Genomic DNA, 56532 nt, shown 5'->3' with positions numbered 1-56532 from the left:
CCCCTGGAAGAGGTCTCGGTGAAGGCCCGGAGCGGCCCTCCCGTCGAAGACCCCGAAGACGAAGACCTGCTGTACCGGAATGGCGTTGCCGAGGTGACCACGGTGGTGAGCGGCCGGCTCTGAGAGCGCCGGGCCCCGCGGGTCGCAGTTCAGGGCCCCAGGCTCCACAGGTGCACGGTGCCGTCCAGGGAGCCGGTTATCGCGATCGTATGGTCCTCGATCTCCGCGGTGCCGACGGCCGAGGCGGACACCTCGGCCCACCCGGCGTCGGATACCTGGCGCTCTCCGGTCTGGAAATTTCGCACGTCAACGCCCTTTTCGCCACGCGCGATGAGCACAGCGGGCCAGCCGCCGACTTCGATGACCTGAAGGTGGAGACGGTAGTCCTCGTCCGGCAGGGGAATCGTTCCCGCCTCTGGCTGCTCACGGCGCTCCAGGTTCCACCGATGCAGCTCTGCCCCGTCATACAGCAGGCCGTACGGGACGCCGTCGTGGTAGACGAGCTCGAGTCCTTCGACGACGGCGCCGTCCGTCCAAGTGGTTCCGTAGGCTCCTGGGTCTTCGGGGCCGAAGGCGTTCCCGAGGCGATCGCCGGTCTCGGGGTCGTAGCGGTGCAGCGTGCCGTCCGGGTCGGCGGCCACGACGACCGACGCACCCTCCGATTGGAGCACCTGGGCATGATCGAAGCTCAGTTCCGGGTCGCCGTCGTAGTTGACCAGGCTCACGGGGGCCCGCTCGTCGAGATCGTAGAGGGCCATGCCGGTGCGACTGGCCGCCGCGAGCACGGGAACCCCGTCGTGTTCGAGCAGACCGAGGCTCAGCATGGACTCGTCGATGCCCGCACCCTCGTTGACGACTTCGGGTTCGAAATCATCCGGCAGCCACACGTGCACGCCTCCGGCCGCATCGACGGCGGCGATGCGGGTCCGGCCGTCGGAGAATCGGAGCGGCTCCATCAACATGATCGGTTCGTCGAAGTCGGCTTCTCCGAGCAGCTCACCGGCGGTGATGTCCCACTGCTTGACCGTGCCGTCCTCATAGCCCGAGGTGAACAGGACGACCGAGTCGTCCGTTTCGATGCTCGTGATCGCGGCGACGGGTCCGTCATGCGCCTGGAGGGCTTCACCCAGCTCGTCTCCTGCTGAGGACGCCGTGATCGCCGCCGCCACTTCGCTGCCGTTCTCGGCATCGGTGCCGGTGCGGGTGCCGATCTCGCCTTGGGCTCCGGGATCGTCCGGCCGGAAGACGACGAACAGCGCGGCGGCGGCCAAGACGCCGACGACGAGCCCCGCGATGGCGATCTTCCTGGTGTTCCTCCTCTGTTCTCGGGTCGGCGGATCGGGAAGGGTCGGCTCGCTGTCGCCGGATCGCCCCGGCAGTGGTGTTCGCTCGGGAGGCGGCAAGCGATCGGCCCGCGGCGTCGCGGCCGGCTGGACCGGCTCGGCGTGCAACACGCTGCCCTCGGCGACGACGACTTCAGGCTGTTCCAGCACCGTCGGTGCGATCCCCAAGGCGCGATGGAGCATGGTGGCCACCAGCGGCATCCGGCTCGCGCCGCCGACGAGGAAGACGCCGGCGCTCTGCGCGATGTCGATTCCCGCGGCACGGATGACCGCGCGCGTCACGCGGATCGTCTGCTCCAGGAGCGGGGCCGCGACGCTCTCCAGCTCGGCCCTGGTCAAGTGCGCGTCAACGTCCAGCAGGGGAATCGTGAAGTCCGCCTGCTGGTGGCGAGAAAGCCGCTCCTTGGCACCGCGGACCTCCTCCAGGAACTCGCGGAAACCTCGTCGTTCCTGCACTGTGGCGGGATTGGTCAGACGGCGCCACTGCGAATGCGGTCCGTAGGTCTCGGCGAGGTGGTCGATGAGAGCGGCGTCGATGTCCAATCCGCCGAGGTCGGCCCGGCCGTCCAATGCCACGGTCTCGAAACCGTTGGAGGTGCGGCGTACGACGCTGGCATCGAAGGTGCCCGCGCCCAGGTCGTAGACGACGAGGGACGATCCCATCGCGATGTGGTGCTCGAGCGCGTCGGCGAAGTACGTCGCGGCGGCCACTGGTTCGGGCACCAGGCGGATCCGGTCGAGTCCGCCCGTTGCCGCGGCGTCCTCGATGACCTGGCGCCTGCTCGGTCCCCATTCGGCCGGGACGGTGATGGTCACCTGCCGGGGCTCGCCGACGACCCGTCGGCATTCGGCGGTCACGGCGCCCAAGACCGCCCCGATCACTTCGACCATCCCCAGCTCCCGATCGCCCAGGAGGATCGAGGGGCGGTCGATGTGCCGCTTCGGGTTCGGTTCGAATCGCTCGGGGAATCGGCGCCCACCGTGAACGGCGTCGCGGCCGACGAGGAGACCGCCCTCGGTGTCGGCGCACACGGCCGAGGGCATCAGCGGCGAGCCGTCGATCAGCAGCGGACGGACGCTCCCGTCCGGACGACTGACCACGGCCACGGTGTGGGAGGTCCCGAAGTCGATGCCGAGCGAAGTCCCTTGAGCGAGGGGGCGGGTCATTTTGCGATGGTAACGGATCAGTGTGAGGGTTCCGTCCGGCTGAGACTCAGAGGCGAGCCGAGGCGTATGGATCGCGATGCGACCGCCCGAGCAGCAAGGGGGTTCCTGTGGACTGCGCCTGAGGAGCTCGGAAATGGCTCGTCTTCGGTCGGCGAGAACCAGGTGGGCTGATGGTCGCTCTGCGCCAAGGGCGGCAGCGATCACGAGGGAGGGGCTGGCGCGGGGTGTGCCTTCGTGGTCGGGTCCGTTCGGGTGCGGGTTCAGGCGGTCAGCGACGAAGGGGTGGGTGCTGTGTGGAGGTCGGGTTCGCGGGCGCGGAGGTCCTCTTTGGGCGCAGTGACGGTCCGTTGAGTCTCTGGTTTGTCTTGCGGGGCAGGGCGGTTGGTGGCTCTGGGCGGGGAAACGTGAGTGTTTTCCCACCCTTATGGGTGATGACAAGTGGCTCTTGACCTGGGAGAATAGAGGTATAGCACGAACCGGCGGAAACAGCAAGTTCGTACGAGACCTCAAGGACCCAGGGAGGTGTCAGATGGCCAAGGCGACCAGGAAGCCCAGCAGGACCGAGCGGAGCGAGCGCGCGGCGGCCATCCACACCAACCTCGACAGTGCCGCCGCGCTGATCAATCAGGCCCACGCCAAGGTGCTCGCTGATGTCATCGAGGCGAAGGCGTGGAATATCCACCGCGACTGCGGCGGCTTCTCGGCCCTGCGCGAATGGCTGGTGTCGACCTTCGACTTCCACCTGCGCGTCGCGGCCGACCTCGCCGCGATCGCCCGCACCGCAGGGAAGTTCACCGTCCTCGCCGAGACCGCGACGTCGGCTGCCGCCCGGATCGACCGGGTCGCCGCAGCCGTACGCCGCCTCGACGCGACCAAGGCCTTCCGGGTCTATGCCCGGGCTCCTTACAAGGAGGCGGTGCCCTCCCCGTTCGAGGACGAGACGCTCTGCCCCACCCCCGAGCATCTGATCGCGCAGTACTGCATCCACGCGACCGTCAAGGACGTGCACGCCAAGCTCGATGAACTCCAAGCCGCCCTCGACTCCGGTGAAGCCCTGTTGGACGGGCTCGGGGAGCAGTCGTTGCAGCGGATCGACCTGGTCGAGACCGAGAACGGCATGTACGCCCTCACCGGACTCCTATCGTCCGACACCGGGAAACTCTTCGCCAAATACCTCACCACCGCCGTCCCCCCGCCCCGCCAAGACGACGTCGACGGCGACGGGTGCCTGCCCCCGGCCGCGAACCGCCACGCCGAAGCGTTCCACCAGATGGTCGCGGGCTATGGCGCCGACCCGAACGCGACCAAACGCCACGGCCACACCGCCACCCTGCACCTGTCGGTCGACATCGAGACCCTCGCCGGGGAAGACACCGGACGAGTCGCCACCTTGGAAGGCGACCCGATCTCGCTCGGGAAGGCCCGGCTGCTGGCGTGTGAGGGCCTGGTCATCCCCAACGTGTTCAACTACCGCACCGGCGAAGCGATCGAACTCGGCCGGGCACTCCGGCTCCCGAACTCGGCCCTGCGGCGGAAGTTGGAGTTGGAGCAGCCGAGCGGGTGCGCCTGGACCGGCTGCCGAGCCCCCGTCCAGTGGACCGAGGCCCACCACATCGTGCATTGGGCCAACGGCGGCCCGACAGTAGCGGAGAACCTGATCCTGTTGTGCCGCTTCCACCACGGCCGCCTCCACACCCCCGGCTGGTCGATCACCAAGAGCGGCCCCGGCACAGCACTGATCGTCCACCACGAAGGACACGAAGACACCGACCCCGACCTCAAGTGCGGGTGTGCCGACTGGCGGACCGACGCCGACCTGGACGCCGACTTCAGCCAGGACATCGCCAACGCCTTCCCCACCGGGCTCTACCCCGAGGAATGGTCCGAGACCCTGACGCCCGACCTCGAAGCCGCCGCTGAGCAGGCCGAGACCGAGCAGGCCCGGGCCGCCGCGAAGACCGCCCGCGCGAAAGCACGAGCACGCTTCACCACTCCCACACCCCGGCCTGAACCCGAGACCGGATCGGAACCCCGACCCGAACCGGCACCAGCGCCGGAACCCGAACCGGGGCGGGGATACGAGACTTCTACACCACTGACCGAGGCGAAGCGGACTCGCGACCTCGTCAGCGCCGCACCGGTATCCGACTACGGGCCACCGCCGTTCTTACCTCGCCCGTCACGGAATGCCGTGGCGGGGAAGGCACCGCATAGGCCGCCAGCTCGAAACCGGAGACCGGGTTCGAGCCCTTTCCCGTGCCTGGAGCCCGAACCGGACCACAGACCACTGAGCATCCGGCACCGAGCCGAAGCCCAGCGCCCCCGGCACGGCACCACCGACCACCTCCGCGCCGAACAGCTGCCACACCCCACCCGTCACCGCTTTCGTCGCCGCCTCAGCGCAGAACGACCATCACGCCCGCCCGTTCCCGCCGGCGCCCCCGCTTCCATTGCCGGTCTCACCACGCCACCCGGTTACGGCGCTGGCGGAGTACTACCAAAGCTCCGATTTCGTCGTCGTCGCGAAGAAGCGCGTGGTCGATCTGCGGCTGCTCGCCGACGACGGGCCGTTCTCCGCGGGAGATGGCCCGCTCGTGTCCGGCACTACGTTGGCGTTGACGAGGGCGATGACCGGCCGTGCGGCGTATTGCGACGAGCTCGAGGGCGACGGCGTCGCGATCCTCCGCGAACGGTGCGACACCATGTGACCGGGCTGGCCGCTGGCTTAGATCGGGCGGCGCGGCCGCTGGAAGACCGTCTTCCCCGTTCGGCGAGCCTCCATCGCCAGGCCGATGCGCGGCCGGTGCGCCTCGGCGAACCGCGGCTCGGCTTCTTGGATCGGGAGGAAACCGAACTCCTCGAGCTCGTCGGCCTGCAGATTGATCGAGTCCGGGTCATCGATGGTTCCGCTGTCGAAGACGTAGATCGTCATCGGCGCGGACACGAACTCGTGCTGGGGCACATAGTCGAGCACGAGCAGGTCCCCGACCGGCAGGTACAGCCCTATCTCTTCCTTGACCTCGCGAGCGCAGGCCTCATGAGGGGCTTCGCCCTTGTCGACCATGCCGCCCACGAACTGCCAGTCGTCGCGGTAGGTCGGTTTGACGACGAGCACTCTGCCGTCGGGATCGGTGACGAACGCGCACACGACGGCGAAGGAGACGGCGAATCCGCCGAGCACCGCCTGGGGCGGCGATCCGGGCTGAGTCATATGGCAGACCCTAACCGGCGGCCTCCGCAAGGGGTTCGAGAGCGGGTCCATCTGGGGCGCAATCGGACGAGGCATATGCGGCTCCCGCAACAAGCGCGCTTCCCGGTGCGGGGTTCAGTCCACTTCGATATCCCCGAGACCTCGGACCAGGTGCGCCAACACCTTCACGCAGGTTTCGATCTCCGGCTCGGTCAGGTCTTCGCCAAGGCGGCTCAGCGCCTCGCGTTCTCGGTCGTGGACCGTGCCGACGAGCGCCCGCCCCTCGTCGGTCAGTCGGATGAGGGAGGAGCGCTTGTGCGCGGGATTCGGGATGGCCTCCACCAGGTGCCGCCGGGCCGCCTCGTTGACCATGCGCTGCACGAACTGCCGACTCAGCGCCTGCGCGCGCCCCATCTGCGGCACGGTCATCGGCCCCCGCGCGTGGAGCATCACCAGCACGGCCCGCACGCCCACCGAGACGCCTTCGGGTTCCAAGTCGAGCTCCACCTTGCGGTAACTCAGCCTGTAGAGCGGTCCTACCAGGTCGCATACCTCGGCCAAGCGGTCGGCCACGGTTTCGGGATCGTTCATGGAGCATATTATGACACCTCAGTTGTCAATTTGAAACAGAGATGACATCCTAGTTGTCATGAGTGATCTATTCTGGCTCGACACCGGCACCGGCCGTCCGGTCGTCCTGCTGCACGGCGGCTTCCTCAGCCACGGCATGTGGGACGACCAGATACCCGTCCTCGCTGAGCACTGCCGGGTCATCGCGCCCGACGCGCGAGGGCACGGCCGCTCCCCGAATGCGACCGCGCCGTTCCGCCACACCGACGACCTCGCCGCGCTCCTGCGCCGTCTCGGCACCGGACCGGCGGTGCTCGTGGGCGTCTCGATGGGCGGCGCCACCGCGATCGACACGGCCCTCGAACACCGCGAGCTCGTGGAGGCCGTCGTCGTCAGCGGCGTCGGCACCAGCGAGCCCTACTTCACCGATCCCTGGACCACCGAGCTGTGGACCGAATGGAACGCCGCCGTGTCGGCGGGCGATCTCGAGGGCTCCATCGAGGCGTTCGCACGGTTCGCCGCCGGGCCGCGCCGGGGGCTCGACGAGGTCGATGCCGAGGTGGTGCGGCGTCTGCGCGAGATGGCGCGGGCGACCATGTCCAAGCACGCCCCGGACGAGCCGAACTGGATGCGACCGGTGGTCGACACGTGGTCCCGCGCCGCCTCGATCGAGGCGCCCGTGCTCGCCCTCAACGGGGCCGTCGACTCCCCCGACCACCTCGGCATGGCCGAGCGCCTGGTTCGGACGGTCGCCAACGGGCGCGCCGCCTCCATCGACGGCGCGGCGCACTATCCCAATATGGAACGTCCTGAGGAGTTCAATCGGCTCGTGCTGGACTTCCTGCGGTCGTTATCGGCTCGGGGCGGCTTGAGCCGTCTCGGTGCGGTCGAGGCTCCACACGGCGATCGAACCACCGCCGGCCACCGCCGCCACGAAGAGGACGAACGTCAGCGTGTACGGCCAGTCCGGCGCGGCGTCCTCGACGTTCTGGACCATCGCGCCCTCTTCGCCCGCGGCCCACCAGATCGCCTGGCGCATCAGCTGCAGGAAGTCCCGCTCACCCCAGGTGCCGTGCTCGCCTCCCGCGACGGAGTAGAAGACCCGCTGGTCCGGCCAGGTCCAGGCCACCGGGTCGCTGGAGTCCATGGTCGCGACCACCTCGTGGCCGGTCTCCGAAGACGGTTCGGGGTCGAAGTAGTACCAGCGCTCGGTCAGGTCCACGTCCTCGTCGAGCCCCGCGGTGACCGGCGAACCGGAGACGAAGCTGATCGCCTCTTTCGACGCCGGGGTGATGGCCTCGCCGGTCACGGTCGCGCCCAGCGCTTCGTGCCACCATGCCCACTCGGGTTCGGTGACGGCCGCGGAGTGGGTCGCCACGAGGCCGCCGCCGCCTTCGACGAACGACTGGAGCGCGGCCTCCTGCTCGGCGTCGAAGATGTCGCCTTCGGTGTTGAGGAGCATGACGGCGTCGATGCCGGACAGGTCCTCCACGTCGGCCGGTTCGCCTCGCTCCAGTTGGAAGTTCCAGCGCCGGGCCTCCATGCCGAGGCGCTCCAGAGCGAAGTCGACGGTCTCCTCGTCACCGTGTCCGGCGGTCAGCACCAGCACACGCGGCTCATCGGCGGCATGAGCGGTCGAGGCCGGAGCCAAGGCGGACGCGCCGACCAGCGTGACGACCGCGCACAGTCGCAGCAGGGTTCTCACGCGCCCACCTTATCGGCTCCGGTTCTCGTCAGCCGCAGTGCTCGAAGGGGCTCGTGTACGAGCTGGAGCCGACCGATCCGCCCCACTTCACGCAGGTGCCCGGCGCGTGTTTCTTCACGGGTCCGGCGTAGTACGAGAAGTTCCCCGAGTCGGTGGTCATGGAGCCGCCCTCGACTTGGAGGGCGGCCGAGACCGCGGTCGCCTTGCCGACATTGCTGGTCTTGATGGTGACGACGCAGTTGTAGCCGTTGGAGCTGTTGTACATCAGGTAGACCCTGCCGCCGGTCAGCCCCTCGGAGTCGATCTGGGAGTAGCCGCTGCCGCAGACCTCCCCGGGGGTGTACGGGTTGCCCGAGCCGCCGCAGGCGTTGGAGCTGGTGACGGCCTTCTTGGTGCCCAGCGGCACTCGGACGCCGTCGACCACCGGGGTGACCACCGAGCCGCTCGAGTTGCGCTGCTCGTAGTGCAGGTGCGGGGCCGAGGAGTTGCCCGTGGAGCCGACGGTGCCGATGATGGTGCCCTGGCTGACGCTCATCGAGGACCCGGGCGACCTGACCTGGGTCGCCAGGTGGGCGTACCGAGTGCGGGAGCCGTCGGAGTGGACGATCTGGACCCACCGGCCGTAGCTGGTGTTGCCCTCGTTGTAGAAGTACGCGGTGCCGCCCGCCGTGGCGCGGACGTTCTCGCCGTTGATGGCGTCGGAGCCGTAGTTCTGCCAGTCGATGGTGTTGCTCGGCCTGTGGTTCCCGGTCCAGTTGTTGGCGTAAAAGGTCTTGTTGCAGTTGAAGGGACTCTTGTGCGTGACCGCCTGTGCCGACACCTCTTCGGCGTTGGAGACGCCTGCGGGGACCGTCGCCCCCGCCAGCGCCATGATGGAGGCGACGATGAGGAGCGCGAATCTGCGCCCGCGTCGGGTGGTCGGGATGTGCGCTCGGCCCTCTCGGCTTCCTTCGGCTCGCATGAGGGACCTCCTTAAGGAAGGGATGATGGACGGCCCGCTACGGCGGTTCGCTGCGCGGTGACCGTCATGCGTAAAAAGGACGATATCGGAGAAAATCTTCGTTGTGAAGGTCACATTTGAAGAATTTTTTCTTACTTGCGGATGGGCTTGACGGTTTCCGCCACGCGGTCCTCGTCCTCGCTTCGCTTCTTCGCCAAGGGATGCGCCCGGTTTCCCAGGGGGCCTACTTGTACAGCGCCTTCGCCAAGCGTCGCTGCGCGATCCACGTTCCGGTCGCCGCCAGCGCGAGCAGATACAGCATGTTCACCAGCATCATCGGACCGAACTCGCCGAGGCTGAGGCCGCGCACCAGCTCGATCCCGTGATACAGCGGCATGACGTAGACGATCGGCTGCGCGAAGCCCGGATAGGCCTCCACCGGGGTGAAGGTGCCGCCGAACAGGAACATCGCGAACACGACCGCCATCATCCAGTCGAAGTCGGTCCACTCGCGGAAGAATGTGGCCAGGGTGAGGCCGATCCCGGCGAAGGCCAGGGCGATGAAGACGCAGGCCGGCACGGCGAGGATCGACCACCACGAATCGAGGAGCCCGAAGGCGCCCATGGCGATCACGAACATGGCGACGTAGATGCCGCCGCGGATGAGCGCCCACCACACCTCGCCGAGGGCCACGTCGCCGGGCCGCATCGGGGTGTTGAGGATGCCGTCGTAGATCTTCATCCACTTGAACTTCGCGAACACGTTGATGGAGGTCTCCATCAGCGTGCCCATCATGGCGGCGTTGGCGAGGATCGCCGGCGCGACGAAGGCGGTGTACGAGATGACGGTGCCGTCGGGCAGGGTGATGTCGCCGACCATGGAGCCGACGCCGAACCCGAAGGCGAACAGGAACAGCAGCGACTCCACGCCGCCGGAGACCACGAGGACCCAGGCGCGGCGCATGGCGATCCAGTTGCGGGCGAGCATGGAGCCGGAGGGCTTCACGTTCGCTCGGACGAGGCCGTAGGAGATGACGGACACTGATGCTCCTAGAAGGTCAGTCGTCGGATGATGACGCGCCTGGCCACGAGCCAGCCGACGACGGCCAGCACAAGGAAGTACGCGAGGTGGGCGACCGGCGGCAGGGCGGGGGCGACGCCCGCGGTGGCGGCGCGGGCGAGCTCGGTGCCGTGCCACAACGGAGAGATCCACACCAGTGGTTGGAGGAAGCCCGGCATCTGCTCGGCGGGGAAGAATACCCCGGAGAACAGCGTGATCGGCATGATCGCGAAGCGGAAGACCGCGTTGAGCATCGCGTCGTTCTTGAGGCTGGAGCACCAGGCGTGCAGCCACGGCGCGATCGAGGCCGAGACGAGCACCGAGACGACGACGGCCAGCGCGGCCCAGGCCGAGGTGTAGACGCCGAAGAAGGCGAGCACGACCGCGACGACCGTGCAGGCCGTCAGCGGCCGGAAGACGATCGCGTAGAGCAGGTGGCCGTTGAGGATGTCGACCGGACGGAGCGGGGTGGCCCGCTGGGCGAGGTAGGCGCCGTTCCACTCCTCGTACCCGCCGAAGACGGGGTAGACCATGTCGTTGCCGAGCATCATGACCGCGACCGAGCAGATCAGGCCGGGGGCGATGAACTCGGCATAGGTGATGCCGCCGGTGGCGCCGGAGTCGATGTAGGAGCCGACGCCGATCCCGATGCTGACCATGTACAGGATCGGCAGCAGCACCGAGGAGAACAACGTGCCGTGCCAGATGTGCTTGTACAGGCTGAGCTGGAGCGTGAAGGCGCGCCAGGCCGCGGTGGCGTGGCCGAGCCGCGCGTTCGACGCCGCGGTGGCGGTGGTCGCGGTGGCGGTCATGCGCCGTCCTCCACGAGGGCGCGGCCGGTGAGGCGCAGGAAGACGTCTTCGAGGGTGGCGCGGCGGCCGAGCACGGACGTGGGCCGGATGTCGCGGGCCTCGAGCACGGCGGTGGTGTCGTCGGCGTCGTCGGTGTAGACGAGGATGCGGTCGGGCAGCGGTTCGATCTGGGCGCCGACGCCGCCGAGGTCGAGGGCGATCTCGGCGAGGTCGGTGGTGTGCTGGCCGGCGAATCGCAGCTCGACGACCTCCTTGGTGACGTGCTTGTCGATGAGCTCGCGCGGCGAGCCGGCGGCGATGATCTTGCCCTCGTCCATGACGACGAGGCGGTCGCACAGCTGCTCGGCCTCGTCCATGTAGTGGGTGGTGAGCAGGATCGACACGCCTTCCTGCTTGAGCTGGAACAGCCGTTCCCAGACCAGGTGGCGGGCCTGCGGGTCGAGCCCGGTGGTGGGCTCGTCGAGGATGACCAGGTCGGGGGCGTTGATGAGGGATCGGGCGATCGCCAGACGGCGCTGCATGCCGCCGGAGAGGTCGTTGACCTTGTCGTCGGAGCGCGCGGAAAGCTGGACGAACTCGAGCAGCTCGGCCGCCTGGACCTTGGCCGCTTTGCGTTTGATGCCGAAGTATCCGGCGTAGACGGTGAGGTTCTCGAAGACCGTGAGCATGTTGTCGAGGGTGTTGTCCTGCGGCACGACACCGAGGCGGGCCCGGATGGCGGGTCCGTCGGTGTGGGGGTCGAGGCCAAAGACCTCGAGGTGGCCGCCGCTGGGTTCGGAGACGCAGCCGATCATCCGCATGGTGGTGGACTTGCCGGCGCCGTTGGCGCCGAGGAAGCCGAAGGCCTCGCCCCGCCGGATCTCGAAGTCGACGCCGCGAACCGCCTCGTTGGCCCCGTATCGCTTGCGAAGGTCGCGCGCACGCACCAAGATCTCGTTTTCTTCCGGCATGTGGCGAGCCTAGATCGATGCACCGACAAATTGCGAGCCGTTTCCCGGTCGGCAGGTCAGGAGGGTCCCGGGCCGATTTGCGGGCCGTTCGCCGGTCGACGGATCGGGAGGGGTCCCGGGCCTGTTCGCGGGCCGTCCGCCGGTCGACGGGCCAAGAGGGTTCGGCCGAGGCGACGCGCCCGATAGGGGGGTTACCACTACCCCGATTGACGGGTCAGCCGTAGCGACAGGACATCGAAAACGCGCGAGGATTGGAAGTGAGATCAGACACGACGAACACCACACGGCAGATCGCAGTGTGTCACCCGAAAACCATCGGGTAACCACCGCTGAACGTATAGGCGCGATCACCGATCAAGACCATGGGAGACCAATGCCTACCGCATTGACCGAACGGCCCACGAGGGCACGCAGCGACTTCGCCGAGCTGACCGAGCGCATCAACGAGGCGGGCCTCATGCGCCGCCGCCCTCGTTACTACGTCATCAGGTTCTCACTGATAGCCGCCTTGTTCGTCGGCACCTGGGTGAGCTTCGCCTTCATCGGCGACACCTGGCTCCAGATGTTCACCGCCGTCTTCATGGCCGTCGTCAGCGCCCAGGTGGCGCTCCTGGGCCATGACATCGCACACCGGCAGGTCTTCCGCACCCGCACCCCGTCCGAACGCGTCGGATTCTTCACCGGCAACCTGGCCAACGGCATGGGTTACGGCTGGTGGAACGACAAGCACACGCGCCACCACGCCAACCCGAACCATGAGGACCTCGACCCGGACGTGCAGCCGGGCGTCCTGGTGTGGTCGAAGCGCCAGGCCCGCGTGGCCGACAAGGCGCTGCGGTTCGTCAACAAGTACCAGGCGTACCTGTTCTTCCCGATGCTCACCCTCGAGGGCTTCAACCTCCACGTCTCGGGCGTCAAGTCCGTCCTCAAGCCGGGCCTCAAGCACCGCGCACTGGAGGCGAGCCTCCTCGCGATCCACTTCATCGCCTACACGGCGGCCGTGTTCATGGTGCTCTCACCGGGCAAGGCGATCGTGTTCATCATCGTGCACAAGGCCGTGTGGGGCCTGTACATGGGCTCGATCTTCGCCCCCAACCACAAGGGCATGCCGACCTTCGTCGGCGACCACGATCTCGACTTCCTGCGCAAGCAGGTCCTGACCTCACGCAACGTCAAGGGCGGTCTCATCACCGACGTCGCCCTCGGCGGCCTGAACTACCAGATCGAGCACCACCTGTTCCCGGGCATGCCGTCGGTGCACCTGGCGAAGGCGCAGCCGATCGTGGAGGAGTTCTGCGACGAGAAGGGCATTCCGTACCACGAGACCGGGCTGATCCAGTCCTGGCGCGAGGCGCTCACCGAGCTGCACCGCAACGGAGAGCCGCTGCGCAACCCCGAGCCGACCAAGGCCACGGCCTAAGACAGGCGCACAGCAACCCCCGAGCCGACCAAGGTCGACCGGGCATAAGACAGGCGCTTATGAGAGCCGTCCGCGTGCTGCGGGCGGCTTTCGCGTGTCACTCGACGGCGTTGGCGGCCTGGTCGCGGAGCGAGCGCACATGCTGCTCCAGGCCCATGAGCTTGCCGAACAGGCTCATGTACTCGTCCTTGTCGGTGCTGGGGTTGACGCGCTGGAGGCGGCGCTTGAGGTCGGCGACCTCGGACTCGACCACCGGGCGCTGGATGCGCGCCAGCAGGGTGCGCACGTACACGGCGTCCGGCTCGCCTTCCAAGAGCAGCTGCTCGACGGCCAGCTCGTTCACCAGGGCCTGTGCCGCGATCTCGGCGCAGGCGGCGGAGACGGCCGCGACCCAGTTCGCACCCGCCGCGGCGTTCGCCACTCCCCCGGCCGCGGCGATCGCCTCGCGCACCGTCCGGTAGTTCGGGTCGGTGTAGGGCGTGGCGTCGACCGCGTCGAAGTAGGGGCCGGCGACCTGCGGGTGCTGCAGCGCGAGCTTGAGCACTTCCCGCTGCGCCCGCAGTTGCGTCGAGTCGGCGTCGCGGCTGCGCCTCGGGGCCGGGACCCGGTCCGGCGCGGCCTGCCCGGAGGAGGCCCCGGCGACGGCTCGGCGCAGCTCGGCCTTCTCCTTGCCGAGGCGCCCGGCATAGTCGCCGATGTACTCGTCGACCAGGCCGCGGTCCTTGACGCGCGCCAGCAGCGGCGCGATGGCGCGGGTGGCGTGCAGGCGGCCCTCGGCGGTGTCGAGGTCGTGCTTGGCGATCTCGCGGTCGAGCGCGAACTGGACGAGCGGGGTGTGCCGCTCGATGAGCTCGCGCACCGCCGCGTCGCCCTTGTTCTGGCGCAGCTCGCACGGATCCTGCCCGTCGGGCGTGACGGCGATGTAGGTCTGGGAGACGAAGCGCTGCTCCTCGTCGAAGGCCTTGAGCGCGGCGCGCTGGCCGGCCTCGTCGCCGTCGAAGGTGAAGACGATGCGCCCGTTCGCGGTCTCCGAGTCGAACAGGAACCGCCGCAGGATGCGGATGTGCTCCGCGCCGAAGGCCGTGCCGCAGGTGGCGACCGCAACCGGGACGCCGGCGAGGTGGCAGGCCATGACGTCGGTGTAGCCCTCGACGATCACGACGCGACCGGTCCTCGCGATCTCCTTGCGTGCCAAGTCGATGCCGTAGAGCACCTGCGACTTCTTGTACAGCGGCGTCTCGGGCGTGTTCAGGTACTTGGGGCCCTGGTCGTCCTCGAAGAGCTTCCGGGCGCCGAAGCCGATCACCGCTCCCGAGGAATCGCGGATCGGCCAGACCAGGCGTCGGCGGAACCGGTCGATGAGATTGCCGGTGCGCGAGGGCTTGGCCAGGCCGGCGCCCGTGAGTTCCTCGGCGGTGAAGCCCTTGGCGCGCAGGTGCTTCGTGAGCGCGTCCCACGCGTCCGGGGCGTAGCCGCACCCGAACGTGGCGGCGGCCTCGCGGTCGAAGCCGCGGTCGGTGAGGAAGCGGCGGGCGGTCTGCGCCTCGCTGTCGAGCAGCTTGGCGGTGTAGAACGCGGCGGCGGCGGTGTGGGCCTCCAGCAGGCGCTGCTTCAGGCCGGGCTGCGAGGACGGGCCGCGCTGGACGCGCCCGTCGACGTCCTCATAGGTCAGCTTGATGCCGGCGCGGGCCGCGAGCCGCTCGACGGCCTCGACGAAGGTGAGCCCGTCGGCCTCGGTGAGGAACGTGATGGCGTCGCCGCCGACCCCGCAGCCGAAGCAGTGGTAGACGCCGCGGGCCGGGGTGACGTTGAAGCTCGGTGACCGCTCGTCATGAAACGGACACAGCCCCTTGAGGTTTCCGCCACCGGCGTTGCGCAGGGTGACACGCTCGCCGATCACCTCGGCGATGTCGACGCGTTCGCGCACCAGTTGGATGTCAGCGTCTCGGATCCGGCCCGCCACCACTCACCTCTCGTTGAAGACATGACCATTCTGCCTCCTGGCGCCGACGCTCCGACCGCAGCCGCCGAACCGTGTGAGCATCGATATGGGTGAGTCCATGAACACAGCGGATCGATCGCCATGTCGCGGAATCGATTCGGATGGCCGCTCCGCTGTACCATGTTCCTCACTCGATATATTCCCGACCACGCCTCACGGTTGCGCACCACAATCCGCTAGAGTCGCCTATCATGCCGGACCGCACGCCCGAGCAGCCGCCCTCCTGGCCCCCGGCCAGCGAGCCGGCGGCCACACCCACCAATCCGCCCCGCATCACCGCGCGCGGGGTGGGACATCTGCCTTCCGCTCGCCCGGAAGAAGAAGAGCAGGCCGAGGCCGGATTCGAACCCAGCCCCGAGCCGGCACCGGCTCCCGCCGACTACGCCGATCTGGCGCCGAGCGCGCCGATCCCGAACCAGGCCCCCGAGTACCCGCCGGCTCCGGTCGAGCCCGAGCCGCCGCGGCAGCAGCAGCAGTGGGGCGAGGCCCCCGACATGAGCGGCGAGTGGCCGCCCCGCGAGAACCAGGACTGGATCAGCCAGCAGTCCCGCTCGGGCGGCTGGGGCGCCGCCGGTGGCGGCGCGTCCTGGCCGGGCCCCTCGGCCCCCGAGGCCGCGCCCGAGGCACCGGCCGACCAGTCCTACCGCCCGGACCCGAACGCCTCGACGTACGGCTCCGATCCGTACCAGTCCCTCGGCGGGCCCGCGGAGACCTTCCAGCCCGAGCAGCCGTACCGGGCGGATCCCTACCAGGGCCTCGCCCAACCGGGCGAGGCCTACCAAGCGGCGGCCCCCCAGGCGCCGCCGCAGCAGTCCGAGCAGGTGCAGGCCCACGAGTACCAGGCCGGGCGGTTCCAAGACGCTCAGCAGCAGTCCTACGGGGCGGAGCCGATGGCTGAGCCCTCGCCAGCCCCGTCCGAGCCCGAGCCGCCGCGCTCCGACGGCAAAGTCGCCCCGCCTCCCACCCACGAGGGCGTCCGCTACGCGATCTACGGCATCGGCGGCATCATCACCCTCGGTCTCATCATCGCCATCGTCGTCATGCTCGGCGGCCCGCCCGCCGACGAGCCCGCCGAGGGCGGCGACGAGGGCGGCTCCGACCAAGAGGTCGAGACCGACACCACCGTGGAGGGCCTCGACGCCGAGCGCTACACCGCACTGGCCGCCGCCGCGGGCAGCGAGGAATGGTTCGCGTACCGCTACGGCACCGCCGGCGAGAACGCGGCCTCCGAGGAGCTCGCCGCGGCGAGCGGCGACGGCCTCGCCACCGAGCCGCTGCTGGACGCCGCCGACCGCAGCGTCCAGGGCCAGCTCGGGTACGTCACCGACGATGCCGAGCTCACCGGCATCGACCACGTCACCGTCCTCGAGGCGAACGACGGCGCGATGGGCATCGACCCGCGAGCCGGAGGCCGCTTCTCCGAGGACGGCCCCGAGCTCGAACTGACCGCGGGCTCCACCGCCGACTGCCTCGAAAGCCTCGGCGGCGAGCTCGGCAGGCCCGTGGCGCTCGCCCGTCCCGAGCAGAGCGGCGAGATCAACGCCCACTCCGTCATCGCCTTCTCCAGCGGCATCGTCGCCACGGCGGGCATCAGCGGCGCGCAGGGCGGCACCTGCGTTCAGTTGCCAGAAGGGCAGGTCCCGACCGACGTGGCCCTGACCGACGGCAACGAGGTCGCCCTCGTCACCACCTGGAGCCCGGCCGACCAGACCGGCGCCGTCGTCGTGATCGCCCTGGCCGACAAGGCCGGTTCGTACCAGTCGAGCTGGTCGGAGGCCTACCCCGGCCTCCCGAACCCCGGGCATTTCGGCACCGCCGAGATCGTCGGCCAGGTCGAGCTGCCGATCACCGCCCCGACCTCGGTGGACGCCTGGTCGAACTCGTCCGGCTCGGTCGACACCGCACGCACCACGGTGGACGACAACCCGCTCGCCGACACGGTCGCGACCTCCGCTCACGCGCTCGTCGGCTCGCTCAGCGAGGGCCAGGCGGTCACGGTCGATCTGGCTCCGGTCCTCACCGGACTCGCCGCCCAGCACATCGACGGCGCCGAGTTCAGCTTCGCGACCACCGTCTCCGAGCCCGTCTCCTTCGACGACGGCGTCGCCGACGTGGCCACGAACGGCGAGTCCTTCGCCGTGGCCACCGCCGACGGCACCGTCCGCGAGCTCGACACCGAACTGTCCGAGACCGCCGCGGTCGACGTCGGCGCGAACCCGTCGTGCCTGGTCGTCGGCGCTCAGAGCGGCCAGTTCATCGCCACCAGCCGCGGCGAGTCCGCAGTGCGCTGGGTCTCCGGCGGCGAGGTCGTCAACGAGCTCGCCGACTCGCGCCTGACCGACGCGATGTGCGCCTCCGAGACGCCCGCGCTCAACGTCCAGAACTACTCGGGCGAGGCCATGGTCGTGCTCGTCTCCGACTTCGAGGGCCAGGCCCTGCACTCCTACCTGGTGGACTCGGCGACCCTCCAGGGCGGCGGATCCATCGGCGGCGACGGCTTCGGCTACGGCGGCGCCTACGAGGTGCCGGGGAAGCCGTTCGACGCGTCGGTCACGCTCGACTTGGCGTAACGCGGAGCCGCTGGGATAATCGTCCGGTGACCAAGCAGCTCTCGCTCGCCGGCGTGCCCGTCGACCCGCCCGTGGTGCTGGCCCCCATGGCCGGCATCACCAACCTGCCCTTCCGCAAGCTCTGCAGAGAGCAGGGTGCGGGCGTCTACGTGTGCGAGATGATCACCACGGCGGCGCTGGTCGAGCGCAACCCCAAGACCATGCGGCTGATCGAGTTCGACGCCGAGGAGGAGACCCGCAGCCTGCAGCTGTACGGGGTCGACCCGGTCGGGATGCGGCGTGCCGTCGAGATGGTCGTCGAGGAGGACCTGGCCGACCACATCGACCTCAACTTCGGGTGCCCGGTGCCGAAGGTCACCCGCCGCGGGGGAGGCTCGGCGCTGCCGTGGAAGCGGCGGCTGTTCCGCGAGATCGTCACCGCCGCCGTGCGGACCGCGGCCCCGGCCGGCGTCCCCGTGACCGTGAAGATGCGCAAGGGCATCGACGACGAGCACCTCACTTACCTGGAGGCCGGGAAGATCGCCGAGGACGCGGGCGTGGCGTGGGTGGCCCTGCACGGCCGCACCGCCGCCGAGCGCTACTCGGGCACCGCCGACTGGGAGGCCATCGCCTCGCTCAAGGAGGCGCTCGACATCCCGGTGCTCGGCAACGGCGACATCTGGGAGGCCGACGACGCGCTCCGGATGGCCGAGCGGACCGGCTGCGACGGCGTCGTGGTCGGGCGCGGGTGCCTGGGCCGCCCGTGGCTGTTCGGGGACCTGGAGGCGGCCTTCAACGGCGGGGACGACAGGCGGCTGCCGACGCTCGGCGAGGTCGCGCGTGTCATGGCCCGGCACGCCGCCCTGCTCGTGGAGTGGATCGCCGGCGCCGAGTCGTTCGAGGCGCGGCGCAACATCTCGGCCGAGGAGCACGGCTGCAAGGAGTTCCGCAAGCACGTCGCCTGGTATCTCAAGGGCTTCCCGGTCGGCGGCGAACTGCGCCGCGCGCTGTCGATGGTCTCCGGCCTCGCCGAGCTCGACGACCTGCTCGGCAAACTCGACGCCGACGCGCCGTTCCCCGAGGCCACGCTCGGCAAGCCTCGCGGGCGCACGAACAGCCCCGGCAAGGTGACCCTTCCCGAAGGTTGGCTCGACGACCGGGACGACTGCACCGTCCCCGAGGGCGCCGAGCTCGACACCTCCGGCGGATAAATGCTCCTCGGGCACGGGCCGGCGGGACTCGACACCACTTCGGCCGCTGGAACCGCCTGCGGGCCCGAGGCATTACCTGTGGGCACGAGCCCGGACTCGACGGCTCCGGCCGCTGGAACCGCCTGCGCAGCCCTGTGGACACGAGAAGAGGGCCTCCGGTGCCGGGAGGCCCTCTCGTCGCTGCGGCTCACTCCTTCGGAGTCTTGCCGTACTTCTTGTAGAACTTCGCGACGCGGCCCTCATCGTCGAGCACGCGGCTCTTCCCGGTCCAGAACGGGTGCGAGGCCGACGAGATCTGGACGTCGACCACCGGGTAGGTGTTGCCGTCCTCCCATTCCACGGTCTCGTCCGAGCTGATGGTCGAGCGGGTCAGGAACGCGTAGTCGGCGCCTTTGTCGCGAAAGACGACGTAGTGGTAATCCGGGTGAATGCCCTGCTTCATGGTTCAGATCTCCTCTTACTGCTCTTCGAGACAACCCGCGAACGGGACCGGAAATTCCCGCCGCCGCCCGAGCCCAAACGCCGGCTCCTCGTCGGTGGACAGGCAGCCGCGGCCAGGGCGCGGCGCCCGGCGGGAAGCCGGTGAGGAAGGCCGCGGCGGGCCACAGCTCGGCGGCCCCTCCGGCGGTGCGAGCCGAGACCGCCGACCTCCCTTTTATTGGCAACGGTTGTCATTATAGCGATGTCGCTGAAGGGCGCCCGCCCCGAGTGCGCATTCTGCTGCCCGCGCCGGCGCCCGCGGGCCGCCTCCCGGAGATTCGGCCTGTCGCGTGTCCGACTTCGCGAGATCGCTCACAGGCGTGAATTGCCGGATATGAGGAACTCCTCCTGGTAGGCAAGGCTTTCTCGCGTCGTCGATGTGCGGATTCCGGTACACGACCGTCCCGGGGGAGCGCTACCCTAGTCGATGCGGGTGTGCTGTGAGACTGCTCTCACGGACGAAACCATGTGAGCGTCTCCTGCGTTTAACTCGTACAACGAAGGAGCATGATCGGCAATGGCCCAGCAAGTGGAGACCGCCTCGATCGAGGCGAACGAAGAGGATCTACCCGGCGAACGGCCGTCGGGCCACGTCCCGACGAGCCCAGCATCCCTGTGGGCGTCGGAGAGCAAGGTCCAGTACTCCATCACCCATATCGAAGCCTGCGACACCTCCGCATGGATCGACTGCGACTGCGTCATCCACATCGATTGACTCGGGCCGGGACGGGACTCAAGCCACCTCGACCATGCCGCGGCATGCCGCTTCGGCCCGCGTTGAGGGCCTGAGCGCCGCGCCGCCTTCGAGGTCGAACGTGGCGTACAGGCCCTCCACCCAGATGCCGCAGCTCAGGGTCGTGCGCCGCTCCCCGCCGTCGGCATCGGTCACCACGGCATCGACCTCCACCGCGCCCGGCCTCATGGTGACCAGCTCGAAGCGGTGGCCGTCGTCGTCGGCCCCGTGCGAATAGTGCGCCGTCGCCAGCGGGTACGCCGTGATCTCCCATCGGCTGTCGGCGTCGAGCGCGATACGGTCGTCGCCCTCCGGCGGCGCGAAGGGGCAGCCTTCGGTCTCGGGCCGTTCGGCGCAGCCGTCGAAGAACACCCGGACTTCCTCCTGGAGCGCCTGGAGTCCCTCCTCGGAGAGCTCCGGCCACGGCGTCGGCATCCAGCGACTCGAGTGTTCGGCGCCGAGCTCGACGAACCGGTCGCCGAGCAGCAGCATCGGCCGCACGCCGGGATCGAGGGTCTCGGGCGCGGATTCGTAGAAGTCGTACAGGCCCGGCAGGAGCAGCAGGTAACGCGCGTCCCGACTCAGGTCGACGGCGTACCCGTTCATCGCGAAGTCCTCGAAATCGTCGGGATTGATCTCGGTGTGGGCGAGCCCGTCGTGGATGACCGGCTCGTCGCCGCCCAGGAGCACCCGGTACCGGTGCCCGATCCGCGTGCCGTCGTAGGCCTCGATCTCGGCGTAGACCTCGGCCACGGGGCCTCCCTTGGCGTCGGGATGGTAGTCGACCTGGGCGACCTCGTTGATCGTCCAGCGCCCGTCCATCGCCTCGGGAACGAGGAAGTCGTCGGCGCCGTCCTTGCGCAGGGTGAGCGCCAGGGCCGTGTCCGGATCGCCGTCGCGGACGGCCTCCAGAAAGGACCGGACGGTCGCGACCGAGGAGGGGTCTCGGCCCGGCAGCCACTTGAACGCCGCCACCGCTCCGGAGGCCACCACGAGGATCACCGCGGCGATTGCCAAGGCGGCGTTGGGTATGCGGGCGCGGGGCGACGCCGTCTGCGGCTCGGTGTCACCGTCGAGGTCGACGGTGATCTCCGGGTCCGGGCCCCGTGCCGGCGGCTCTGACACCATGACTCCAGTGAAACAGACTGCTACCGTGAGAACACGAGTGTAGCGTTCTCACAAAGGACCCCCATGCGCCCGATTCGCTGGATCGTCGGCCGCGCGCACGCGCTGCGCGGGCTCGTCGAGCGCGTGCACCGGCGCACCGACCGCCTCCCGCAGCTCCCGTTCGGCATCGCCGTGGGCATTGCGATCATGCTGGTCCTCGTCGCGCTCGAGTCGGGCTCCGATCCCGAGGCGAGGGTTTCCGACGTGGACGAGTTGGTGCTTCCGGACGTGTCCGAGCAGTGGTCGGCCACGGAGTCGGTGACCCCGGCCGCGTTGGAGATCGTGGAATTCGGCTTCGGAGCGGTGACCGATCAGCAGGGTGTCGAGCGGCTGAGTCTGGGAGCGGTCATCCGCAATCCGCACGACGCGGATGTCCTCGGAACCACCTTGGCGGTGATCGACACCGGCGACGACGGCGTACCGATCGAGCGGGTGTACCTCAACCAGATCGACGCCCGGGCCGAGGTGCCGATCGGGCAGATCCTGCTGGAGCCCGCCGACGGCGTCGACGCCTCGGAGCTGACGCTCCAGGTCGAGGACGCGCAGCTGTGGAACGTCGAGGAGGCCGACGGTCCGTTCCTGTACGGGAGGACGGAGACGCCACAGATCTCCCTGGCCGCCATCGAGCCGCTGTTCAGCCCGGAGGGCTACCGGGTCAATTACCAGATCGAGACCGACGGCACGCCGCTGTACTACGAGTCGGTGAAGATCGCGCTCGTCTTCCGGGACGCCGAAGGGAGCATCGTCGGCGGGATGCCGGCGTGGGGCCTGCCCTTCCGGCGGGCCGGCGAGGAGCTCGGCTGGCGCACGTACCCGCCGGGGATCTCACAGCAGCACCTGGACGTGCCGGCGACGTACATACCCGAAGGGACCGACCTCGATCGGATCGAGATCGGTCCCGGGGCCTGAAGGGTCTAGGACAGGCTCTCGAGGCGTTCGAGCAGGTAGCGCTCGACCTGGTCGAGGGCTACGCGCTCCTGCTTCATCGAGTCGCGGTCGCGGATGGTCACGGCCTGGTCTTCGAGGGTGTCGAAATCGACGGTGACGCAGTACGGCGTGCCGATCTCGTCGGCGCGGCGGTAGCGGCGGCCGATCGCGCCGGCGTCGTCGAAGTCGACGTTCCAGCGCTTGCGCAGGCGGGCCGCGAGCTCCTTCGCCTTCGGCGAGAGCTTCTCGTTGCGGCTCAACGGAAGCACGGCGGCCTTGACGGGGGCCAGGCGCGGGTCGAAACGCAGGACGGTGCGCTTGTCGACCCCGCCCTTGGTGTTCGGCGCCTCGTCGACGTCGTAGGCCTCCAGCAGGAACGCCAGCACCGAGCGGGTCAGGCCCGCCGCGGGCTCGATGACGTACGGCGTCCAGCGCTCGCCCTTGGCCTGGTCGAAATACGACAGGTCGGCGCCCGAGTGGGCGGCGTGCGTGGACAGGTCGAAGTCGGTGCGGTTGGCGACGCCCTCGAGCTCGCCGAACTCGGCGCCGCCGAACTGGAAGCGGTACTCGATGTCGACGGTGCGCTTCGAGTAGTGGCTGAGCTTGTCCTTGGGGTGCTCGTAGCGGCGCAGGTTCGACTCCGACAGGCCCAGGTCGATGTACCAGTTCCAGCGCTGCTGGAGCCAGTACTCGTGCCATTCCTCATCGGTGCCCGGCTCGACGAAGAACTCCATCTCCATCTGCTCGAACTCGCGGGTGCGGAAGATGAAGTTGCCGGGCGTGATCTCGTTGCGGAACGACTTGCCGGTCTGCGCGATGCCGAACGGCGGCTTCTTGCGCGCCGCGGTCATCACGTTGGTGAAGTTCACGAAGATGCCCTGCGCGGTCTCGGGGCGCAGGTAGTGCTCGTTCTCGCTCTCCTCGGTCGCGCCGAGGTAGGTCTTCATCAGGCCGTTGAACATGCGCGGCTCGGTGAAGGACCCGCGCGCGCCGCAGTTGGGGCAGGCGAGAGCGCTCAGGCCGCCCTCGGGCTCGCGGCCGTCGTGCTTCTCCTGGTAGGCCTCGATGAGGTGGTCGGCACGGAAGCGCTTGTGGCAGGACTGGCACTCGGTGAGCGGGTCGACGAACTCCTTGAGGTGGCCGCTGGCCTCCCACACCTGGGGGTTGAGCACGACGGCCGAGTCGAGGCCGACGACGTCGTCCCGCTGGCGCACCATCGCGTTCCACCACTCGCGGCGGATGTTCTCCTTGAGCTCCACGCCGAGCGGCCCGTAGTCCCAAGCAGAGCGGGTACCTCCGTAGATCTCCGAACTGGGGAAGACGAAGCCACGGCGCTTGCACAGGCTGATGAGTGCGTCGGTGCGGTCTTGGGACACGATGTTTCCTCTCGATCCGGCTGGCGGTCGGTGAGACTGCGGATACGTTCTCAGAACAGATGCTGTTCATTGGGAGTCCACGGCTCGCAAGCTTCGCCGTGAATGCTCGATGGCCTGGTCAATCCGGTCGTGACGGGCTGGAGCCGTCTCGGAGAATTCATGGCTTCGCAAGCGTCGCCAAGTGGGCCACCGCTGAGCAAGCCTACCTCGCAGCGGCCGGCGCTCTACCGGCTCCCCTGGCGCAGATCGGCCACGTGCTTCTCGAATCCCTGGCGTGCCTCGGCGAACTCCGGGGCGTCCAGCCACGACATGGCCTCCTCCCCCACGCTGATCGCGCCGGGTACGTCGTCGAGCTCCGCCAGCAGCCACATCGTCTGGTGCGCGGTCATCCTCGCCCGATCCAGCAGCAGCGGCCCGTCCCGGAACACCGCCAGCGCGCGGCGCTGGAGGTCGAGAACCGGTTCGGCCTCCTCGCGCCGCAGCCCGGACTCCCCGGCCTGGCTCGCCAGGAACTGGAAGGTGAGCTGCGCGTGCTGGCGGTAGGTCTCGCCGAGCTCGAAACGGCAGGTCTCCTTGAGCGGCTCGGGCGCGTCCGGATCGGCCCGGACGGCCTGGAGGCGGGCGGCGAGCTGGGCCATCGTCTGGAGGCCTTCGCCGAAGGCGGCATCGCCCGCGACGGTGCGCAGCAGCCACACGCGGGCGCGGCTGACGCGGGTCCAGGAGGTGAGGTCGCCCAGCTCCTCGGCGGCGGCCGCGGCGCGGGTGTAGACCTCCAGGGCGTGGTCGTGCTCGCCGAGCTTCTCGAGCAGCTCGGCGGTGAGGAACAGGGTGTCGGCGTAGAGGCGGGCGGTGTGGTCGTCCTCGGCGGCCTCCATGAGCGCGAGCGCGGCCAGACCGTGCTCGACGCCTTGGCGGGTGTCGTCGAGCCGGTCGTAGGACTCGGCGAGGTTGAACCGCACGTTGCACACTCGCCACACCTCGGTGTCGGGCAGGTCGGCGAGGGCGGCCTCGAGGACGGGCACGGCTTCGGCGCGGCGGTCCTGCTCCACGAGGGCGACGCCCATGAGATGGCGGGCAATGGCGGCGGGGATGGCCATGCCGGCGGCGTCGCAGTGGACCGAGGCCTGGAGGGCGTGGTCGTAGGTGCCGGGGTGGTCGCCCATGCGCATGGAGAACTCGGCGGCCTGGAGGTGGAGCTTGGCGGCGACGGACCGGCTCGGTTCGGCGCCGAGCGCGGCGATGCCCTGCTGCGTGGCCTCCATGGCGGCCTTGAAGTCGCCGGTGAGGGCGAGCTGGTCGGCGAGGTCGGCGCTGGAGCGGGCGACGGCCCAGTCGGCGCCCGCGGCGTGCGCGATCGCGAGTCCCGCGCGCAGCAGCTCGGTCTGGGTCTCGGCGTCGGGGGCCAGGCGGGCGCGCAGGTCGGCGAGGTCGCATCGGCGGACGAGGGCGTAGCGCCTGTCGGGGAAGGCGGCGAGCTCGTCGTCCAGGGCGCCCACGCGGTCGGCGAGGTCGGCGGGGACGGCGGTCGCGTCGGGGCCGGCGGCGATGTATTCGGCCCGCAGGCAGAGCACCTGGCTGGTGTGGAAGCTGCGGTCGTCGATCAGCTGCTCGGCGCGGAGCGCGTGGGCGGTCTCGACGATCCGGACGGCGCCGGCGCGGGCCGAGTCGGGGTCGGCGTCGGCCTGCTGGAGGAGCGCGAAGGCGTCGGCGACGAGCGCTCGCCCGGGCTGCCCGGCGAGTCCGAACAGTTCGGAGGCGCGGGCGAGGTGCGCGATGATCTGCTCGGTGTCGTCGGACTCGGCCGACTGGGCGTGGGCGATCTCGGCGCGGTGCTCGGCGATGAGTTCGATGCCGAGCGAGTCGGCGATGGCGCCGACGCGCAACCAGGCCTTCCAGGTGTCGGGCGAACAGTCGTCGTACGCGGCGTAGGCGGCGTCGATGGCCTGGTCGAGGTCCGCGCCCTCGGGGTGTTCGACCTCGATGAGCGAGACGGGCTCCTTCTTGTGGAGCTCCTTGAGTCCGAGGTGGACCGTCTCGGGGTAGGGGGTCGAGTCGATGACGCACGTCGACATGGCCGAGTGGTGGTGGTTGCCGTTGCGGGCGTCGAACCGGGCGACGATGGCGGCGCGTTCGGCGTCGGCCCATTCGCCGAGGTCGGCGGCGGTCCATTCGCGCCCGCCGGGCCCGGGCATGGGGTTGTCGCCGAAGCCGAGGGCGTCGAGGCGGCGGCAGGTGAGGACGGTGACCTCGAGCAGGCGCTGGCGGTCGGCGATGCCGAGTTCGAGGTCGAAGAATCGGGCGTGGTCGGCGAGGATCTCCACGGCGCGGGCCTCGTTGCCGGTGCGGGCGCAGAACTCGACGTGGAGGGCGATCATGCGGACCATGTCCTCTTTGCCCTTGCACATCATGTAGCCGCGCAGGTGGTTGGCGCGGGCCTGGTCGCGCTTGCCGAGCTCGATGAGCGGGATGAGCGACAGCGCGAGCGCGTAGTGGGGCTCGTGGGCGCAGGTGTGCTCGCCGGCGAGGACCGGTTCGAGCATCTCGAGGCAGGCGTCGGCGCTGTCCTCTTCGGCGTAGAAGACGATGGTGGCCAGGGAGGTGTACTGGCAGGCGGCGCAGTCGGACATGTCGTCCTCCTCGGCCTCGCCGAGGGCCTCGATGGCGCTGGCGACGCGGTCGTAGTCGCCGATGTGGAAGGCCAGCTGCATGTCGTAGGCGCAGGGGGCGTGCATGGAGTACCCGGCCTCGGCGTAGCGGCGGCGCATCTCGCCGAGCCAGTGCTCGATGGACTCCAGGGGCACGTCGGGCTGCTCGATCATCTTGTCGACGACCCACTTGAACGTCCAGTACAGCGAGCGGGTCAGGTACGCGTCGAAGTGCTCGGGCTGGGAGTCGAAGTTGCGCAGCAGCCGCGCGAAGGGCACGAGGTTGCGGGTGGAGTCCCGGGAGAACTCGTAGGCGTCGATGAGGCCGTTGAGCGCGTAGTTGATCAACTCGGGATCGCCGATGGCGTCGGCGGCCTCCACGGCCCGCTCCAGCGCCGCGACCTTCGTCTCGCTCGCCTCTTCGAAGCGGGCCTCGTTGAGCAGTCGCCAGATCGCGTCGGGGTCAGGAGTCGACATGGGGGTCTTCCTAGTTCCTAGTGAGATGTTCGAGCAGGTTCATGAAGGACCGGTTCAGCAGCGCGGTGTCGTTCGCGCGCAGCGGACGGTGGCTCATGAGGAGCGCCTGCCCGTACAGGGACTCGACCGCGGTGCCGGCCAGCTCGGGATCGGCGATGGCGCTGAGGCGGCGCACGGTCGGGTTGCGGTGGTTGAGCACGAGTTGGGCGCGGGCGGTGCTCTGCTTGAGGGAGGCGAGGATGCCGCCCCACAGGTCGTCGGCTTCGGCTTCGGCCTCGGCCCGCTGGCGTTCGCGCCGTGCCTGGCGGTCGTCGAGCAGGAGGGCGGGGACCGAGACGGGGTTGAACTCGCGGACGACCACGTCGACGTCGACGGCGTCGAGGCGGGAGCGGGCGGCGGCCAGGAAGGACTGGAGCGCCAGTTCGGCTTCGACGGGGAGGGTATCGAGGTTCGCGGAGATGACGTCGGGTTGGAGGGCCTCCACTTTGATCGACGGGTCGAGGCGCGGCAGCGCCTCGACGAGCTCGGTGTCGTAGGTGTAGCCGCCGTTGACCACGCCGATGCCCTGCGCGGCGGCGATCTGGGCGACCTGCCGGTACTCGTCGACGGTCGGCGCGAGGTAGACCGGCTGGTGGGCGCGGGCGAAGTCGATGAGGTTGGCGGCGCCGTCGGTGGTCTCGAAGCGCAGCCACGGCAGCATCGCCTCGAGCAGGTCTCGGTCGTGGCGGGCGAGGGCCTTGACGCCCAGTTCGTGGACGGACAGGAACGCCTCGAGCCGGGACGGGTCGGTGGAGGCGAGGCGGGCGAGCCAGTCGCGGATCTGGCCTCCGATGGCGTCGCGGGCGACGGCGAGGGCCTCGTCGTCGTAGAGCGATTCGCGGCTCGCGGTCGGGCGCAGGGCGTCGGTGTCGACGGCGCAGCGGACGAAGAACGCCCATTCGGGGACGAGGTTGTCGGCGGTGTCGGTCAAGAGCATCCGCTTGAGGTGGACGCGGTGGGCCGGGCGCGCCGAGGGCGAGGTGGCGTGCGGGAGGACGAACGCGGCGCCCTTGATGCCGGCCAGGGGCACGTCGAGGTCGATGACGTCGAGCGGGGCGAATCCGAGGGCCTGTTCGCAGTAGGCGTTGAGCGCGAGGCGGCGGGCGGTGGGGGTGGGCCAGTCCCGTTCCCACAGGGGCGGCGTGTCGGTGACGGTGACGGGCGCCGCGCCACCTTCGACGGTGATGTCGACCGGCAGGAGCGAGCCGTATTCGCGGGCGAGCTCGGCGACCTTGTGCGGGGCGAGCCAGTCTTCGCCTGGGCGGGCGAGCAGCTCGACGACGGTGCCCGCCTCGGGCCTGTCGGCCGGCGGCAGCTCCGTGACGGTGTAGGAGCCGTCGTCGCGGGCCGACCAGCGTACGGCGGCAGCGTCGGGCTCCCTGGCCGAACGGGAGGTGACGGTGATGACGGAGGCGACGGTGAAGCAGGCGAGCAGGCCGATGCCGAACTGGCCCAGGAAGTCGCGGCGGGCGCCTTCGATCGCTTCGTCGCGTTTGGAGGATCCGCCGATGGTCGCCAGGAGCTTGTGGACTTCGGCGACCGTGAGGCCCACACCGGGATCGGCGATGGTCAGGCGCCGGCCGTCGGTGACGATGCGGACGACGCCGGGGCTGCCCGGCTCGAAGGCGCGGCGCGCGGTGATGGCGTCGACGGCGTTCTGGAGCAGCTCGCGGACGTAGACCTTCGGAGAGGAGTAGAGGTGGTGGGACAGCAGGTCCACCAGGCCGCGCAGGTCCACTTGGAACGTGTGGGAGGTGGGCGTTATGTCAGACACGGTGCGTCCTGCTCGCTCGAAGGTCTGTCGGCGTGAGCCAGACTAGCAAACGCGCGCACCGCGGAACCGTTGTCGATATCCGGTAGTCCGACCGCCACCGGCACCCCTGCCGCCAGGGGGAAATGACGACCTTCCCACCGCGCGGTGTCCGGCTGCGCGCGCTTCGAGGCCGACGGCGCGCGCGTCCTCACCGAGCGGCTCGGGGGGACGCCTCCTTACCCGCCGGAGTGGTCCCAGCCGCACACGGTGGTGTCGACGGTCTCGCCTTGCGCGATCTCGATCTCGAGTTCCACGGTCGATCCGTCACCGAGTTCGACCGGTACGTAGGTGCCGCTCATCTCGTCGCGGACGTCCTGGACTTCCGCGTCGTCGGCCGCCCAGTCCTCCCACTCCTCGACGTAGTCCTGGACGGGCCGTTCCTGGAGGTCGGTGCACAGGTGCTCGTAGGCCTCGTCCCAGCGCTCGGCGGAGACGTCGGCCATGAAGTCCTCGGCGGTGGTCTCGATCTTGTCCATGAGGGACTCGGTGAGGGTCACCAGTGACACGATGAGGGCGACCACGACGGCTCCGACGATGGCGACGCCGCCGACGATGCCGAGCGTCAGCGCGGTCGCGAACCGGCTGCCGTTGCGCTCGGTCGGGGGCGCCGCGAACGGGACCGGCGTGCCTTCGAGCGCCGAGGACCGCTCGGGCTGCGAAGGCCCGGGCTCATCGGAGCTCGTGGCCGGCGGCAGGGCGAGGGTCTCGTCGGTCTCCGCCGGCTCGGGCGCCTCCTGCGCTGGCTCGGGGGCGGCCGCGGGCCGTTCCGGCTCGGCGGCCGATTCCCCGGGGGCCGACATGGCCGGTCCCCGGTGCGGCGGGGCTCCGGCCTCGGGTGCGGTCTGGGGCGGTGCCTCCGGCTCGGCCTCGGGCTCGTGGCGGTCGCTCATCGCGCGGCCTCCTGTCGGGCCGCGTCCGCGTCGTCCGAGCGGTCCGAGCCTGACCGGGTCGGTTCGCCGCCGGGCGCGCATTCGGCGAGGACCTCGAAGCCCGAGGCCTCCGGCAGCGCCCGCGACAGCAGCGGGGTGGACATCTTCACCTGGTAGTTCGACAGGGCCCGACGGTAGGCGCCGACGCCGATCCACTCGGTGAACAGCAGCCAGGTCGCGTCCTCGTCCACCGCGCGGGCGAGGCCGCCGCGGACATAACCGTCACACGAGGCGAGGGCCGCCAACGCGGCCTCGGCGTCTCGCGCGAAGTCTTCCGTTTCGCTTTCGGTGACGGCGAAACGATACAGAACCAGCATCGTCCTAAGCCTACTTTGAGCATTCTTCGCACAGGCCGTGGAGTTCGAGCGTGTGTCCGACGTCGGTGAATCCGTGCTCGGAGGCCACCTTGTTGGCCCAGCGCTCCACGGTGGGACCGGCGACCTCGACGGTCCTGCCGCAGCCGCGGCACACCAGGTGGTGGTGGTGCTCCTCGGCGGCGCACAGCCGGTAGAGGTGGTCGCCGCCGGGCAGGCGCATGACGTCGACGACTCCGGCGTCGGCGAAGGCCTGGAGGGTGCGGTAGACGGTGGTCAGCCCGATCGTGGACCCGCCGTCGCGCAGGATGGCGTGGAGGTCCTGCGCGCTGCGGAACGCGTCGTCGGCTTCGAGCAGTTCGAGGATCGCGGTCCGCTGCTTGGTGGACCGAGCCATGTTCTCTGCCGGCGGCTTGGCTGCCACTTAGCGTTCCTCCCGTGCGTGGTTGACGGCGTCGGTGACGATGTGCGCGATGTGGTCGTCGATGAGACTGTACGAGATCTCCCGTCCCGACCGGGCCCCGCGGACGATACCCGCCCCTCGCAATACGCGCAAATGCTGCGAGACCAGCGGCTGGGTGACGCCGAGGGTCTCGACGATCTGGTGGACGAACTTCGGTCCCTCCGCCAGCTCCATCACGATGGCGATCCGCAGCGGCGCGGCCAGCGCCCGCAGCAGCTCCCCCGCCGACTCGTAGTCGGCGGGCGTGGACTCGGCAAGCTCCGCTTCAGTGCGCACCTTGCAAAAATATCGCGTCCGGCCCGCGGAAACGGGTCCAGGTGTCGCCTGTCCCACGTCGTCGTTCACGGTCTCGCCGGGAGTTCGACTTCGAGCGGCTCCCCTTCGGGCGGCAGATGGCGGCGCCAGGTGCGTTTGACGCGGCGCACGAGCGCCGCGGCGGTGGCGGTGGCGACGAAGCAGGCGACGCCGATGAGCACGATCGTGGCCCCTGGCGGGACGTCCTGGACGGCCGAGACGACGACGCCGGCCGCCGCGATGACCAGGCCCGCGGCCATGCCGCCGTACATGGTGGCGCGGAAGGACCGCGTGAACTGCTGAACGGTGACGACGGGGATGACCAGCAGGGCGCTGACCAGGAGCAGGCCGACCGCGCGCATCGAGACCGAGACGACGACGGCGGTGGTCATGAGCAGCAGGAGGTTGAGTCCGGCGACGGGGAGCCCGGCGACGCGGGCGTACTGCTCGTCGGCGGCGATGGCCGACATCCAGGGCCGCAGCACGAGCATGAGCGCGGCGACGACGAGGCCGCCGCCGGCGATCGTCCAGACCTCGTCCCATCCGGCGGTGAGCAGCGATCCGAACAGGTACTGCTGGAGGTTGGCGACGCCCGTGTCGGCGGCGATGCCGGTGAGGTAGACGCCCCCGGCGATGCCGCCGTAGAACATCATGGCGAGCGCGACGTCGCCCGAGGTCTTGGAGTGGCTGCGCAGCAGTTCCATGACGATCGAGGCGGCGACGGTGGTGGCCAGGGTCGTCAACATGGGCGAGGTGGCGGTGAGGAAACCGACGGCGACGCCGGTGAGGGCGATGTGGCCGAGGCCGTCGCCGATGAGCGCGAGGCGCTTCTGGACGAGGAAGACGCCGACGGCCGGGGCGCACAGCCCGACGACGAGCGCGCTGATGAGGGCGCGCTGCATGAACTCGTATTCGAGGATCGAAAGGTCAAGGCTCATGTCACGCCTCTGTGTTCGCGGTCGGAACGGCTCGTGGTCATCTGCCGCCCCAGAAGTCGTCGGGGATGTCGCCGTTGGCGTGCGGGTGCGCGTGCTGGTGGCGAGGGTCGGCGTGTTCGCCGACCGGGCGCGGCGGCGCGCCGTCGTGGACGACGCGCCCGTCGGCGAGGACCACGGCGCGGTCGAGCCGGTCGGTGAGCGGGCCGAGCTCGTGGGTGACCAGGAGGACCGCGCAGCCCTCGTCGATGCGGTCGGAGACGACCTTGGCGAGCGCGGCCTGCGTCTCGGCGTCGACGCCGACGGTGGGCTCGTCCATGATGAGGACCTCGGGGTCGGTGGCGAGGGCGCGGGCGATGAGGACGCGCTGCTGCTGGCCGCCGGAGAGGGTGTCGACCGAGCAGTGCGTGTGGTCGACGAGACCGACTTCGGCGAGGCTCCGGATCACGGCGTCGCGGTCGCCTCGGCGCGGAGGGAGGCCGATGAGCCGGTGGTTGAGTCGTCCCTGGGCGACGACTTCGGCCGCGGTGGCGGGGACGCCGGAGGCCGCGCCGGTGCGCTGGGGCACGTAGCCGACCCGCTTCCAGGCGCGGAAGCGGCGCTGGGGCGTGCCGAACAGCTCGATGCGGCCCGCGGCGAGCGGTTCGAGCCCGACGATGGCCTTGACGAGCGTGGACTTGCCGGAACCGTTGGCGCCCATGAGGGCCACGGCCTCGCCGGCTTCGACGGCCAGGTCGACGCCGCGGACGACGGCGCGACCGCCGTAGGAGACGGTCGCGTCGTGGGTTGCTATGACGGGCATTCGTTCATTGTCGCTCAAGCCGCTCCGAGCGCTCCCTGCAACATGGCGAGGTTGTCGCGCATGATGCTGAAGTAGTCGGCGTCGTCGCCGTCGGCGTCCGTCAGACCCTCGATGGGGTTGAGGACGGCGGTCTGGGCGCCGGTCTCGGCGGCGATGGTGTCGGCGATGTCGGAGGACACGAGCGTCTCGAAGAAGATCGTGGTGACGCCGTGCTCTTCGACGAACTCGGCGATCTCGGCCATGCGCTGGGAGGAGGCCTCCTGGTCGGGGCTGAGGCCCGAGATGGCGACCTGGTGGAGGCCGTAGCGGTCGGCGAGGTAGCCGAAGGCGGCGTGCGAGGTGACGATGTCGTCGGAGGTGCGGTTCGCCAGGCCGTCGGCGAACTCCTGGTCGAGGGCCTCGAGTTCGGCGGTGAAGGCCTCGGCTCCGGCGGTGTAGTCGTCGGCGCCGGCGTCGTCGATCCCGGTCAGGCCTTCGGCGATCGCCTCGCCGATGGCGGCGTAGCGGATCGGGTCGAGCCAGAGGTGCGGGTCGTTGCCTTCGAGCTCGCCGTCGTGGTCGTGGTCTTCCTCGTCGGCGTGGTCGTCCGCGGTGGGCTCCTCGGCGTGGTCGTGCTCGGAGTGGTCGTCCGCGGTGGGCTCCTCGGCGTGGTCCTCTTCGGCGTGGTCGTCCTCGAGCGACTCGGTGTCGTCGTAGCCGAGGAGGTCGACGGCGGAACTCACCTCGAGGGCCTTGTCGGAGGCGTACTCGTCGATGGCGGCGTCGAGCTCGGGAATGAAGCCCTCGAGGTAGACGACGTACTCGGCCTCCTCGATGGCGGCGATGTCGCTGGGCGCGAGTTCGAGGTCGTGGGGCTCTTGGCCGGCGGGCGTCATGTTGGTGACGTTGACGCGGTCGCCGCCGACCTGCTCGGTCGCGAAGGCGAGGGGATAGAAGGCCGCGATGACATCGATCGAATCATCGGCGGCGGCGGAGTCGTCCCCGCCGCAGGCGGCGAGAGCGGTCGCCGCGAGCAGCCCGGCGACGGGCACAGTGAACATGGTTCGACGCATGAGAGAAGCCTGCCCCGTGATGACAATCATTGTCAACAGCTAATATATGCCCGGTCCGGGCCGTGAACGCCACGTGAGCTGCGGGAACGTTACTGGTATTCATTATCGGGCGAGGCGATCTCAGTGATCGACTCCACCTCGATGTACGGGATGAGCTCCCCGTTGATCTCGTCGAGGCCCTGCTCGGGCGAGTAGACGCCGACGACCTCCACCCACTGGTCCGGCTCCAGATCGCCCGGGACCTCGCCGTCGAAGCCGATCTTGACCGGTCGGGCGTCGGCCGCGCAGCAGGAGACGACCATGCGCGCCAGCTGCGGCTCGTCGCCGTCGTAGAGGATGAAGCCGCTCAACTGGATGCGGTGGCCTTCGAGCGTCCGGCCCTCGTCGAAGACGGCGCGGGCGGCGTAGTCGAGCAGGGTGAGCGGCACCGGGTCGACGTCGTCGGGCAGCTCGGGATAGGTCGAGCGGTGCTCCTCGGAGCCGACGGCGGTGCCGCTGCGTTCGGCGTCGTAGGAGCCGAGCGCGCCCGGCGCCACCAGGAGCATGCCGACGACCGGCAGCAGGAGCAGCCAGGCGACCTTCGGCTCGCCGTGGCCGTGTCCATGTACGCCTCCGCGGGCGTCGACGTGACCGTGCTCATGTACGTCTCCGCGGGCGTCGACGTGACCGTGCCCGACCGCAGTGCGGTCCTTCCAGACCGCGCGCACCGTCACCGCCGCGACGGCGAGCAGGACGATCCCGGCCGGCACGATCAGCCAGAACGCGTAGGGCTTGACATAGGCGAGGTAGTCGCCGGTGGCCGCCAGTCGGATCAGGCCGCCGCCGATGAGGATCAGGACCACCGCCTGCACGTCGCGCCTCACAGCCACACCATCCCCATCACGGCACTCGCGCCCAGCGCGACGGCCAGCGCGGCCGGGGCGAACCGGGCGGTGAAGCGGCGGCCGAACGTGGCGGTGTGCATGGCCATGAGCTTCACGTCGACGAACGGGCCGACGACCATGAACGCGAGCTTCGCCGTCGGCGAGAACTGGGTGAGGGACGCGGCGACGAACGCGTCCGCCTCCGAGCACATCGACACCAGCACCGCCAGTGCCGCGAGGGCGAGGAAGCCGAGGACGGGGTGCTCGGCCAGCGGCGTCAGCCAGGCCTCGGGGACGAGGGTGTTCAGCGTCGCGGCGATCGCGGCGCCGATGACGAGGTAGCCGCCGGCATGGAAGAAGTCGTGGCGGATGGAGGACCAGAACGCGGCCCATTTGCCGCCGTCGTGGTGGCGGTGCGCGGGCATGCGCAGCCATTCGGTCTTGCCGAGCTTGGCCCACAGCCAGCCGATGGCGATGGCGGCGCCGAGGGAGGCGGTGAGCCTGGCCCAGACCATCTCGGGCTGGCCGGGGAAGGCGACGAAGGTGGAGATGACGACGATCGGGTTGATCGCCGGAGAGGCGAGCATGAACGTGAAGGCGGCGGCCGGGGCGACGCCGCGCCGCACGAGCGCCCCGGCGACCGGCACTGACGCGCATTCGCAGCCGGGCAGGACGGCCCCGGAGACGCCGGCGACCGGGACGGCGAAGGCGGTGCGGCGGGGCAGGACGCGGTGGAAGAACCCAGCGGGGACGAACGCGGCGATCGCCGAGGAGAGGACGAGCCCGAGCGTGAGGAAGGGGATCGCCTGGACCATGACGGCGACGAAGCGCGCCACCCACGCCTGAGCCGCCGGCTCGCCGAACAGCTGGACGAGCCCGGGGCGAGCGGTGAGGCCGAAGACGAGGAGCAGCGCGAGGGCCTCAATGGACGTCAGCCCGCGGCGGCCCTGTCGCCGCGCGGCCCGCTCGGTGGTGTCGTCGTGTTCGGCGACGTCTTGGCTCACGCCACCATTCTGCGGCATCGGGACCCGGTTCGCGGCGACGACCTCGCCGGATAGGACGCGCCGGGGCTTATTACCCTGGATCGGTGCAGCCTTCTCCCACCCTCACCCCGAGCCACAGACGCCTACCCGAGCTGTGCAGGGATCTGCTGGCCTACAGGCGGTTCCAGTTGCTGTCGATGTCGGTGATCGTCCTCAACGGCACGGTGCTGGGAGCGATGACGTTCCCCGGCGCGGTGCGGACGATCGGCGAGGCGCTGGTCTGGACCGATCACCTGTGCCTGGCGTTCTTCACCTTCGAGGTGGCGGTGGGCCTGGCGTCGTTCGGCACCAGGCCGTGGCGGTACTTCGGCAAGGGCTGGAACGTCTTCGACTTCGCGATCGTGGTGGGGTCGTTCATGCCGGGGCTGCGGGAGAACGTGACGATCCTGCGTCTGCTGCGCCTGGCGCGGGTGCTCAGGATCGTCAGGTCGATGCCGAGTCTCCAGATCATCCTGGTGGCGATGGGCAAGGCGATCCCCAAGTCGGCGGGCGTGTTCGCGCTGACGGGCGTGGTCATGTACCTGTGGGCGATGATCGGGTGGATCGCCTTCCAGCACGACGACCCCGAGCGCTTCGCGACCGTTGGGACGGCGCTGCTGGTGCTGTTCCAGATGATCACCTTCGACGATCTCGGTGGGACCATCCGGGACGCGATGGACCAGAACCTCTGGACGCTGCCGTACTTCGTGGTCTACATCCTGTTCGCGGCGTTCCTGCTGATGAACGTCCTCATCGGTGTCGTGCTCGCGTCGATGGAGGAGGCGCAGCGGATGGACGACGAGGACGGCGAGGTCTCGGCGGACACGGCGCTGGTGCTGGAGCGCCTCGACAAGATTCAGGCCACTGTGGATCAGATGGTGGTGGACCGGACCGAGGCCAAGGAGTTCACGCCGTTCCGCTGACCGGATTCGGCTCGGCCGCACCGAACCTCCGGTCCCGGCGGGCGTAGATCTCGCAGGCCTGCCACAGGTTGCGGCGATCGAAGTCGGGCCACAGCACGTCCATGTAGACCATCTCGGCGTAGGCCGACTGCCACGGCAGGAAGTTCGAGGTGCGCTGCTCTCCCGAGGGGCGCAGAAACAGGTCCACATCGGGCAGGTCGGGGTTGTACAGGTAGCGCTCGAAGGTCTTCTCGGTGATGCGTTCGGGGTTGACCTTCCCGGCCTTGACGTCCCGGGCCAGCGCCGCGGCGGCGTCGGCGATCTCGGCCCGCCCGCCGTAGTTCACGCAGAACTGGAGCGTGATCTTGTCGTTGTGCTTCGACATCTCCTCGGCGACCTGAAGCTCGTTGATGACGCTCTTCCACAGCCTCGGGCGGCGTCCGGCCCAGCGGATGCGCACGCCCATCGCGTGCAGTTCGTCGCGGCGGCGGTGGATCACGTCGCGGTTGAAGCCCATGAGCCAGCGGACCTCGTCGGGACTGCGCCGCCAGTTCTCGGTGGAGAAGGCGTAGGCCGAGAGGGTCTGAATGCCGATCTCGATCGCGCCCTCGATCGTGTCGAACAGCGAGGACTCACCCATCCGGTGGCCTTCGGTGCGTTTGAGGCCGCGCTCCTTGGCCCACCGGCCGTTGCCGTCCATGACGAGTGCGACGTGCCCTGGGATCAGCTCGCGCGGCAGCTCCGGCGGGGTCGCGCCCGAGGGGTGCGGCTTCGGCGGCTCATAGGTGCGGCTCACGGGTCCTCCATCATCTCCGGCGGGACTCGATCCTAAAGGAGCGTCAGTGCGGGACGTACTTCAGCGTTCTGAGGGGCCGCTCGGAGTGCCACTGGAAATGGGCGGCGATGAGTCCGGCGGCCTCGGCGCGCTCGCGGCCGTCGGCCGCCACCGCGTGCTTCCAGTCCCCCGCCTCGAGCGCCCGCATCAGCTCCATCGACGCCGGCGCCGGAACCGCGGCGCCGCCGGGTCGGCAGTCGCGGCAGACCGCGCCGCCCGCGGCGACCGCGAACGCCCGGTGGTCGCCGTCCTTGCCGCAGCTGGCGCATTCCCTCAGCGACGGCGCCCAGCCGGCGGTCTTCATGCCGCGCAGCAGGTACGAGTGCATGACGAGCAGCGCCGGGAGCTCGGTCTCGGCGAGCGCCCGGAAGGCCCCGAGGGTGAGCTGGAAGACCTCCAGGTCGGGCTGGTGGTCCTCGGGGACGAGCCGCTCGGCGGCCTCGGCGATGACGCACGCGGCCGTGTACGAGGGCCAGTCGGCGCTGATCGCGCCGCCGCAGAGGTGCATGCCGACGGCCTGGGTGACGGTGTGGAGCTCGCCGCGGCCTTCGATGAGCTGGAGATCGACGTGGCCGAACGGGGCGAGCCGGGCCCCGAACTTCGAGGAGGTGCGGCGCAGGCCCTTGGCGACGGCGCGGAAACGGCCGTGGCCTCGGCCCAGCAGCGAGATGATCGAATCGGCCTCACCGAGTTTGTAGGTACGCAGCACCACCGCGTCGTCGCGAAAGAGCTTCCTGGTACCGACCCCCACGCCGCAAGCCTAGCCGGGGCCTGCGACGCTCCGAGCGGAGCCGGGGGCGATGAAAAGGGATTGAGGCCCAGGCACGCCGGTCGATAGGCTCAGACCGTGAACATCCTCTCGGTCAATGTCGGCAGGCCTCGGCCCAACCCTTGGAAGCGGGACACCGAGTTCACCGGCATCGACAAGCGGCCGGTCGAGGGGCCGGTGGCGGTGACCGCGCCGGGCCCGAAGGGCGACGGCAGTGTGGGGCTGGCCGGTGACCGCGCCGGCGACCAGCAGCACCACGGCGGGCCGACGCAGGCGGTGTACGCCTACAGCCGCGAGGACTACAACCACTTCGAGACGCTGCTGGGCCGCGAGCTGCACGCCGGCGCGTTCGGCGAGAACCTCACCACCGCCGGACATGATCTGAGCGAGGCGCGGATCGGCGAGCGGTGGCGCTCCGCGGGCGGTCTGGTGCTGGAGGTGACGTGCCCGCGCATCCCGTGCGGGACGTTCCGGGGCTGGATCGGCGAGCGCGGCTGGCTGAAGACCTTCAGCAGGGAGGCGCGGCCGGGGGCGTACCTGAGCGTCGTCGCCCCCGGTGCGATCGCGCAGGGCGACGAGCTCGAGGTGGTCGACCGGCCCGACCATGACGTCACGATCGGGATGTTCTTCCGGGCGTTGATGGGCGAGCGCGATCTGATCCCGAAGGTCTTGGAAGCGCCCGCGCTCGCCCCATCGGAGGCGGCACAGCTCCGTGCCCGCTACAACGAGGTCTGAGCTCCCCCTTCCGGGTGGGGCAGGTCCTACCGCCGCCGGTCGTCGGCCGCAGCGAGGCGCTCGCGTCCGAGCCGGTCGGCGGCCCGGATCGGTTCGGGCAGACGGTAGTTCGGGGCGAGTTCGAGCACGAGTTCGCGTGCGGTGTCGAGCGTGCACCGGTGACCGACGGAGACGTAGACCGGCTTGACGCCGTCGCGGGTGCGCAGCGCGCAGCCGATGACCTCCTCGCCGCCGTAGATGGCGGTCCAGTCCCCGCGCTTCGGGCCCGGCTGGTCGACCGAGACGTGCGGCGGGTTCTTGGCGACGCCGATCGCGGGCATGTCGAGAACGACGCCGAGGTGGCAGGCCAGCCCGAACCGCCGGGGGTGGGTGAGCCCGTAGCCGTCGCACACGAACAGGTCGGGCTCGACGTTCAGTGCCTCGACGGCCCGCAGCAGCATCGGCACTTCGCGGAAGGCCAGCAGGCCGGGGATGTACGGGAATTCGGAGCGTCCGCGGACCACCGAACGGTCGAGGACTTCGAGGCCCCCGCGGCGCAGCACGACGGCGGCGGCCACCACCTCGTCACTGGTCTTGTCGTAGGCGATGTCGAGGCCGGCGACGGTCTCGACGGCGCGGGCCGGTTCGGCGACGACGACGCAACTGGCCAGCTCCACCTGCATCGCCACCGCCTCGGCCTCGTCGGTCGGCAGGCGGGCATACCGCTGGGCGGGGGCGGGGTGTTCGTCAGCACTCACGCCGCAAGCCTAACGAAAGCAGCGTTTCGGACGGGGGACCCCCGCTACGCGGTGGAGTCCTGGTCCGGGGGCTCGTCCGCGCCGGTTTCGCGTCTGAAGTGGACTTCGTCGATGTAGTTCGCCTCGCCGTCGTTGTGGATGAACACGGCGTCGGGACTCGCGCTCTCGCCGGCGCGGTCGACGGTCTGCGTCTCGAAGCGGCCGTCGCCGTCGGTGTCGTAGCGGAAGTACTCGGGCTTGCCGTCGCCGTCGATGTCGTAGGCAAGGGCGTCGACCTTGCCGTCGCCGCTTCGGTCTTCGGCGGCGATGAGCACGCCCGCTTCGTGGATGTCGGCGGTGTGGCCGTCCACGGTGACCTCGTTGAACGTCGCGCCGCCGTCGGTGTTCGCCATGATCACGTCGGGCCGGCCGTCGCCGTCGGTGTCGGCCATGAGCGTGTCCATGTACCCGTCGCCGGTGGTGTCGGCCCGCACGTAGTCGATCCGGCCGTCGCCGGTGATGTCGCGCCCGGAGGTGTCCAGGGCGCCGTCGCCGCTGTGGTCGATCTGGAAGTGGTCGATCTCCCGGTCTCCGGTGGTGTCGGCCTCGTAGGTGTCGTACCGCCCGTCGCCGTCGGTGTCGACGGCGCCGACGTCGGCGTACCCGTCGCCGCTGGTGTCGGCGTAGACGGCGCCGTCCGTGTCGCTCTTGTCGCCGGCCGAGTCGATCCGGTCGCGGTAGTCGACGTTGTCGTCGAATGTGCCGTAGTCGTCGCTCATGGCGACCTCCATCGGTGCGCTGTAGGTCTTCAAGATATCCGGCCGCGCCGACCGTTCCGCTATCGGTGAAAGGTCTTGTCTCCCGTTGCGGCGGCATCGACCATGAGGGCATGACCACACCGCAACGAAGCCTGCTTGTCCTCGGCGGCACCGTGTACCTGTCCAAAGCGATCGCTCGGCAGGCCGTCGGCCGCGGTCACGACGTCACCGTCGCCGCTCGCGGTGAGAGCGGCGAGCCTCCGAAGGAGGTGGAGTTCGTCCGCGTCGACCGGTCCAGCGCCGAAGGGCTCGAGCCTCTGCGGGGCCGCTCCTTCGACGCGGTCATCGACGTGGGACGGGCGCCCGGGCAGGTCAAGCGGGTCCTCGACGTCTTGGGCGACGGCGTCGGGCACTGGACGTTCGTCTCCTCGATCTCGGTGTACGCCGACCAGTCGCGCACCGAGGGCGAGCTGCTCGAGCCGACCGATGCCGACTCCGACGATGCGGCCGTCGAGCTGTACGGGCGCAACAAGGTCGCCTGCGAGCACCTGGTGCGCGAACGCATGGGCGACAAGGCGTTCATCCCGCGTCCGGGCCTCATCGTCGGCGCGCACGACGTCGCCGACCGGCTCGGGTACTGGCTGCTGCGCATCGCCGAGGGCGGCGAGGTGCTCGCCCCCGGCAGGCCCGAGCGGCTGGTCCAGTGGATCGACGTGGAGGACTTCGCGGCGTGGATCCTCGACGCGGCCGAAGGCGGCATGTCCGGCACGTTCGACGCGATCGGCGAGCCGATGCCGATGGAGGCGCTCCTGAACGGCGTCGTCGACGCGCTCGCACGGCAGGGCGTCGTCACCGAGCGCCCGACGTTCACGTGGGTGCCGCAGGACTTCCTCATGGAGCTGGGTGTCGCCCCGTGGGCCGGGCCGGAGTCGCTGGGTCTGTGGTTGCCCGAGCCGGACTACGACGGGATGCTCGCCCGCGACGCCGGTCCGGCGTTCGAGGCCGGACTCCGGCCGTCCCCGCTGTCGACGACCGTCCAGCGGTGGTGGCGCGCCAACGCCGCATCGCCCGGGCTCGTCGCGGGTCTGTCGCGCGCGAAGGAGGGCGCGGTCCTCGGCGCCTGGCACGACCGCGAGCGCCGCTTCGAGGTCCCGAAGGCTCCGCCGGAGAGGAACGACGACCCCGCCTGAAGGACGGGGCCGTCGACGAGGTCGGTCACTGGCCGGGGTAAGGGCCCTGCGGCGGCTGCTGGCCGTAGGGCGGCTGCCCGTACGGCGGCTGGCCCGGGTAGTAGCCCTGCTCGGGCTGCTCCTTGCGGAAGTACGCATTCGAGGACGGCACCGCCAGCAGGATGATGATGACCAAGGACCCGACGATGAACAGCACCACCGAGATCCATTGCAGGGCGGTCAGCCACGCCGGGGTGGCGTCCATCATCGCCTGGGTCATGTCGTCGTTGTACTGCTCGCCGCTGACGGAGTACGTCGTCGCGCCGATCTGGTTGATCAGGCCGCCGAAGCCGCAGCAGGCCAAGCCGATTCCCGCGAGAATCCAGCTCATGATCCGCGCGGGCTGCTTGCCCTTGGCGTCGAACAGGCCCAGCACGGCGTAGAACGCCGCGAAAATGATATAGACCGCGGCGCCGATGACGAGCGAGACGGTCACCAGGGCCGAGACGTCTTGAGAGGTGAAGCCGGCGTCCGACAACGCCGGGTCGTTCACCAGCGCTTCTTCGACGGCGTCCTTGACGGCTCCCTGTGCCGCGAACTGGCCGATCGCCGTCACGACGAGGACCGCGGCCGTGAGGTACATCGTCCACACCACGACCGTGACCGACATCGGGCGCTGCTTCGGTTCGTGCGGCGGCGGCGGCGGTTGCTGCGGGTACTGCGGCGGCTGCGAATAAGCCATGTCGCTCTCCGTTTTCGTTGTCGGGCTGGGACCATCGTACGAATTCCGCGGCACCCGCGCCAGCGGTAGACGCGCGTTTCGAGGCGGGCTCGGCGCCGCGATGTGATCCGAAGCCGCGTCTGTGGCCCTTGTGCCCGATCACTAGGCTGGTCGGCAGTCCCGGTCACGGAAGCGAGACCCCATGCGCGGCCTGCTACTTCGCGGTATCCCCGCCCCGATCCTGTTGGCGGTGGCCGCCTTGTGGACCTTGGCGGCCGTCGGGCTCTTGGACTCGGGCCGGGACTGGAGCGCGTACACGGATCGGAGCGATGCGAACCCGATCACCGAGTTCTTTCTGCTCTCGCTGGTGTTCGCCGACTTGGTGAACGCCGTACTGGGACTGGCGATCCAATTTCACCAGAGGTGGGCGCGCTCGACGATCATCGTGCTGAGCGTCTTCCGTTCGGGGACCACGCTGATCGCGACGGTCGCCGGAGAAACCTCGCCGTACTTGCCGATCGCGATCAATATCGGGCTGATCGTGCTCATGCTGATGCCGTCGTCGGCGGCATGGTGCGACCGGTGAGTCCCGGTCTCGGCCCCGATTCACCGCCCGTTGTCGCGCATGGCCTTCCGCGGCGACATAGCGCCCGATCAATCTCCTGCCGCAGCGGACCTCAGTGCCGCGAGGCGATATCGGCGGGGTCGGGATCCAGCAGGAATAGACACATTTAATTGTCGGAATCGGACCACTATAATGGACCTATAAAGACAACTCGACGGTAACATATCGACAATTCGAACATGCTTTCTACCTGCGATGACATCGCATATCACACCACTGAACGCCTCACTCGATTTTGGCGTTAATTAACCAATTCGACATCGTCGGCGCGATACAGGTTTAGCCTCAAAACGTCAGATTCGCAACTCCAATGGAGGCAGATGTCGATGAGCATGTCCACGAAGAAGCGGGCAAAAGTCACGCGCCGCGTGACTACAGGAGTGGCCGCGGGCGCGGCCGTGGGTCTGGCGGTCGCGGGAGTCGCCGTGGCCGCTAGGAAGACCGAACAACCCATTCCTAAGCTCCCCGCACCGGGCGCTACCGTCGAGGTCGATCTCACCTCGAAGGGCATCGAACTGGCTTTTGTCGGTCAGAAGATCAATACCGGTCGGCTTCAGGGCAAGGCCACCTTCGAAATCGAGTCCAACAAGGGCGACCCCTCGTCGGTCCGTACGAAGGTGAGCGAGTTCTACCTGACCTCGCCCGCCCACATGGGAGGCGTCAGGATCGCCATCTCACCGACGGCCCGCGACCAGAAGGACCAGTCGGTGCTGCGACTCACCGAGTCGGGCTCGCCGAAGTTCCAACACACACTCACGCTGGGGCTGAGCATCACCGTGCGGTATCCCGACGTTCTGGGACTGCCGGCCGAGACCGACGAGCCGCTCTCGCTGACGGTCAAGGAGCCGGCGGAGCTGCTCGGCAAGCTGACCGGCTTCCCCGCCAAGGGAGCGGTCTACAAGATCAACGGCCCGACACCGCTGGCACTGCCAGGTCAGCCGGAGAACGACGTCGCGTCGATCTTGAGGTTCCCTTTGAAGGTGGAAGGGCTTTAGCCGACACCGCCGCGCCGCCGGGCGACATGTCCGGCGGTGCGACGCCGGTGCTCCCCCCGCTCAAGCGAAGCGAGTTCGGCCGGTCCGGCTCCGGGCCGATCAGATCTCCAGGTTGAGGCGGTATCCGCGCTTGATGACCGTCTCCACACACGAGCGGAGACGCACCGCGTCCCTCAGGCGGGTCACCGCCATCTCCACGGCGTGGCCGTCGGCGCCCCTCGGAAGGTATCCCAGCAGCTCGGCTCTGGAGAGCACCTTGCCGTTGGCGCTGGCGAGTGCCCTGATGACGGCCATCGGCGCCGGCGGAAGCTGGTACGGCTCGTCGTCGAGCAGCACCATGTGGCCGCGCAGCTCGATACGGTGGCCGGTGGCGAGCATCAGCCTGCGCGAGCGCTTCGGCAGCGCCGAGGCCACCGTGCGCACCAGCGAGCCCAGGCGGGCGCGCTGCGGCTGCACCACGTCCACCCCGAGTCGGACCAGCGGCGCCGCGGTCACCGGGCCCACCGCGACCGGGAGAACGCCGTTGTCCGCGGCCGGTGCGCGCAGGGCCTCCAGCATGTCCGCCGCCTGATCGCCCGCGATGCGCAGCAGCGCGTTGGCGGCCGGTGCGGAAGTGAACGTGACCGCGTCGATCCGCCGGGCGCAGATCGCGTCGACCAGTCGTTGGACCGGCGTGATGTCGGTCGGGAGCGTCCAGCGGTAGACCGGGACCGGCACGGCCGCGCCACCGCCGTCCCGGACCGTGCGGATGAAGTCCTCGGCCGGGTCCCCGTGCAGCTGGATCGCGACGCGCTGACCGTCGACGCCCCGCTCCTTGAGGTACTCCACGACTTCCGTGCCGGTCTCCGAGGGCGCCGTCCACACCTCGGTGAGCCCGGCCGCCCGCACCGCACCGAGGGCTTTGGGCCCCCGGCACAGGATCTGCGCGCCGTCCATGACGCGCAGCAGGTCCTCGCCCATGCCCCAGCCCTCGGCGGCCTCCAGCCAGCCGCGGAAACCGATCCCGGTCGTCGCCACGATCGTGTCGGGCGCCTCCCGGATCAGCTCCACGGTCGCGGCGCGCAGCGCCTCGTCGTCAGGCAGCGGCACGATCCGCAGGGTGGGCGCGACGATCGTGCGAGCGCCCCTGCGCTCCAGCAGCGTCGAGAGCTCTTCGGCCCTGCGCTGGGCGGTCACTGCGACGGTGTATCCGGTGAGCGGTGCCGACACCTGGTTCACTCCCGTTCCGGGCTGCGGCGGGGCAGCGGCGACGGCCATCAGGCGCTCGCCCCCACGTCAGCGGTGACACCGACGCGGACCATGCCATCGGCGATGTCGACGGCGTAGACCTCCAGCGCCACGCTCTCCTCGTCGAGACACCGGCCGCTCTTGAGCGAGAAGACCTGCTTGAGCAGCGGCGAGGCGACGGTGGGCTCCCCGCCCCGGTCGCCGACGATGCCGCGGCTCATCACGTACGCGCCGGTGAACGGGTCCCGGTTCGACAGCGCGAACAGGCTGTCGTCCGGGAGCCTGAACACGGCGACCTGCGTGCCGTCCGCGAGCAGCGCGGCGGCGCCCCGTCCCGGGAGGAGCCTGTCGAATGCGCATATGTCCTGCATGGTGGTTACTTCCTTTCCGGAGTGCCGAGCAGCACCGGCTGCACGTGCGAGCGGGCCGTCGTCCCCGCGGGGAACCGCTGTCCGCGAACGGTCTCGAACTCGATCGACGGGTCCGGGGTCTCGGGGGCGTTGACGAAGGACACGAAGCGCTGGAGCTTCTCGGGGTCGTCGAGGACGCCCTTCCACTCGTCGGCGTAATGCTCCACGTGTTCGGCCATGAGCGCGTCGAGCTCGCCGCAGATCCCCAGCTTGTCGTCCACGACTACCTCGCGCAGGTAGTCGATGCCGCCTTCGAGGGCATCGACCCACTTCGACGTGCGCTGGAGCCGGTCGGCCGTGGCGATGTAGAACATCAGGAAGCGGTCGATCGTCCGCACCAGCGTCTCGGAGTCCACGTCGGACACCAGCAGGTCGGCGTGGCGCGGCGTGAAGCCGCCGTTGCCGCCCACATAGAGGTTCCAGCCGTCCTCGGTGGCGATGACGCCGAAGTCCTTGCCGCGCGCCTCGGCGCACTCGCGGGCGCAGCCCGAGACCGCCGACTTGAGCTTGTGCGGGCTGCGCAGACCGCGATACCGCAGCTCCAGGTCGATCGCCATCTTGACCGAGTCCTGGACGCCGTAGCGGCACCAGTCGGTGCCCACACAGGACTTCACGGTGCGCAGCGCCTTGCCGTAGGCGTGGCCCGATTCGAAGCCCGCGTCGACCAGGCGGCGCCAGATCTTCGGCAGGTCCTCCACGCGGGCGCCGAACATGTCGATGCGCTGGCCGCCGGTGATCTTCGTGTAGAGCCCGAAGTCGCGGGCGACCTCGCCGATGACGATGAGCCTCTCGGGCGTGATCTCACCGCCGGGGATGCGCGGGACGACCGAGTAGGTGCCGTTGCGTTGCATGTTGGCGAGGAAGTGGTCGTTGGTGTCCTGGAGCGCGGCCTGCTCGCCCTCGAGGATGTGCCCGCCTCCCAGGCTCGCCAGGATCGACGCCACGGTGGGCTTGCACAGGTCGCAGCCGAGGCCGGAGCCGTGGCGGGCGATGAGCTCGCTGAACGTGGCGATACCGGTGACCTTGACGATGTCGAACAGCTCCGCCCGCGACTGGCCGAAGTGCTCGCAGATCGACTTGGACACCTCGACGCCGCCCTCGGCGAGGAGCTGCTTGAGCATCGGGACGCACGATCCGCAGCTCGTGCCGGCCTTGGTGCAGGCCTTGATCTCGCCCACGTCGTGGCAGCCGTCGTGGACGGCGCCCATGATCTCGCCCTTGGTGACCGCGTTGCACGAGCACACCTGCGCGGCGTCGGGCAGCGTGCCCTCGACCTCACCGGAGGACAGCAGGTCCGCCAGCTGCGCCGGGGCCTTCGCGCCGACGCCGGCGCGCAGCAGCGGGTAGGGCTCGGCGTTGCCGACGAGCATGCCGCCCAGCAGGGTCTGCGCGTCGTCGGAGAGGACCAGCTTGGCGTACACGCCCTCGACCGGGTCGAGGTAGGTCGTCGCGAGCGGGCCGTCCATCGCGCCGAACTGGGCGACGTCGACGCCGAGGAGCTTGAGTTTGGTGGACAGGTCCGCGCCGGGGAAGGTGGCCCCGCCGCCGGCGAGCCGGTCGGCGACGACCTCGGCCATCGCGTAGCCGGGGGCGACCAGGCCGAAGCAGACGCCTTCCATCGCGGCGACCTCGCCGATCGCGAACACGTCCGGGTCCGAGGTCTGGCAGGCGGTGTCGACGATGACGCCGCCGCGCTCGCCGACCTCCAGGCCGGCCTCGCGGGCGAGCCGGTCGGCGGGCCGCACCCCGGCGGCGAAGATGATGAGGTCGGTCTCGAAGGCGACGCCGTCCCGGTTGGTCTCCATGAGCAGGCGGTCGCCGGTCTCGGCGATCCTGGTGGCGCCGGTCGAGCAGTCGACGCGGATGTCGAGCTTCTCGATGTGCTGCTTGAGGATGCCGCCGCCGGCCTCATCGAGCTGGCGGGCCATGAGCCACGGCGCGAACTCCACGATCCGGGTCTCCAGGCCGAGCAGGCGCAGCGCGTTCGCGGCCTCCAGGCCGAGCAGCCCGCCGCCGATGACGACGCCGTGGCGCCTGCCGGCGGCGCGGGCCTTGATGGCCGCCAGGTCGTCGAGGGTGCGGTAGACGAACACGCCGTCGAGGTCGGCGCCCTCGACCGGCGGTACGAACGGGTAGGAGCCGGTCGCGAGCACGAGCTTGTCGTAGGCGTAGGCGCGCTGCGCCGTGGTGACGGTGCCGGCCTCGGTGTCCACGGCGAGCGCGGCCTCGCCGAGGCGGACGTCGACCCCCGGCAGCTCGGAGGCCAGGGACAGCTCCTCGGCGCTCACCCCGTCGAAGAACGCCGACAGCCGCACCCGGTCGTAGGCGGGACGCGGCTCCTCACAGAGGACGGTCACCTGCCATGACGGGTCGCGCTCGACGATCGCCTCCAGGAACCGACGGCCGACCATGCCGTCGCCGACGACTACCAATCGCTTGCTGCTCATGCTGATACCTCATTCAAGATCGCTGCGGCCTCGCCGATACCTGTAACGGTGTCGCCCAGCCACTTGCACACCCGGCCCACGTCGTCGACGCAGGTGCCGCAGCCGGTCGAGGCCTGGGTGGCCTCTGACAGCGCCTCCGGGGTCCGGGCTCCGGAGTGGAACGCGGCGGTCAATGCCTTCTTCGTGACGTTGTTGCAGCGGCACACCACGACCTCGTCGGCCATCGACGCGGGGCTGTCGGGCGCCACCGACACCGACTCGCCCGGACGGCCCGTCAGGAGCGTCCGGCGGTCGTGCGGGACCGGGTCGCCCGTGTCGAACAGCTGCACCACCTGCCCGACCATCGGGTTGTCGCCGAGCATGACCGCCCCGGCGAGGCGGCCCTCCTCGTCGATGACCAGGCGGGCGTAGGTGCCGCGGGCGGGGTCGGCGAAGGAGACGACCTCGTCCCCCTCGACCTGCCCCATCGCGGCCAGATCGATCCCGGCGGCCTTGAGCCGGGTGACCAGGCGCGAGCCGGTGTAGGACGCGTCCGGATCCACTCCGGACAGCAGGTCGGCGACCACGTCGGCCTGCTCCCAGGCGGGCCCGACGAGCCCGTAGGGGATGCCGCGGTGCTCGGCGCAGTCGCCGACGGCGAACACGTCGTCGTGCGAGGTGCGGCACTGGTCGTCGATGACGACCCCGCGGTTGACCTTGAGCGCCATGGCCTCGGCGAGCTCCGTGTCGGGGCGGATGCCGCAGGAGACGACCATGAGCTGGCCGGTGACGGTGCGCCCGTCGGCCAGCACCAGCGTCAGCCCGTCGTCGCCGTGGATGACGCGGGTGGTCTGGGCGTCGGTCACCGAGCGCACGCCGAGCTCGGCGTAGGTGTCGGCGAGGACCCGCGCGCCGAGCGGGTCGAGCTGGCGCTCCATGAGGTGGCCGCCGGCGTGGACCACGGTGACGTCCATGCCGCGCCCGGCGAGGCCGCGGGCGGCCTCGAGGCCGAGCAGTCCGCCGCCGAGCACCACCGCGCTGGCGCGGTTCTCGGACTCGGTGAGGATCCGGCGGGCGTCCTCGATGGTGCGCAGGACGTAGGCGCCGGTGGGGAGCGGGTCGAGCCCGGGCACCGGCGGCACGAACGCCTCGGCGCCGGTGGCCAGGACGAGCTTGTCGAAGGCAGTGCCGCCCACGGTCTTGGCGTCGAGGTCGACGTGTTCGACGGCCTCGCCGAGACGCAGTTCGACGTGCTCGGGCGGGGTGGGCAGCGCGATCTCGTGCTCTGACTGCTTCCCGGCGATCATGCTGGAGAGCAGGATGCGGTTGTAGGCGGCGTTGGACTCGGCACCGAAGACGGTGACTGATACTCCGCGCCGGCCGAGCTCCCGGGCGATTCGTGCCCCGGCCATCCCGTAGCCGACGATGGCGACCTTCACGCGCTGGACCTCCCGCAGTCTCGATATGGCAGGCGGTGCTGCCATGGGTGGGACTCTGCTGGCGGCGCGGGTGCGGCGGCATCGGCGCTCGCCGTCCCCGCGCTGTCGCGGCGACCGCGCTGTCTGACCTCGACGGATCTCCAGCGTCGCCCGGGGCTGTTACACACCCGGGCGAGCTGTGTTTCGCGCGTGCTAAGTAGTCCTCACGCCGGCGCCGCAGCGTCCCGAAAGACGCGCCTCCACAGCGAACACACGCCCGTCTAGACGCTTTTGCCCGTCACCCGTATCGGGGGTGGTGATCATGAAGGGGGCAACTTACAGTGATATAGCGCGCAAACAAACGTTTCACGTTCTAAGGAGCGTTATGTCTGCATCCGATCCCTATGTCCTGCCCGTGTGCTATCTGCCGTATCCGGCACGGCTCAACCCGAACCTCGAAAGGGCCCGCACCCACGCCCGCGTCTGGGCGAAGGAGATGGGCATGCTCGACGCCCCCGCCGCCGACGGCGGCGTCATATGGGACGAGGCCGAGCTCGAACGCCACGACTACGGGCTGCTGTGCGCCTACACCCACCCGGACTGCGGCGCCGAGGCCCTCGAACTCATCACCGACTGGTACGTCTGGGTGTTCTTCTTCGACGACCACTTCCTGGAGGCGTTCAAGCGCACCAGGGACACCGCCGGCGCGAAGGCCTACCTCGACCGGATCCCGATGTTCATGCCGCTGGACCTCGGCCCGGTGCCCGAGCCGACGAATCCGGTCGAGGCCGGCCTGGTCGACCTGTGGGCGCGCACGGCGCCGGAGATGTCGATGGGGTGGCGCCGCCGCTTCACCGTCAGCACCGTCAACCTCCTCATGGAGTCGCTGTGGGAGCTGGCGAACATCAAGACCGACCGCGTCGCCAATCCGATCGAGTACATCGAGATGCGCCGCAAGGTCGGCGGGGCGCCGTGGTCGGCGAACCTGATCGAGTACGCGGTCGGCGCCGAGGTGCCCGACGCGATCGCGGCCGAGCGTCCGCTGCGGGTCCTGCGCGACACGTTCGCCGATGCCGTCCACCTGCGCAACGACCTGTTCTCCTATCAGCGTGAGGTCACCGAGGAGGGCGAGAACGCCAACGCGGTGCTCGTCTTCGAGCGCTTCCTCGGCTGCGAGACGCAGCGGGCCGCGGACCTGGTGAACGACATCCTCACCAGCCGGCTCCACCAGTTCGAGAGCACCGCGCTCACCGAGATGCCGCTGCTGTGCGCCGACCAGGGCGTCACGCCGCCCGAGCAGGCCGCGGTCGCCCTGTACGCCAAGGGCCTCCAGGACTGGCAGGCCGGCGGCCACGAGTGGCACATGCGCTCGAGCCGGTACATGAACGACGCCGCCGAGCGGGTGCTCGGCGGACCCAACGGCCTGGGCACCTCGGCGGCGCGCGTCGCCGCCTCGGGCCCGCGCCAGCACGCTCGCGAGCCGTTCCGGCAGGTCGGCCCGACGTCGATTCCCGACTTCCACATGCCGTTCGAGCTTCGGCTCAACCCGCACCTGGAGGGCGCCCGGCGGCACAACGCGGAGTGGGCCGCCACGATGGGGATGCTCGATCCCGACCCGCTGCGGCCGGGCTCGGGGCTGTGGGAGCGGCGCGGTTTCGAGGGCATGGACCTCGCCTTGTGCGCGGCGGGGATCGACCCGGACGGATCGCCCGAGGAGCTCTACTGCTCGTCGGACTGGCTGGCATGGGGCACCTACGGCGACGACTACTATCCGAGGATCTTCGGACGAGGCCGCGATCTGGCGGCGGCCGTCGCGCAGAACCGGCGGCTCTCGCAGTGCATGCCGAACGATCTCGGGGCGGCGCCGGAGCCGACGAACCCGCTCGAGGCGGGCCTGTCCGACCTGTGGCGGCGCACGGCCGTCGAGCTGAGCGAGACGGGCCGCGCCGAGTTCAAGGCGGCCGTGGAGACGATGCTCGAGGGCTGGCTGTGGGAGCTGCACACCGCGTCGCAGAACCGCGTTCCGGACCCGGTCGACTACGTCGAGATGCGCCGGGCCACGTTCGGCGCGGACATGACGATCAGCCTGGCGCGATTGACGACCGGTCGACTGGTGCCGGACGAGGTCTACGCCTCGCGGCCGGTGCGCGAGCTGGAGAACAGCGCCGTGGACGCCGCCTGCCTCATCAACGACCTCTTCTCGTACCAGAAGGAGGTCGAGTTCGAAGGCGAGATGATCAACGGCCTCGTGGTGGTCGAGGAGTTCCTCGAGTGCTCGAAGGACGAGGCCGCGGGCGTGGTGGCCGACCTCGTCTCGGCGCGGATCAGGCAGTTCGAACTGGTCGCCGCCACGGAGTTGCCGGTGCTCACCGAGGAGTTCGGACTCGACGCCGGCGCGACCGCGGCGCTGGAGGCCTACGTCGCCGACCTGCGCTACTGGGTCGCGGCCATCCTGAACTGGCACCGGGAGTGCACCCGCTACCGCGAGGAGGAACTGCGCTCAGGGCGGCGCATGGAGGTCATGCGTCGCCCCGGCCCGCCGGAGGTCACGTTCGGCGTCCGACCGACGCCGCCGCTCCGGCGGTAACCGCGAAGGCGAACATCGCGGCCATCATGCGGCGCTTGGTCTCCGTCGAGTCCGACGGTTCGGACCCGGACGCCGACGCAGGCTCCTCGATGGCGAGCCCGGCCGGCAGCGGGCCGAGGTCCGGAGGCGGCGACGAGGCCGGCGCGAAGGGCGTCGACGGCGCCGGAGGTTCGGGCGAAGTCGAGGCGGGGGGCTCGGGCACCGGTTCGGGCGAAGCCGAGGCGGGAGGCTCGGGCGAAGCCGAGGCGGGAGGCTCGGGCGCCGGAGGCACGGCCGAGGAACCAGAAGGCGTCGGTTCGGGCCGGCCCGGCGAGGCCGAGGGCTCGGCGGACGTGGGCGTCGGTGAGGGACACGACGGGTCCGGGGATTCGGAAGGAGGGGCGGGCGTGGGCGAAGGCGGCTCGGGAGCAGGCGGCTCCGGCGAAGGGGGTTCAGGCGCCGGCGGCTCCGGTGAGGGGCACGGCAGCAGCGGCAGCAGCGGCAGGTCGATGCAGATGCCGATCTCGATGTCGATGACCTGGGCCTGGGCCCCGGTGGAGAACGCCAGCGCGGTCCCGGCCGTCGCGAACGCGGTCGCGAGCACGAGCAGCGCCCGGCGGATCACCTGAGGCTCCCGGGAGCCTTATCCCTGAATATCGTATTCATGACTCACATTCTGTTTTACGAACTTTAAGGCTGTCAATGGCAATCTGGTGGGAAAGCCTGGTATTCACCCTCTCGGTGGTGGCGGCGGTCAGTGTGCTCGTCGCGCTGCTCCAGCGTTTCGCGCCGCCGACCGACCGTGAACGCAACAACGAGATCGGCACGACGCTGTTCGAGCTCATCACGGTGCTGTACGCCGTCGTCCTGGCGTTCGTGCTCATCACCGCGTGGGAGAACCGCAATGAGGCAGGGCACGTGACCTATCAGGAGGCCGACGCGCTCGTGGAGGTGTACTGGGCGGCCGCGTCGCTGCCCGAAGAGGAGCGCACCGCCACCCGGGCGGCGGTGCGCGAGTACACCGAGCTGGTCGTGGGCGAGGAGTGGGACTCGATGAGCGGGCTCAGGCCCGTCGACACCGACGGGGTGCTGCTCATCGATGAGATGCGCGCCCCGCTGGCGGCGAACCAGCCGGACGACGAGGTCGTCCAGAGCCGGCTCGACGACGCCCGCGATCAGATCCGCGCCGTCGCCGAGTACCGCACCGACCGGCTGTTCCAGGCGCAGCGCGGCCTGTCCGGCTCGATGTGGAGCGTCCTGCTGCCCGGCGCGCTGCTGGTCCTCATCGTGTCGTTGACGCTCGGCACGCCCACGCGCCGGTTCCAGTACGTCCTGGTCGGCCTGATCTCGGGCATGGTGGCGCTCATGCTCTTCGCCACCTACGAGCTCGAATACCCGTTCAGTCGCGGTGGGGCCGTCGGTCCCGACGCCTTCGAGACCGCGCTGGAGCGCTTCGACGAGATCGATGCGCATTATACGGACCTATGATGCATTAGGGGTTGATAGACCGAAATACACCTGATAGTCCTATAACTACCATTGAGCACCATACGCCCTAGCGTGAGGAAGCATTCCCATGTCCGATTCGGTACTCGTCAACACGACTCCCCCGGCTCACACCGACAACGGCCGATCCGAAGCCACCAGCCTCTCGACGGCCGCGGCCCGGAACCTCGCCTCCACCACCAAATCGGCCCCGCAGATGCAGGAGATCACCTCCAGGTGGCTGCTGCGCGTCCTGCCGTGGGTCCAGACCTCCGGCGGCACCTACCGGGTCAACCGGCGCCTGACCCACACCGTGGGCGACGGCCGCGTCGAGTTCACCACCGAGGGCGCGAGCGTCCAGGTCATCCCGCGCGAGCTCGGCGAGATCGCGCAGCTGCGGGGCCTCGGCGACGAGGCCGCGTTCGAGGCGATCGCCGACCGCTTCGAGCAGCGCGAGCTCGAGCCGGGCGACCTCCTCGCCCGCAGCGGCGAGCCGGTCGACGGCCTGCACCTCATCGCCCACGGGCGCGTCGAGGAGCAGGCGTCGGGACCCTACGGGGACCGGGCGTCGCTCGAGGTGCTCATCGACGGCGACCACCTCGGCGAGACGGCGCTCATCGAGCCGCATCCGGAGTGGGACCGCGACGTCGTGGCCGCCACGCCGACCACGGTGCTCACCCTGCCGGCGGAGGCCATCGCGGAGCTGATCGAGCGCATCCCGACGCTGGCCGGGCACCTCGAGCGGTACAAGTCCGGGCTCTCGGCCAGGTCCAACAAGTACGGCGAGGCCGCGATCGACATCGCGGCGGGGCACGACGGCGAGCCGGACCTGCCGCGGACGTTCGTCGACTACGACCTCGCGCCGCGCGAGTACGAGCTGTCCGTGGCGCAGACGGTGCTGCGCGTCCACACGCGCGTCGCCGATCTGTACAACAAGCCGATGAACCAGATGGAGCAGCAGCTCCGGCTCACCGTCGAGGCCCTGCGCGAGCAGCAGGAGGACCAGATGGTGAACAACCGCGGCTTCGGGCTGCTCTACAACGCCGCGCTCGAGCAGCGCATCCCGACGCGGACGGGACCGCCCACGCCGGACGACCTGGACGAGCTGCTCAGCCGGCGCCGCAAGCCGGAATACCTGCTGGCCCACCCGAAGGCCATCGCCGCGATCGGCCGCGAGTGCAGCAAGCGGGGCCTGTACCCGTCGACGGTGGAGTTCCACGGGCACCACATCCCGGCGTGGCGGGGCGTGCCGATCCTGCCGTGCAACAAGATCCCGATCTCGTCGTCGCGCACCACCTCGATCCTGTGCATGCGCACCGGCGAGGACGAGCAGGGCGTGGTCGGGCTGCACCAGACCGGGCTGCCCGACGAGTACGAGCCGGGCCTGTCGGTCCGATTCATGGGCATCGACGAGAAGGCCGTGATGTCCTACCTGGTGTCCGCCTACTTCTCGGCGGCGGTCCTCGTGCCGGACGCGCTCGGCATCCTCGAGAACGTCGAACTCGGCCGCTGACGTCATGACCCGGGCGGCCGGGGGTACTCCCCGGCCGCCCGCACCCGATCCCGACCATCGACCAGGAGGCCCAATGACCGTTCTGACCGACCGCTACGCCGCCGAGCGCGAGGCCATCGACTCAGGGCTGCGGTCCGCCGTCGACCGACTTCCCGCCGCGGCCTCCCGTGTCGCCGCATACCACTTCGGATGGACCGAAGCCGAAGGCGGTGGCGGCTGCGGCAAGGCGCTGCGCCCGCTGCTGACGCTCCTGTCCGCCAAGGCCGTCGGCGGGGACTGGCGCCCCGCCGTCCCGGCGGCGGTGGCCGTGGAGCTGATCCACAACTTCTCGCTCGTCCACGACGACATCATCGACCGCGACGCGCTGCGCCGGCACCGCCCGACGGTGTGGAAGGCGTTCGGGACGACCGACGCGATCCTCATCGGGGACGCCATGCACGCCCTGGCGTTCGAGGTCCTGGCCGACACCGGCGGGGAGGCCGCCGCCGAGGCGGTCGGGCGGCTCGCCGCCACCGTTCGCACGCTCATCGAGGGACAGCTTGCCGACACGGTCTTCGAACACCGCGAGGGGGTGGGGCTGGCCGAATGCGTCGCCATGTCGGAGGCCAAGACGGCCTCGCTCATGGGGTGCGCGACCGCGCTCGGGGGGCTGTACGCGGGCGGCACGGAGGCGCAGGTGCTGGCGCTGCGGGACTTCGGGCTCCGGATGGGCCTGGCGTTTCAGCACGTCGACGACCTGCTGGGGATCTGGGGCGATCCGGACGTGACCGGCAAGCCGGTGTACTCGGATCTGCGCAACCGCAAGAAGTCGCTGCCGGTGACCGCCGCGCTCGGCGCGAGCGGCCCGGAGTCGGCCGAGCTGGCGCGGCTCTACGGCGGCACGGCGAAGCTGGACGAGTCGCGGCTGCGGCGCGCCGCCGAGCTGGTCGAGGCCTGCGGCGGGCGGCGGGCCAGCGAGTCCGCCGCCAAGACGCTCACCGCCTCGGCCGCCGCGGGCCTGGCGACCGCCGGACTCCGCCAGGAGGCGGTCGCGGAGCTGAGCTCTTTGGCCGCGAGCACCATCGGGAGGACGAGGTGAACGGCTCCCGCCGAGTGCTGCTGCCGTCCCCGCGCTCGTTCTGCGCCGGGGTGGAGCGGGCGATCGACATCGTGGAACGGCTGCTGGAGCGGTACGGGCCGCCGGTCTACGTGCGCAACCAGATCGTCCACAACGCGCATGTCGTCGGCGATCTCGAATCGCGCGGCGTGGTGTTCGTGTCCGATCTGGACGAGGTGCCTCCCGACGCGCTCGTGGTGTTCTCTGCGCACGGGGTGGCTCCGGCGGTCGCCCACGAGGCGGTCGATCGCGGGCTCGACGCGGTCGACGCGACCTGCCCGCTGGTGGCGAAGGTCCACAGCGAGGCGAGGCGGGCCGCCGACGGCGGCGACACCGTCATCCTGATCGGACACGCCGGCCATGAGGAGGTGGTCGGCACGACGGGCGTGAGACCGGAGCGGACGGTGCTGGTCGAGCGGGTCGAGGACGTTGATCACCTGGTCGTCGACGATCCGGACCGGCTCACGTACCTGGCGCAGACGACGCTGGCGGTCGCCGAGGTCGAGCGGATCGCCGCCGCGCTGCGGCGGCGCTTCCCGAAGATCAAGGCGCCGAAGACCGACGACGTCTGCTACGCCACCACGAACCGGCAGTCGGCATTGGCCGCCGTGGTGGAGGAGGCGGACGTGGTGCTGGTGGTCGGCTCGGTGAACTCCTCGAACTCGAACCGGCTGGTGGAGCTGGCGAGGGAGGCGGGCACGGAGGCGCACCTCATCGACGGCGCCCACCAGATCGATGCGGCTTGGCTGGAAGCAGCCGAAACGATAGCCGTGACGGCAGGGGCCTCGGCACCGCCGGCCCTGGTGGACGAGGTGGTGGCGGCGATTGCGACGCAGGGCCCGATCGAGGTGATCGAACGGAACATCGCGGAGGAGAACGTGGAGTTCCTCCTCCCCCAGCGCCTCCGATGAAACGG

At 69.9% G+C, this 56532-nt stretch carries 49 protein-coding genes and 4 pseudogenes (1 of these 53 only partly in view); 21 read left to right on the top strand and 32 right to left on the bottom strand.

Going from position 1 to position 56532, the window contains the following annotated elements:
• Nucleotides 1-123 carry the 3' portion of a pyridoxamine 5'-phosphate oxidase family protein gene (locus tag ACYVK3_RS04735; RefSeq protein ID WP_460496111.1) on the top strand. Its footprint begins 474 nt before the window's first position, so only the last 123 of its 597 coding nucleotides appear in the window; its start codon lies off the left edge, out of view; its stop codon occupies nt 121-123.
• Nucleotides 124-149: 26 nt separating this feature from the next.
• Here ACYVK3_RS04735 and ACYVK3_RS04730 read toward each other — a convergent pair whose 3' ends face one another.
• Complete coding sequence (locus tag ACYVK3_RS04730; RefSeq protein WP_460496110.1) at nt 150-2510, bottom strand: Hsp70 family protein; 2361 nt, start codon at nt 2508-2510, stop codon at nt 150-152.
• 424 nt (nt 2511-2934) lie between these two features.
• On the opposite strand from ACYVK3_RS04730, the pseudogene ACYVK3_RS04725 reads away from it, so the two are divergent.
• Nucleotides 2935-4191 (top strand): annotated as a pseudogene (locus tag ACYVK3_RS04725) (HNH endonuclease signature motif containing protein); the annotation flags it as partial.
• A 793-nt stretch (nt 4192-4984) separates the two neighbouring features.
• Nucleotides 4985-5218, top strand: a pseudogene (locus tag ACYVK3_RS04720) (maleylpyruvate isomerase family mycothiol-dependent enzyme); the annotation flags it as partial.
• Between the two features lie 17 nt (nt 5219-5235).
• Here the strand turns inward: ACYVK3_RS04720 and ACYVK3_RS04715 are convergent.
• Nucleotides 5236-5721 (bottom strand): NUDIX hydrolase, encoded by a 486-nt coding sequence (locus tag ACYVK3_RS04715; RefSeq protein ID WP_460496109.1) that lies wholly within the window; start codon nt 5719-5721, stop codon nt 5236-5238.
• A gap of 114 nt (nt 5722-5835) precedes the next feature.
• Nucleotides 5836-6291, bottom strand: coding sequence for a MarR family winged helix-turn-helix transcriptional regulator (locus tag ACYVK3_RS04710; protein WP_460496108.1), 456 nt, complete (start codon nt 6289-6291; stop codon nt 5836-5838).
• 58 nt (nt 6292-6349) lie between these two features.
• On the opposite strand from ACYVK3_RS04710, the pseudogene ACYVK3_RS04705 reads away from it, so the two are divergent.
• Nucleotides 6350-7123, top strand: a pseudogene (locus ACYVK3_RS04705) (alpha/beta fold hydrolase); the annotation flags it as partial.
• Here ACYVK3_RS04705 and ACYVK3_RS04700 read toward each other — a convergent pair.
• The 5 genes from ACYVK3_RS04700 to ACYVK3_RS04680 all read right to left on the bottom strand — a co-directional run bounded on the left by ACYVK3_RS04700 (nt 7121) and on the right by ACYVK3_RS04680 (nt 11737).
• Complete coding sequence (locus ACYVK3_RS04700) at nt 7121-7873, bottom strand: ThuA domain-containing protein (protein ID WP_460496271.1); 753 nt, start codon at nt 7871-7873, stop codon at nt 7121-7123. The pseudogene ACYVK3_RS04705 and the gene ACYVK3_RS04700 overlap by 3 nt on opposite strands.
• Nucleotides 7874-8003: 130 nt before the next feature.
• Nucleotides 8004-8936 carry a M23 family metallopeptidase gene (locus tag ACYVK3_RS04695; protein WP_460496107.1) on the bottom strand — a complete coding sequence of 311 codons (933 nt, stop codon included), beginning with the start codon at nt 8934-8936 and terminating at the stop codon, nt 8004-8006.
• Nucleotides 8937-9159: 223 nt separating this feature from the next.
• Entirely contained in the window at nt 9160-9957 is a 798-nt protein-coding gene (locus ACYVK3_RS04690) for an ABC transporter permease (RefSeq protein WP_460496106.1), read from the bottom strand.
• Nucleotides 9958-9965: 8 nt separating this feature from the next.
• The gene (locus ACYVK3_RS04685; RefSeq protein ID WP_460496105.1) at nt 9966-10787 is read right to left on the bottom strand and encodes an ABC transporter permease; all 822 of its coding nucleotides are present in this window, start codon (nt 10785-10787) and stop codon (nt 9966-9968) included.
• Entirely contained in the window at nt 10784-11737 is a 954-nt protein-coding gene (locus ACYVK3_RS04680; RefSeq protein ID WP_460496104.1) for an ABC transporter ATP-binding protein, read from the bottom strand. The genes ACYVK3_RS04685 and ACYVK3_RS04680 overlap by 4 nt, the downstream gene beginning before the upstream one ends.
• Nucleotides 11738-12110: 373 nt before the next feature.
• Here ACYVK3_RS04680 and ACYVK3_RS04675 point away from each other — a divergent pair, with 373 nt between their 5' ends.
• Nucleotides 12111-13157 carry a fatty acid desaturase family protein gene (locus tag ACYVK3_RS04675; RefSeq protein WP_460496103.1) on the top strand — a complete coding sequence of 349 codons (1047 nt, stop codon included), beginning with the start codon at nt 12111-12113 and terminating at the stop codon, nt 13155-13157.
• A gap of 97 nt (nt 13158-13254) precedes the next feature.
• Here the strand turns inward: ACYVK3_RS04675 and dnaG are convergent, their stop codons facing one another.
• Nucleotides 13255-15120, bottom strand: a complete 1866-nt coding sequence (gene dnaG / locus ACYVK3_RS04670; protein WP_460496102.1) for a DNA primase — start codon at nt 15118-15120, stop codon at nt 13255-13257.
• 230 nt (nt 15121-15350) lie between these two features.
• Here dnaG and ACYVK3_RS04665 point away from each other — a divergent pair, with 230 nt between their 5' ends.
• Together ACYVK3_RS04665 and dusB are read left to right on the top strand one after the other, a co-directional pair.
• A complete protein-coding gene (locus ACYVK3_RS04665) occupies nt 15351-17729 on the top strand; it encodes a hypothetical protein (RefSeq protein ID WP_460496101.1) in 2379 nt (792 codons plus the stop codon).
• Between the two features lie 26 nt (nt 17730-17755).
• Nucleotides 17756-18919 carry a tRNA dihydrouridine synthase gene (dusB, locus tag ACYVK3_RS04660; protein ID WP_460496100.1) on the top strand — a complete coding sequence of 388 codons (1164 nt, stop codon included), beginning with the start codon at nt 17756-17758 and terminating at the stop codon, nt 18917-18919.
• Nucleotides 18920-19106: 187 nt separating this feature from the next.
• On the opposite strand, the gene ACYVK3_RS04655 is transcribed toward dusB, so the two are convergent.
• Nucleotides 19107-19361 (bottom strand): 50S ribosomal protein L31, encoded by a 255-nt coding sequence (locus ACYVK3_RS04655; protein WP_460496099.1) that lies wholly within the window; start codon nt 19359-19361, stop codon nt 19107-19109.
• A gap of 291 nt (nt 19362-19652) precedes the next feature.
• Between ACYVK3_RS04655 and ACYVK3_RS04650 the strand changes: the two are divergent.
• Together ACYVK3_RS04650 and ACYVK3_RS04645 are read left to right on the top strand one after the other, a co-directional pair.
• Nucleotides 19653-19754, top strand: a pseudogene (locus ACYVK3_RS04650) (30S ribosomal protein S14); the annotation flags it as partial.
• A 162-nt stretch (nt 19755-19916) separates the two neighbouring features.
• Nucleotides 19917-20114: a hypothetical protein gene (locus ACYVK3_RS04645; RefSeq protein ID WP_460496098.1), complete on the top strand. Its 198-nt coding sequence runs from the start codon at nt 19917-19919 to the stop codon at nt 20112-20114.
• An 18-nt stretch (nt 20115-20132) separates the two neighbouring features.
• On the opposite strand, the gene ACYVK3_RS04640 is transcribed toward ACYVK3_RS04645, so the two are convergent.
• A complete protein-coding gene (locus tag ACYVK3_RS04640) occupies nt 20133-21260 on the bottom strand; it encodes a hypothetical protein (protein WP_460496097.1) in 1128 nt (375 codons plus the stop codon).
• 63 nt (nt 21261-21323) lie between these two features.
• Here ACYVK3_RS04640 and ACYVK3_RS04635 point away from each other — a divergent pair, with 63 nt between their 5' ends.
• Nucleotides 21324-22208 carry a hypothetical protein gene (locus ACYVK3_RS04635; protein ID WP_460496096.1) on the top strand — a complete coding sequence of 295 codons (885 nt, stop codon included), beginning with the start codon at nt 21324-21326 and terminating at the stop codon, nt 22206-22208.
• Nucleotides 22209-22213: 5 nt separating this feature from the next.
• On the opposite strand, the gene ACYVK3_RS04630 is transcribed toward ACYVK3_RS04635, so the two are convergent.
• The 12 genes from ACYVK3_RS04630 to ACYVK3_RS04575 all read right to left on the bottom strand — a co-directional run bounded on the left by ACYVK3_RS04630 (nt 22214) and on the right by ACYVK3_RS04575 (nt 35250).
• Nucleotides 22214-23602: a glycine--tRNA ligase gene (locus ACYVK3_RS04630; RefSeq protein WP_460496095.1), complete on the bottom strand. Its 1389-nt coding sequence runs from the start codon at nt 23600-23602 to the stop codon at nt 22214-22216.
• A 224-nt stretch (nt 23603-23826) separates the two neighbouring features.
• On the bottom strand, nt 23827-26724 hold the full coding sequence (locus ACYVK3_RS04625; protein ID WP_460496094.1) for a tetratricopeptide repeat protein: 2898 nt from the start codon (nt 26722-26724) through the stop codon (nt 23827-23829).
• Nucleotides 26725-26734: 10 nt separating this feature from the next.
• Nucleotides 26735-28537: an HSP90 family protein gene (locus ACYVK3_RS04620; protein WP_460496093.1), complete on the bottom strand. Its 1803-nt coding sequence runs from the start codon at nt 28535-28537 to the stop codon at nt 26735-26737.
• A gap of 215 nt (nt 28538-28752) precedes the next feature.
• On the bottom strand, nt 28753-29466 hold the full coding sequence (locus ACYVK3_RS04615; protein ID WP_460496092.1) for a hypothetical protein: 714 nt from the start codon (nt 29464-29466) through the stop codon (nt 28753-28755).
• Nucleotides 29463-29822 (bottom strand): antibiotic biosynthesis monooxygenase, encoded by a 360-nt coding sequence (locus ACYVK3_RS04610; RefSeq protein ID WP_460496091.1) that lies wholly within the window; start codon nt 29820-29822, stop codon nt 29463-29465. Before ACYVK3_RS04610 ends, ACYVK3_RS04615 begins: the two co-directional genes overlap by 4 nt.
• Before the next feature lie 10 nt (nt 29823-29832).
• Nucleotides 29833-30216, bottom strand: coding sequence for a Fur family transcriptional regulator (locus ACYVK3_RS04605; RefSeq protein ID WP_460496270.1), 384 nt, complete (start codon nt 30214-30216; stop codon nt 29833-29835).
• Nucleotides 30217-30243: 27 nt separating this feature from the next.
• Entirely contained in the window at nt 30244-30558 is a 315-nt protein-coding gene (locus ACYVK3_RS04600; protein WP_460496090.1) for an ArsR/SmtB family transcription factor, read from the bottom strand.
• A gap of 65 nt (nt 30559-30623) precedes the next feature.
• Nucleotides 30624-31514: a metal ABC transporter permease gene (locus ACYVK3_RS04595; protein ID WP_460496088.1), complete on the bottom strand. Its 891-nt coding sequence runs from the start codon at nt 31512-31514 to the stop codon at nt 30624-30626.
• Between the two features lie 37 nt (nt 31515-31551).
• A complete protein-coding gene (locus tag ACYVK3_RS04590) occupies nt 31552-32313 on the bottom strand; it encodes a metal ABC transporter ATP-binding protein (RefSeq protein WP_460496087.1) in 762 nt (253 codons plus the stop codon).
• A gap of 14 nt (nt 32314-32327) precedes the next feature.
• Nucleotides 32328-33365, bottom strand: coding sequence for a metal ABC transporter solute-binding protein, Zn/Mn family (locus tag ACYVK3_RS04585; protein WP_460496086.1), 1038 nt, complete (start codon nt 33363-33365; stop codon nt 32328-32330).
• Nucleotides 33366-33454: 89 nt separating this feature from the next.
• Entirely contained in the window at nt 33455-34228 is a 774-nt protein-coding gene (locus ACYVK3_RS04580; RefSeq protein ID WP_460496085.1) for a TIGR03943 family putative permease subunit, read from the bottom strand.
• Nucleotides 34225-35250, bottom strand: coding sequence for a permease (locus ACYVK3_RS04575; RefSeq protein WP_460496084.1), 1026 nt, complete (start codon nt 35248-35250; stop codon nt 34225-34227). Before ACYVK3_RS04575 ends, ACYVK3_RS04580 begins: the two co-directional genes overlap by 4 nt.
• A gap of 65 nt (nt 35251-35315) precedes the next feature.
• Here ACYVK3_RS04575 and ACYVK3_RS04570 point away from each other — a divergent pair, with 65 nt between their 5' ends.
• The gene (locus ACYVK3_RS04570; protein ID WP_460496083.1) at nt 35316-36173 is read left to right on the top strand and encodes an ion transporter; all 858 of its coding nucleotides are present in this window, start codon (nt 35316-35318) and stop codon (nt 36171-36173) included.
• On the opposite strand, the gene ACYVK3_RS04565 is transcribed toward ACYVK3_RS04570, so the two are convergent.
• Together ACYVK3_RS04565 and recO are read right to left on the bottom strand one after the other, a co-directional pair.
• Nucleotides 36157-36948: an undecaprenyl diphosphate synthase family protein gene (locus ACYVK3_RS04565; protein ID WP_460496082.1), complete on the bottom strand. Its 792-nt coding sequence runs from the start codon at nt 36946-36948 to the stop codon at nt 36157-36159. The genes ACYVK3_RS04570 and ACYVK3_RS04565 overlap by 17 nt on opposite strands.
• A 43-nt stretch (nt 36949-36991) precedes the next feature.
• On the bottom strand, nt 36992-37738 hold the full coding sequence (gene recO, locus ACYVK3_RS04560) for a DNA repair protein RecO (RefSeq protein WP_460496081.1): 747 nt from the start codon (nt 37736-37738) through the stop codon (nt 36992-36994).
• 96 nt (nt 37739-37834) lie between these two features.
• Here recO and ACYVK3_RS04555 point away from each other — a divergent pair, with 96 nt between their 5' ends.
• Nucleotides 37835-38491 (top strand): MOSC domain-containing protein, encoded by a 657-nt coding sequence (locus ACYVK3_RS04555; RefSeq protein ID WP_460496080.1) that lies wholly within the window; start codon nt 37835-37837, stop codon nt 38489-38491.
• 26 nt (nt 38492-38517) lie between these two features.
• Here ACYVK3_RS04555 and ACYVK3_RS04550 read toward each other — a convergent pair whose 3' ends face one another.
• Together ACYVK3_RS04550 and ACYVK3_RS04545 are read right to left on the bottom strand one after the other, a co-directional pair.
• Nucleotides 38518-39228 carry an endonuclease V gene (locus ACYVK3_RS04550; RefSeq protein ID WP_460496079.1) on the bottom strand — a complete coding sequence of 237 codons (711 nt, stop codon included), beginning with the start codon at nt 39226-39228 and terminating at the stop codon, nt 38518-38520.
• Nucleotides 39229-39272: 44 nt separating this feature from the next.
• On the bottom strand, nt 39273-39986 hold the full coding sequence (locus ACYVK3_RS04545; RefSeq protein WP_460496078.1) for a hypothetical protein: 714 nt from the start codon (nt 39984-39986) through the stop codon (nt 39273-39275).
• A 110-nt stretch (nt 39987-40096) separates the two neighbouring features.
• Between ACYVK3_RS04545 and ACYVK3_RS04540 the strand changes: the two genes are divergently transcribed.
• A complete protein-coding gene (locus ACYVK3_RS04540) occupies nt 40097-41155 on the top strand; it encodes a Rossmann-fold NAD(P)-binding domain-containing protein (protein WP_460496077.1) in 1059 nt (352 codons plus the stop codon).
• A gap of 25 nt (nt 41156-41180) precedes the next feature.
• Here ACYVK3_RS04540 and ACYVK3_RS04535 read toward each other — a convergent pair whose 3' ends face one another.
• A complete protein-coding gene (locus ACYVK3_RS04535) occupies nt 41181-41876 on the bottom strand; it encodes a hypothetical protein (protein WP_460496076.1) in 696 nt (231 codons plus the stop codon).
• A 229-nt stretch (nt 41877-42105) separates the two neighbouring features.
• Here ACYVK3_RS04535 and ACYVK3_RS04530 point away from each other — a divergent pair, with 229 nt between their 5' ends.
• A complete protein-coding gene (locus ACYVK3_RS04530; RefSeq protein WP_460496075.1) occupies nt 42106-42441 on the top strand; it encodes a hypothetical protein in 336 nt (111 codons plus the stop codon).
• Between the two features lie 419 nt (nt 42442-42860).
• Entirely contained in the window at nt 42861-43475 is a 615-nt protein-coding gene (locus ACYVK3_RS04525) for a hypothetical protein (RefSeq protein WP_460496074.1), read from the top strand.
• Between the two features lie 99 nt (nt 43476-43574).
• Here ACYVK3_RS04525 and ACYVK3_RS04520 read toward each other — a convergent pair whose 3' ends face one another.
• Genes ACYVK3_RS04520 through ACYVK3_RS04505 form a run of 4 tightly spaced genes read right to left on the bottom strand, consistent with a single transcriptional unit; the run spans nt 43575 to nt 49022 of the window.
• A complete protein-coding gene (locus tag ACYVK3_RS04520) occupies nt 43575-44732 on the bottom strand; it encodes a uroporphyrinogen-III synthase (protein WP_460496073.1) in 1158 nt (385 codons plus the stop codon).
• Nucleotides 44732-45073 carry a nitrite reductase (NAD(P)H) small subunit family protein gene (gene nirD, locus ACYVK3_RS04515; protein ID WP_460496072.1) on the bottom strand — a complete coding sequence of 114 codons (342 nt, stop codon included), beginning with the start codon at nt 45071-45073 and terminating at the stop codon, nt 44732-44734. Before nirD ends, ACYVK3_RS04520 begins: the two co-directional genes overlap by 1 nt.
• A 5-nt stretch (nt 45074-45078) precedes the next feature.
• Nucleotides 45079-47559 (bottom strand): nitrite reductase large subunit, encoded by a 2481-nt coding sequence (nirB, locus tag ACYVK3_RS04510; RefSeq protein ID WP_460496071.1) that lies wholly within the window; start codon nt 47557-47559, stop codon nt 45079-45081.
• Complete coding sequence (locus ACYVK3_RS04505; protein ID WP_460496070.1) at nt 47556-49022, bottom strand: FAD-dependent oxidoreductase; 1467 nt, start codon at nt 49020-49022, stop codon at nt 47556-47558. Before ACYVK3_RS04505 ends, nirB begins: the two co-directional genes overlap by 4 nt.
• Nucleotides 49023-49341: 319 nt before the next feature.
• Between ACYVK3_RS04505 and ACYVK3_RS04500 the strand changes: the two genes are divergently transcribed.
• The 6 genes from ACYVK3_RS04500 (at nt 49342) to ispH (ending at nt 56527) form a co-directional block, all read left to right on the top strand.
• Nucleotides 49342-51543 carry a terpene synthase family protein gene (locus tag ACYVK3_RS04500; protein ID WP_460496069.1) on the top strand — a complete coding sequence of 734 codons (2202 nt, stop codon included), beginning with the start codon at nt 49342-49344 and terminating at the stop codon, nt 51541-51543.
• Nucleotides 51544-51578: 35 nt separating this feature from the next.
• Nucleotides 51579-52151, top strand: coding sequence for a hypothetical protein (locus ACYVK3_RS04495; RefSeq protein ID WP_460496068.1), 573 nt, complete (start codon nt 51579-51581; stop codon nt 52149-52151).
• 73 nt (nt 52152-52224) lie between these two features.
• On the top strand, nt 52225-53010 hold the full coding sequence (locus ACYVK3_RS04490; protein ID WP_460496067.1) for a bestrophin-like domain: 786 nt from the start codon (nt 52225-52227) through the stop codon (nt 53008-53010).
• Nucleotides 53011-53098: 88 nt separating this feature from the next.
• Nucleotides 53099-54520: a family 2B encapsulin nanocompartment shell protein gene (locus tag ACYVK3_RS04485; RefSeq protein WP_460496066.1), complete on the top strand. Its 1422-nt coding sequence runs from the start codon at nt 53099-53101 to the stop codon at nt 54518-54520.
• Nucleotides 54521-54593: 73 nt separating this feature from the next.
• Nucleotides 54594-55598 carry a polyprenyl synthetase family protein gene (locus ACYVK3_RS04480; protein ID WP_460496065.1) on the top strand — a complete coding sequence of 335 codons (1005 nt, stop codon included), beginning with the start codon at nt 54594-54596 and terminating at the stop codon, nt 55596-55598.
• Entirely contained in the window at nt 55595-56527 is a 933-nt protein-coding gene (ispH, locus tag ACYVK3_RS04475) for a 4-hydroxy-3-methylbut-2-enyl diphosphate reductase (RefSeq protein WP_460496063.1), read from the top strand. Before ACYVK3_RS04480 ends, ispH begins: the two co-directional genes overlap by 4 nt.
• Nucleotides 56528-56532: the final 5 nt, after the last annotated feature.

This window comes from Glycomyces tarimensis (genome assembly GCF_054776215.1).
The sequence above is the reverse complement of the archived record's forward strand: the minus strand, read 5'-3'. Positions and strand labels throughout refer to the sequence as shown.

What these genes read in the sequence shown, in the direction of transcription:
- ACYVK3_RS04575 (WP_460496084.1), bottom strand. Translation starts at nt 35,250, where the DNA reads ATGCCGCAGAATGGTGGCGTGAGCCAAGACGTCGCCGAACACGACGAC.
- ACYVK3_RS04505 (WP_460496070.1), bottom strand. Translation starts at nt 49,022, where the DNA reads ATGGCAGCACCGCCTGCCATATCGAGACTGCGGGAGGTCCAGCGCGTG.
- nirB (WP_460496071.1), bottom strand. Translation starts at nt 47,559, where the DNA reads ATGAGCAGCAAGCGATTGGTAGTCGTCGGCGACGGCATGGTCGGCCGT.
- nirD (WP_460496072.1), bottom strand. Translation starts at nt 45,073, where the DNA reads ATGCAGGACATATGCGCATTCGACAGGCTCCTCCCGGGACGGGGCGCC.
- ACYVK3_RS04675 (WP_460496103.1), top strand. Translation starts at nt 12,111, where the DNA reads ATGCCTACCGCATTGACCGAACGGCCCACGAGGGCACGCAGCGACTTC.
- ACYVK3_RS04640 (WP_460496097.1), bottom strand. Translation starts at nt 21,260, where the DNA reads ATGGTGTCAGAGCCGCCGGCACGGGGCCCGGACCCGGAGATCACCGTC.
- ACYVK3_RS04730 (WP_460496110.1), bottom strand. Translation starts at nt 2,510, where the DNA reads ATGACCCGCCCCCTCGCTCAAGGGACTTCGCTCGGCATCGACTTCGGG.
- ACYVK3_RS04595 (WP_460496088.1), bottom strand. Translation starts at nt 31,514, where the DNA reads ATGAGCCTTGACCTTTCGATCCTCGAATACGAGTTCATGCAGCGCGCC.
- ACYVK3_RS04655 (WP_460496099.1), bottom strand. Translation starts at nt 19,361, where the DNA reads ATGAAGCAGGGCATTCACCCGGATTACCACTACGTCGTCTTTCGCGAC.
- ACYVK3_RS04590 (WP_460496087.1), bottom strand. Translation starts at nt 32,313, where the DNA reads ATGCCCGTCATAGCAACCCACGACGCGACCGTCTCCTACGGCGGTCGC.
- ACYVK3_RS04665 (WP_460496101.1), top strand. Translation starts at nt 15,351, where the DNA reads ATGCCGGACCGCACGCCCGAGCAGCCGCCCTCCTGGCCCCCGGCCAGC.
- ACYVK3_RS04585 (WP_460496086.1), bottom strand. Translation starts at nt 33,365, where the DNA reads ATGCGTCGAACCATGTTCACTGTGCCCGTCGCCGGGCTGCTCGCGGCG.
- ACYVK3_RS04695 (WP_460496107.1), bottom strand. Translation starts at nt 8,936, where the DNA reads ATGCGAGCCGAAGGAAGCCGAGAGGGCCGAGCGCACATCCCGACCACC.
- ACYVK3_RS04625 (WP_460496094.1), bottom strand. Translation starts at nt 26,724, where the DNA reads ATGTCGACTCCTGACCCCGACGCGATCTGGCGACTGCTCAACGAGGCC.
- ACYVK3_RS04540 (WP_460496077.1), top strand. Translation starts at nt 40,097, where the DNA reads ATGACCACACCGCAACGAAGCCTGCTTGTCCTCGGCGGCACCGTGTAC.
- ACYVK3_RS04645 (WP_460496098.1), top strand. Translation starts at nt 19,917, where the DNA reads ATGGCCCAGCAAGTGGAGACCGCCTCGATCGAGGCGAACGAAGAGGAT.
- ACYVK3_RS04520 (WP_460496073.1), bottom strand. Translation starts at nt 44,732, where the DNA reads ATGGCCGTCGCCGCTGCCCCGCCGCAGCCCGGAACGGGAGTGAACCAG.
- ACYVK3_RS04545 (WP_460496078.1), bottom strand. Translation starts at nt 39,986, where the DNA reads ATGAGCGACGACTACGGCACATTCGACGACAACGTCGACTACCGCGAC.
- ACYVK3_RS04680 (WP_460496104.1), bottom strand. Translation starts at nt 11,737, where the DNA reads ATGCCGGAAGAAAACGAGATCTTGGTGCGTGCGCGCGACCTTCGCAAG.
- ACYVK3_RS04715 (WP_460496109.1), bottom strand. Translation starts at nt 5,721, where the DNA reads ATGACTCAGCCCGGATCGCCGCCCCAGGCGGTGCTCGGCGGATTCGCC.
- ACYVK3_RS04685 (WP_460496105.1), bottom strand. Translation starts at nt 10,787, where the DNA reads ATGACCGCCACCGCGACCACCGCCACCGCGGCGTCGAACGCGCGGCTC.
- ACYVK3_RS04485 (WP_460496066.1), top strand. Translation starts at nt 53,099, where the DNA reads ATGTCCGATTCGGTACTCGTCAACACGACTCCCCCGGCTCACACCGAC.
- ACYVK3_RS04610 (WP_460496091.1), bottom strand. Translation starts at nt 29,822, where the DNA reads ATGCTGGTTCTGTATCGTTTCGCCGTCACCGAAAGCGAAACGGAAGAC.
- ACYVK3_RS04635 (WP_460496096.1), top strand. Translation starts at nt 21,324, where the DNA reads ATGCGCCCGATTCGCTGGATCGTCGGCCGCGCGCACGCGCTGCGCGGG.
- ACYVK3_RS04480 (WP_460496065.1), top strand. Translation starts at nt 54,594, where the DNA reads ATGACCGTTCTGACCGACCGCTACGCCGCCGAGCGCGAGGCCATCGAC.
- ACYVK3_RS04615 (WP_460496092.1), bottom strand. Translation starts at nt 29,466, where the DNA reads ATGAGCGACCGCCACGAGCCCGAGGCCGAGCCGGAGGCACCGCCCCAG.
- ACYVK3_RS04605 (WP_460496270.1), bottom strand. Translation starts at nt 30,216, where the DNA reads ATGGCTCGGTCCACCAAGCAGCGGACCGCGATCCTCGAACTGCTCGAA.
- ACYVK3_RS04535 (WP_460496076.1), bottom strand. Translation starts at nt 41,876, where the DNA reads ATGGCTTATTCGCAGCCGCCGCAGTACCCGCAGCAACCGCCGCCGCCG.
- ACYVK3_RS04500 (WP_460496069.1), top strand. Translation starts at nt 49,342, where the DNA reads ATGTCTGCATCCGATCCCTATGTCCTGCCCGTGTGCTATCTGCCGTAT.
- ACYVK3_RS04710 (WP_460496108.1), bottom strand. Translation starts at nt 6,291, where the DNA reads ATGAACGATCCCGAAACCGTGGCCGACCGCTTGGCCGAGGTATGCGAC.
- ACYVK3_RS04490 (WP_460496067.1), top strand. Translation starts at nt 52,225, where the DNA reads ATGGCAATCTGGTGGGAAAGCCTGGTATTCACCCTCTCGGTGGTGGCG.